A 48,122-nucleotide genomic window follows, 5' to 3' on the forward strand; every position below is an offset into this window, starting at 1 on the left:
CCCAGAACACTCGCCGCAACGACCGCGGCAGACTCTGCTGAGGCATACAACAGCTCGATTCTCATCGGTGTTGCATCCACCCCTTGAACCCAAGTCGCGCGATGCCAACACCGGTTCCCCCTCGATCAGTCGTCCGATTCCATTTGTCCAAGCCTGGGCGTTTGGTGGTGCTGCAGACTGATGTTTATGGCATTGACGTGGGGAGACGTGGTCAAGGTTGCTACTGCGCTGCCGGGAGTTGAGGAATCGACTTGGTGGGGCAGTCCGGCGTTGAAGGTGGGTGGTAAAGGGTTCGGGCTGTTGCGCGTCAAGGCGGAGGGCGGCTTGGCTCTGGTGTGTGATCTGACCGAGAAGGAGGCGCTGCTGGCCTCCGGTGATCCGGCGTTCTACACCACGCCGCATTACGACGGGCACGGGTTCATCCTCATCGATCTGGATCGCGTTGCCCCCGAACAACTTCGCGAAATGCTTGATGACGCATGGTGGCTCACCGCCCCGCCCGAGGTACGGGCGCAGCGTGAGTTCCAAACGTATTGAGCCGACTACTCCCGGCTGGATTGTTCGCGCAGTCGCGCAAGGGTTTTCGCGAGGATGCGGGAGACGTGCATTTGTGAGATCCCCATCTGCTGGGCGATCTGGGTTTGCGTCATCGATTCGAAGAACCGCATGGTGAGGATGCGCCGCTCCCGCTCGGGCAGCCCGGCCAGCAGCGGGCGAATCGCGACATACTCTTCGACGCGGTCGAATTGGGTCTCTTCCTCGCCGAGGGTGTCCAGCAGTGAGGCGTCGGTGTCGCGGCCGAGGGTGGCCGCGTCGATGGAGCTCGGCTGGTAGGCGTTGCCCGCGATGACGGCCTGGGTCACCTCGTCCGGGTCGACGTCGAGCTCGGCGGCGATTTCCTTGGCGGTCGGTGATCGGCCGAGGCGCTGGGAGAGCGCGTCGATGGCCGCGCCGATGCGCAGATGGGTTTCCTTGACCCGGCGCGGCACCCGCATGGCCCAGGTGTTGTCGCGGAAGTAGCGGCGGACCTCGCCCATGATGGTCGGCACCGCGAAGGACAGGAAGTTGGAGCCGCGCTCGACGTCGAAGCGGTCGACCGCGTGCACCAGCCCGACGCGCGCCACCTGGGTGAGATCATCGAACGGCTCACCGCGCCCGCTGAATTTGCGCGCGATGTGATCGGCGAGCGGGATGCAGCGGCTGATCAGTTCGGCGCGGATCGCGGTGTGCCGCGCGGTCCCCGGCTTGCTCGCGCCGAGCTGTTCGAAGAGCAACCCGACGTCGTCGTAGCTGGCGACGGTCTTTACGGCTTCGAGGGTTTCGGTTTCCTCGGCAGCGTCCTCGGTGGTGACGGTCTCCGCGTCGTCGGCGGGGGTTTCCGCCTCGTCGGTGACGGTATCGGCATTGTCGTCGCGATCGGAGTCGAACACGGTGTCCTCGTCCGCCACTACGCTTTCCCCCGGACCCGACGGAACTCGACCGTCGTCGGATATCCGGAAATCGTCGAATCGAACGAGTCCTGGGTGGCCTGTACCTCATCGGTGAGCGTGCGCAGCACATGCCAGCCGAAGCTGCGCTGATCCGGTAAGCCCGCCTTGGCGGCGATACCACTGACGCGGACCAGCAGTTCGGTCTCGCCGACGGTGAATCGGCAGTTCAAGCTGGTGTCGGGCGCGGCGACAGCGATCAGCGTTGAGCAGACCTCGTCGACGGCCAGCCGGATGTCGGCCACCTCGTCCAGCGTGAAATCGCTTAGTAGGACCAGAGTTTCGGCGAGCCCACGAACGATGGGCAGCTGTGTGACCGATGCGGCCACCCGAATCTCCACCGGGGTGCTGTACAGCCCCTGTTCCGCCGAAATGTTGATCACCCTCATCAGGCTACCCACTCCCGCGCTGGGCAACCCCCACTACCGATAGACTGCGGCTTTGTGTCCACCCCGACTTACGCGCGCCCGGCCGTCCCGATGATCGCCCCCTCCATCCTTTCCGCCGACTTCGCGCACCTCGCGGACGAGGCGCGAGCGGTCGCCGGTGCCGACTGGCTACACGTCGATGTGATGGACGCGCACTTCGTGCCGAACCTGACCCTCGGGCTCCCGGTGGTCGAGAGCCTGCTGAAGGCGACCGACATTCCCCTCGACTGCCATCTGATGATCGAGGACCCGGGCCGCTGGGCGCCGCCGTACGCCGAGGCGGGCGCGCACAATGTGACCTTCCACGCCGAGGCGACCGACGATCCGGTCGCGGTGGCCCGCGATATTCGCGCGGCGGGCGCCAAGGCCGGTCTCTCGGTGAAGCCGAACACACCGATCGAGCCGTACCTGGAGATTCTGCGGTCGTTCGACACACTGCTGGTGATGAGCGTCGAGCCCGGATTCGGCGGACAGTCGTTCATCGCCGAGGTGCTGGACAAGGCGCGCACGGTGCGCAGGCTGGTCGACGCGGGCGAGCTGCGGCTGCTGGTGGAGATCGACGGCGGCATCAACACCGACACCATCGAGGCCGCCGCGGCGGCGGGCATCGACTGCTTCGTCGCCGGGTCCGCGGTGTACAACACGGCGGATCCGAGTGCCGCCGTCGAGAAACTGCGCGGGCAGGCCGCCGCGCTGCGAACGGTCTGATCCGCGAAATCGCTTACAGCGCGCGGACTTTGCGGGTGCCGATGGCGCGGGTCGCCTCGATCACCGCGTTGAGCGGCGGCCGGGTGGTCGCCGACTCGGGCGGGCGGATCCAGGTGCGATAGCCGGTGTGCTCGTCGTCCGGTGACGGCAGCACCACCTGACTGCCGGTGCAGGCGACCGTCGCGTACATCCGGAACAGCTCGGCGGAGACCGCGGCGCTCAAGGTGTCCGGACGGTACGGACCGGTCAGGAAGGTCCAGCGCTTGGCGCGCGGATGATCGACGATCGGCCCCGCGATGGTGGCCTGCTCGAGCCGTTGCCGCACTCGCTCGCCGAGATCGGCGGGCATGGTGATGGCACCGTAATGGGCGCCGATATGCAGCAGAATGCGACGCGAGGTGGGATCGATCGAGGCGGGCAGGTGCAATTCGCGGCGGTACTGCACGCAGCGAACTTCCAGCGTCGAATCGAGAAGAGTGGTCACTCCGCGCCCCCAACTGTGTCGAACTTGATTTGACCCACTGTGGTTATCTGACTTCCTCGAGTGGTGGACAATCCCTGGGTCGAACTTCCTGGGTCCGCAGGAGCGTCACCAGGTCGAACGGTTCAGCATTGAACTGCTCGGGTCGGAAGTTGAACGGTAGGAATCAGCTACATAACAATATTGCGTCTATTTCGGTCACGGCGCAAGCAAACGTTAAAAGCGTGTTGCAACTGGGTATGCCGAAGATTCGCGGGTTTGCTAGAAGTCTGCAAAACGCAACTATGCGGTATCAATAGTGCGATCAGACAATTCTTGTCGACAACAAATGTGCGATATATCCGCAGGCTCGAACTCAATTCGGTATTGGTTCGTTATTGGCCGTTTGCTATGGCGAGTGTCGCCTGGCTGACGGTTTGGTTCCCTCCGTGGTTGCCGGGAATCGGTCCGAAGGTTCCTCGAGTGGAACCGTGCTGTCGACTACGACGAGCCGTCGTTAAGCTGGGGTCCAGCGGCATCGACCGGCGGGAATACCCGTCGCTGCCGGGCTGTTCCGCAACCGGGGACAACGACGCGACAGGGAGTCAGGCATGTTCACAGGCATCGTCGAGGAACTGGGCGAGATCGTCGCCACCGAGCGGCTGGCCGACGCCGCCCGGCTGACGATCCGGGGCGAACTGGTGACCTCCGATGCCGGGCACGGTGATTCGATCGCGGTGAATGGCGTGTGCCTGACCGTCGTCGAGGTGGTCGGCGGCGATTCGTTCACCGTCGACGTGATGCAGGAGACGCTGAACCGCTCCAGCATCGGCAAGCTGGACACCGGATCCAAGGTCAACCTGGAACGGGCCGCCGCGCTGAACAGCCGCCTCGGCGGACACCTCGTGCAAGGCCACGTCGACGGCACCGGCACCGTGCTCTCCCGCACCCCCTCGGAGAACTGGGAAGTCGTGCGCATCTCCCTGCCCGACGCGATCGCCCGCTATGTGGTGGAGAAGGGCTCGATCACCGTCGACGGCATCTCGCTCACCGTCTCCGGCCTCGGCATCGCCGACGAGCCCGCCGAAGCCGACAGCAGGGACTGGTTCGAGGTCTCGCTCATCCCCACCACACTTGCCCTGACAAACCTGGGCTTTGCCACCGTCGGCACGACGGTCAACCTGGAGGTGGACGTCATCGCCAAGTACGTCGAACGATTGCAGCAGCGCGGGTGAACGGCCGGGCGGTCAACATCCGCGAGCCAGGCCGTAGTGTAGGGGCGGACCTATTTCGAGATGGAGCACAACAGACGTGACCAGGTTCGACACCATCGAGCGCGCAGTCGCCGACATCGCCGCCGGTAAAGCCGTTGTCGTCGTCGACGACGAGGACCGCGAGAACGAGGGCGACCTCATCTTCGCGGCCGAGAAGGCCACCCCGGAGCTGGTGGCCTTCATGATTCGCTACACCTCCGGTTATATCTGTGTGCCGCTGACGGGTGACGACTGCGACCGCCTCGGCCTGCCGCCGATGTACGCGATGAACCAGGACAAGCACGGCACCGCCTACACCGTGTCGGTCGACGCCCGCGAGGGCATCACCACGGGCATCTCGGGTGCCGACCGCGCGACCACCATGCGGCTGCTTGCCTCCGACGAGGCCAAGGCCGACGACTTCACCCGGCCCGGCCACGTGGTGCCGTTGCGCGCGAAGGACGGTGGCGTGCTGCGCAGGCCCGGCCACACCGAGGCCGCGGTCGACCTGTCCCGGATGGCCGGCCTGCGTCCGGCGGGCGTGATCTGCGAGATCGTCAGCCAGAAGGACGAGGGCCACATGGCCCGCACCGAGGAGCTGCGCGTCTTCGCCGACGAGCACAACCTCGCGATGATCTCCATCGCCGACATGATCGCCTGGCGGCGCAGGCACGAGAAGCACGTCATCCGGGTCGCCGAGGCGCGGATCCCCACGGCGCACGGCGAATTCATGGCCGTCGGTTACCAGAGCATCTACGACGAGGTCGAGCACGTCGCGCTGGTGCGCGGCGATCTCGCCGACGGCGACGATGTGCTGGTGCGGGTGCATTCGGAGTGCCTCACCGGTGACGTGTTCGGCTCGCTGCGCTGCGACTGCGGGCCGCAGCTGGATGCCGCGCTGGAAATGGTGGCCGAGGAAGGCCGCGGCGTGGTGCTCTACATGCGCGGGCACGAAGGCCGCGGCATCGGGCTGATGCACAAGCTGCAGGCCTACCAGCTGCAGGACTCCGGCCACGACACGGTCGACGCGAACCTGGAGCTCGGGCTGCCCGCCGACGCGCGAGACTACGGCACCGGCGCGCAGATCCTGGTCGATCTCGGGATTCGCTCGATGCGGCTGCTCACCAACAATCCGGCCAAGCGGGTCGGCCTGGACGGTTACGGGCTCGCGATCACCGAACGGGTCCCGATGCCGTTGCGCGCCAACGCCGAAAACCTCCGGTACCTGCGGACCAAGCGCGACCGGATGGGCCACGACCTGATCGGGCTCGACGACATCGATCTGGGCGAGACCGCCCGCTGAATCACGGAGAGGCAGACATCGATGAGCGGTACCGGCGTACCGACTTTCGCGCTCGCGGATGCCAAGGACCTGAAACTCGGCATCGTCGCGTCGCGCTGGCACACCACGATCTGCGACACCCTGGTGGCGAACGCCGAGCAGGTGGCCAAGGACGCCGGAGTCCTGCACGTCACGGTGGTGCGGTGCGCGGGCGCGATGGAACTGCCGGTGGTGGCGCAGGAACTAGCTCGCTCACACGACGCGGTGGTCGCGCTCGGCGTGGTGATCCGCGGTGGCACACCGCATTTCGAGTACGTCTGTGACGCGGTGACCGCCGGTCTGACTCGAGTCTCGCTGGATGCGGGCACACCCGTTGCGAACGGAGTGCTCACCACCAACGACGAGGAGCAGGCACTGGACCGCGCCGGGCTCCCCGGTTCCGCCGAGAACAAGGGCGAGCAGGCCTGTGCGGCGGCACTCGATGCCGCGCTCACGCTGCGTTCGCTTCGGCAGTCGGCGTAGTGGGCGAGCGGACCTACTTTCCGCAACGCACGTGGAGGTGCGCGTAACTTATGCCTGTCGCTCGTATCTTTCGAAGGAACGCTGAATCCGTTGCGGGACAGGGTGGTCCGTCTCCGTGGGAGCTCGAGGTGCGTCCGCGTCGTGCGGTACGTACCGCGCGGGTCGTTGCTGCCGTAATCGCTATCGCCTTCCTAGCGGGCGGCATCTGGCTGCGGTCCGGATCGACCGGCGTGAACTTCCGGGTCGCCGACCAACTCGCCATGATCGGGATCGGCCTACTCATCGCCGCCGCCGTTCTGCTGCTCACCCGCCCCCGGGTGCGTGTCGGCGCCAGCGGCGTCTCGGTCCGAAACATCCTGGGCGACAGTGACTTTCCCTGGGACACCGTCCGCGGTGTCACCTTCCCCGACAAAAAAGCCTGGGCCCGCCTAGAACTCGTCAATGACGACTACGTTCCCATGCTCGCCATCCGTTCCAACGACAAGGAACACGCCGCCAAGGCCATGGACAAACTCCGCGAACTCGGCGCGAAGTACACCGCCGACCAGGAGTGACCAGGGACGACGACACGGTTAGCGTGTCGGAGGTTCATGCCGGGGTAAGGCCTGGGTGGGCCGTTAGCCTGCACTTATGCAGACCGGTGCGCTCGTCCTTGCGGCGGCCCTCGCCGAGGATCCGCTGATGACCTATCTCTGGCCACGGCCGGCAATGCGGGCGCAGGCGTTGCCGGACTTCTGGGATTCGCGCCTCGCGTCGCGAGCCGACACCGGCATGGTCGACTCGGCGTGTGACGAGGACGGGAACATCGTCAGCGTCGCGCTGTGGGAACCCGCGGGCATCGTCACGTCGATCGCCAAGCCGTTCAGCCTGCTCCGAGCGCTGCAAGGGCACCTCCCGCGCGCACTCGCGGCGTCGCGCCAAATGGAAGACGTCCGCCCCGACATGCCACACCTATACCTGGCCGCAGTCGGAACCCGCCCGGACGCCCAACGACAGGGCTTCGCGTCATCGCTACTCGAACAACGCCTCGCCAGCTCCGTCGAACCCTGCTTCGTGGTCTGCAATTCCCGCGAAACCATCCCCTTCTACGAACGCTTCGGCTTCGTCCAACAAGGCGAGCTCACCATCGACCACGGCCCAGTCGTCTACCCCATGCTCCTATCCCGCTGACCCCATCGACCCGTTGCTTCCCCGCGGCTGTGTTGGTCAGCGGTCGTCGCCGAGGACCGCGCCCTCTCGGCGAGGATCGGCGCCGCCGACCCATCCTTCGCCGTCGTGTTGTAGTGCGCTGAGGCCGCTGGATTGCGGGGCTACCGACACCTTGTGGCCGAGTTCGCGGAGGCGGGTTACCAGGGGGTCGTTGTTGCCGTTGTCGGTGGTGTTGATGCTCGGGTGTTCGCCGCCGAGGCCGGTTTCCGGGCTGTTGCCCGCGCCGAAGGAGAGGGCGGAGACGGCCTGTTGCGGGTCGAGGCCCCAATCCAGCATGCCGATGAGGGTTTTCACGACGAACTGGATGATCACCGAACCGCCGGGGGAGCCTGCGACGTGGGTGAGGGGGCCGCGGGTGCCGTCGGGAGCTTTGTCGAAGACCAGGGTGGGGGCCATGGAGCTGCGCGGGCGCTTGTTGGGCTGGATCCGGTTGGCCACGGGGGCGCCGTCGGTGCCGAGCGGATCGGCGGAGAAGTCGGTGAGCTGGTTGTTCAGCACGAAGCCGTCGACGATGTGGAAGGAACCGAAGGCGGATTCCACGGTGGTGGTCATGGCGGCGGCGTTGCCGTACTTGTCCACCACGGAGATGTGGCTGGTGCCGTGTTCCGGCGGCTGCGGGCCGACGCCGACCGGGACGGGGCCGAAGTCGCCGGGCTGTGCGGTGCCCATGCTGTGGCCGCGGTCGATCAGTGCGGAGCGCTGCTTCAGGTAGTCCTTGTTCAGCAGGGTCTGCGGTGAATTGCCGGGCAGCGGAATGAAATCGGCGTCGGCGACGTACTTGTTGCGGTCGGCGTAGGCGAGGCGCTCGGCCTCCGAGATGAGGTGGACCGCGTCGGCCTTCGGCTTGCCACCGTTGCGGGCGTCGGCACCGGAGCCGAGGTTGTCCGGCGGCAGGGCGGCGAGGTCGAAGTTCTCCAGGATGCCGAGGGTCGAGGCGACGGTGATGCCGCCGGAGGAGGGGTTCGGCATGCCGCAGATCTCGTGCGTGCGGTAGCTGGTGCAGAGGGCGGTGCGCTTCTTCGCCTGGTAGTTCGCCAGGTCGGCGGTCGTGATCAGGCTGGGGGTGCGGCCGCCGGAGGTGGTGGTGGCCGCGGCAACGATGTCCTGCGCGATGGCGCCGGTGTAGAAGGCCTGGGCACCGTCGGAGGCGATGGCCCCCAACGTCTTCGCCATCGCCGGATTGGTCAGCACGGTGTCGGCGGCCTTGGCGGTGCCGTCGGGATTCAGGAAGTAAGCCTTCGCGGCATCGTCGAGGGCGAGGTCTTTGGCCGACTCCGCGATCTGTCCGGCGAAGCGGGGGCTGATCGGGAATCCGTGATCGGCGAGCTGGATGGCCGGGTCGAACAGTTCGCGCCAGCCGGTCTTGCCGTGATCGCGATGCGCCATCTCGAGCATCCGCAGAACGCCGGGCACGCCGATGGATCGACCACTGGCTCGCGTGTTCGGCTTCGGCTGCGATCGATCGACGTCGTCGACCCAGCGCAGATAGTTCTCGGTCGCCGCGGCGGGCGCGACCTCACGTCCGTCGTAGGCGTCGACGGTCTTGCTGGCAGCGTCGTAGTACATCAGGAACGAGCCGCCGCCGAGGCCAGAGGCCTGCGGCTCCACCAGACCGAGCACCGCCTGAGCCGCGATGAGCGCGTCCGCGGCGGTGCCGCCGTCCCGCAAGACCGCGCACGCCGCCTTCGTCGACACCGGGTTCGCCGTCGACACCGCGAACGTCTTCGTGTGGACCGGTGTCATCCCGGACCGGTATCCGGTGGCGATCTCCGGGTTCGTGCTGATGTCCTGGGTTTTACCGCCCGTGGCGTTCGCGGGCGTCGCGGCCACCGGTGTTCCGTTCGGCACCGTGTCGCAGACGCCGGCTGCCTTGTCCTCGTCGGACGAACAAGCCGTGACTGTCCCGAGGGTGAGCAGCAAAGCCGCCGCCACACCCGTCCACGTTCCTCGCGCGCGCCTCATGGGGGGACTCTAACGCTCGGCACCGACACCGGGAGGGGTTTGTCGTACCAGCGGGGCGGCCGTCCGTCGATCGACCAGGCTGCGGCGGTTCGTCGATCGCGCTGGAGGTTTCGTCGCACCGGGGGTTTCCCGCCTGTCGGGATGAACTCGGTTGCGCACCACCACCTATCGCCAGGAACCGGCCGGTCCGCCGCGGCCCTCGGCGCCGTGGCCTGCGACGACCTCGCGCATCGCAGACCGGTCGGTAGGCTGGTCCGGTGACGATCGAGGCGGTGCTCTTCGACTATTCCGGGACCTTGTTTCGACTGGAGGACGACGATTCGTGGGTCGACCAGATGGTCGACGCCGACGGCCGCGCCTTCGACGTGCACGAGAAAACCGAGATCCTGCGCAGGATGACCGCACCGGTCGAGCAACTCGTGCAGTTCGGCACCGAAGGCCAATACGCCTGGGACAACCGCGACCTGGACCCGAAGCTGCATCGCCGGGCCTATACGGAGGTCCTGCGCAAGTCCGGCGTACCGACCGACGAGCAGGCGGCCATCCTCTACCAGCGCCTCATCGATCCACTGACCTGGACGCCCTACCCCGACGTCGAAGAGGTGCTCACTCTGCTTGCCGCCCAAGGCATTCAGGTCGCTGTGGTGAGCAACATCGCCTTCGACATCCGCCCAGCCTTCACCAGCCGGAACTGGGACCGATACCTCGACGCCTTCGCCCTCTCCTTCGAAATCGGCGCGGTGAAACCCGATCCCCGCATCTTCGCCGCCACCCTGGGCAAGCTCGGCGTCGAACCCGAGGCGGCCCTGATGGTCGGCGACAGCGCCGAGGCGGATGGCGGCGCGACCGCCCTCGGCTGCCGATTCGCCCTGGTCGACCCGCTCCCGTCCGAAGAACGCCCATCCGGCCTGCTCGACGCCCTACGCGGTCACGGACTTTCGCGCTGACAATGATCGACCCGGGCTGATCACGGTCGGGTCATTTTTGGGTCACGGTCATCGCGCCCGAGTTGTCCGACTCTCCCCAGTGATCTAGCGTTCTGCCCGCGCGCCCGTTGACTCGGGCCGAGTGCGGATCGGAAGTGGGGGAGCGCCATGGGCGCCGATTTTTCGGACGATGATCTGGCCGTCGCCGAGCGATTATGGGCGCTGGGTGAGATGCCCGAGCCCGCGCGGGAAGCCAGGGAAGCGGCCTTGGGGCTGGCCGGATTCGGCGTCGCGTACGCGCTGCTGATGGGGCTGATGCTCGGGGGCGAGGCCGCGGGTGGCGCGGCGATCCAGTTCCTGTTCAGCTGGCTGCTCGCCCTGGTCGTCTGGGGATTCACCCGCGGCGCGAACGGTGTGCGCGTGCTGGCGATCATCCTGGCCGTCGCGCAGGCCGTGGTCGGCTGGCGCACCCACCCCCTCGACGTGCCGTTCGAGCAATGGATCGTGGCGGCGCTCTATTCACTCGCCGCGTCGACCGCCGTCGTCTGCCAGCTGAACCGCGCCGAAACCAAGACGTGGTTCGACTTCGACGAGACGTACAGCTCGTAACGGAAACGCTCCTGTCGGGCAGTATGTTTCGGCGGATCACCGCGCGACCGTTCGGCCGGGCGCGCTGAACCCGGCGCTGTGCCAGACCTGTCGGACGTGCTCGATAGGCTTGATGGGTGGCAGATCCAGCGACGTACCGGCCCAAGCCGGGCACGATTCCCGTCGAACCCGGGGTATACAAGTTCCGGGACGCACATCGGCAGGTCATCTACGTCGGCAAGGCAAAGAGCCTGCGCAGCAGGCTGAACTCGTACTTCGCCGACGTGGCTTCGCTGCATCCGCGTACCAGGCAGATGGTCACCACGGCGGCGAGCGTCGAGTGGACGGTCGTCTCCACCGAGGTGGAGGCGCTGCAGCTCGAATACAACTGGATCAAGGAATTCGACCCCCGCTTCAACGTGCGGTACCGCGACGACAAGTCGTATCCGGTGCTCGCGGTCACGTTGAACGAGGAGTTCCCCCGCCTGTTCGTCTATCGCGGCGCGCGCAAGAAGGGTGTGCGCTACTTCGGGCCCTACGCGCACGCCTGGGCGATCAGGGAAACCCTGGACCTGCTGCTGCGCGTGTTCCCCGCGCGCACCTGCTCCAACGGAGTGTTCAAGCGGCACAACCAGATCGGCCGCCCCTGCCTGCTCGGCTACATCGACAAGTGCTCGGCACCGTGCATCGGCCGGGTGAGCGCCGCGGAGCACCGTCAGATCGTGGAGGACTTCTGCGACTTCCTGGCCGGTCGCACCGACCGCATGGTGCGCCAGCTCGAGCGCCGCATGCAGGACGCCGCCGAGGACCTGGACTTCGAGAACGCCGCCCGCCTGCGCGACGACGTGCAGGCGCTGCGTCGCGCGCTGGAAAAGCAGGCCGTGGTGCTCGGCACCGGCACCGATGCCGACGTGATCGCCTTCGCCACCGACGAGTTGGAGGCGGCGGTACAGATCTTCCACGTCCGCGACGGCCGGGTCCGCGGCCAGCGTGGCTGGGTGGTCGACAAATCCGGTGATGCCATCGATGCGCCGGAGGCGGGCAGCGAGCTGGCCGTGCTGGTCGAGCAGTTCCTCACCCAGTTCTACGGCGAGCAGGTCTCGGTGGCCGAACTCGGCGAGGCCGAGCAGCCCGCGACCGTGGTGCCGCGCGAGGTACTTGTTCCCGAACTTCCCGGCGACGCCGACCAGATCCAGGAGTGGCTGTCCAACCTGCGCGGCTCGGCCGTGCAGCTGCGGGTGCCGCAGCGCGGCGACAAGAAAGCCCTCGCCGAGACCGTGCAGCGCAACGCGATGGAGGCGCTGCAGCAGCACAAGCTCAAACGCGCGGGCGACCTCACCTCGAGATCGGCTGCGCTGCAAGCCATTCAAGACGCACTCGAACTCGACAGCGCCCCGCTGCGGATCGAATGCGTCGACATCAGCCACGTGCAGGGCACCGACGTGGTCGCCTCGCTTGTGGTGTTCGAGGACGGCCTGGCCCGCAAGTCCGAGTATCGCCACTACGCGATCAAGGAGGCCGCGGGCGATGGCCGTTCCGACGACGTCGGCAGCATCAGGGAGGTGACCAGGCGGCGCTTCTACAAGCTGCAGAAGGAGCGCGAACTGATGGCAAGCGAGGACCTGGCGGCGACCGAAAACATCGACGGCACACCGGAACTCCTGTCGCGCCCCGGCATCGATCCGGACACCGGCCGCCCACGCAAGTTCGCCTACCCGCCCAACCTCTACGTCGTCGACGGCGGCGCACCCCAGGTCGCGGCCGCCGCCGAGGTGCTCGACGAACTCGGCATCACCGATGTCGCGGTGATCGGCCTGGCCAAACGCCTCGAGGAGGTGTGGGTGCCGGGGGAGAGCGACCCGGTGATCATGCCGCGTAACAGCGAGGCCCTGTTCCTGTTGCAACGGGTCCGCGACGAGGCACACCGCTTCGCGATCACCTTCCACCGCAGCAAACGTTCCCGCCGGATGACCGCGTCCGCGCTGGACTCGGTGCCCGGGCTCGGTGCGGCGCGCCGAACCGCGCTGGTTACCCATTTCGGATCTGTCGCCAAACTGAAGCAGGCCACGGTGGAGGAGATCATCGAGGTCCCCGGCATCGGGCTGGCCACCGCCAAGGCGGTACTCGCTGCGCTGCAGGAAGGCTGAGAAACATCGGAATCATCGGCTTCCCTGCCATCCCCCTATATCCTCGGTACCGTTCCATCACATATTTGTGAGCTAGCGTCAGCGAGCGAGCCAGGGAATCAGCGTCCACGTGCACCACAGAAGGTAATCGCGCATGTCTGCGCCCGATACCGGGACCAGTGCGGGATGATTCGAGAGGTACCCAGAGAGCGAGCGGAGCGAGTGAACCGACGACACAGCGTGCCACGGCGCACGGCAGAGCCGTGCGCCGGCGAGGTGCAGTCGGGTGACGGATCCGGTAGGACATGACACGCCTTCAATCGAACAACACTGCGGGAGATCCGCGACAGACCGAGGGGCAGGCCAGCCCCTCGAGCGCTGTCGCGGCGACGAACCCGCAGGTCGAGGTCGTCATCGTGACCGGACTATCCGGCGCGGGCCGCGGCACCGCCGCCCGCGTGCTCGAGGATCTCGGCTGGTACGTCACCGACAACCTGCCGCCGGAGTTGATCGGCCGGATGGTCGAACTCGGTGCGTCCGCCGAGCCACCGATCCGCAGCCTCGCCCTGGTGATGGACGTGCGCAGCAGGTTTTTCACCGGTGATTTGTCCGTGGTCACCGATCAATTGCGCAAGCTCGGCATCGAGACCAGGGTGCTGTTTCTCGAAGCTTCCGATGACGTGCTGATCCGGCGTTTCGGCTTCGCCCGCCGCAGGCACCCGCTGCAGAGCGAGAGCAAAGATGGCACACTCTCGGCGGGCATCGCCGCGGAACGAATCCGGCTCTCGGCCGTGAAAACCGCGGCGGATCTGGTCATCGACACCACCGAACTGTCCATCCATCAGCTGCATCGCAAGCTGGAGGAGGCCTTCGGCGGCGGCGCGCCAAGTGCGCTGCAGCTGACCGTGCAATCCTTCGGCTTCAAGCATGGGGTTCCACTGGACGCCGACATGGTGTTGGATGTGCGTTTTCTACCTAATCCACATTGGATACCGGAATTGCGGGAACACACTGGTCAGGAATCAGTGGTGAGCGAGTACGTGCTGTCGCGCCCCGGCGCCGACGATTACCTGCGTACCTGCCACCACCTGGTCGATCTGACGATGAACGGTTACCGCCAAGAGGGGAAGCGATACATGACGGTGGCAGTGGGCTGCACCGGAGGCAGGCACCGCAGCGTGGCGATAGCCGAGGCTCTTGGCGAACTGATGAGCGAGGGCACCGGCGTGCCCGAGGGATCCGCCGACGTGGTGCGGGTCGTGCATCGGGATCTGGGGCGCGAATGAGTGAGCGCAGCGAACGAATCATGTTGCAGCGCCCTTCGGGCATGCCGGAGCCGAGCGTCAGCGAGGCGCAGGCATGACCGGATGGGAATCCGATCCCAGCATTGTCGCGCTGGGTGGCGGGCACGGTCTATACGCGACGTTGACCGCGATCCGGCGGCTGACCAGAAAGATCTGCGCGGTCGTCACCGTCGCCGACGACGGCGGCTCGTCCGGTCGCCTACGCGCCGAATTGGGTGTGCTACCGCCCGGTGACCTGCGGATGGCGCTGGCCGCGCTGGCCGAGGACTCCGACGGTATCTGGACGCAGACCGTGCAACATCGCTTTGGCGGCACCGGAGCCCTCGCCGGTCACTCGGTCGGCAACCTCATCCTGGCCGGCTTGGCCGAGGTGCTCGGCGACCCGGTCGCCGCGCTCGACGAGCTCGCGAAGATGTTGCGCATCACCGGACGGGTGCTTCCCATGTCACCCATCGCGCTCGATATCGAAGCGGATGTGGCTGGGCTGGAAGCGGATCCGCGAGTCAGCCGCTGCATTCGCGGCCAGGTCGCCATCGCGACCACCCCGGGCAAGGTCCGGCGGGTTCGGTTGATCCCGTCCGACCCGCCGGCCAGTCAGGAAGCCACCTCGGCCATCGAACACGCCGATGTGGTCGTTCTCGGACCAGGATCCTGGTTCACCAGCGTCATCCCCCATGTGCTCGTCCCCGAACTACGAGAGGCGCTGGTGTACACCCGAGCCAGAAAAGTTCTGGTGCTGAATCTCGCCGCCGAGCCCGGCGAAACGGCGGGTTTCTCCGCCGAACGGCACCTACATGTATTGTCCCAGCACGCACCGGAATTCGTGGTCGACGAAGTTTTGGTCGATTCGGGGTCGGTGCCCGAGGGTCGCGAAAGAGAACATGTGGCGAGAGCCGCCGAACAGTTGCGCGCACGGGTAACCTTCTCCGATGTCGCCGAGGCGGGGACGGACCGGCATCACCCCGGAAAGCTTGCCGCCGCACTGGATCAACTGATCCGGCAACCGCGGCCGCAAATGGCAGGGCTTCGAGTCGAGGGACGGCACATGGGCCAGGATGTGCGTTCCGGGTTGGGTGGAAAGGAGCGCGTCTCGTGGCGATGACAGCCGATGTGAAAGACGAGCTGAGCAGGCTCACGGTGTCGCAAGTCAGTTCCCGCAAGGCGGAACTGTCCGCACTGCTGCGCTTTGCGGGCGGCCTGCACATCGTCGGTGGACGGGTGATCGTCGAAGCCGAGGTGGACATGGGTTCCATCGCTCGCAGGCTGCGCCGGGAGATCTTCGAGCTATACGGCTACGGCTCCGACGTGCACGTGCTCGGCGCGGGCGGTCTGCGTAAGACCTCCCGCTACGTGGTGCGCGTGTCCAAGGAGGGCGAGGCGCTGGCCCGGCAGACCGGGCTGCTCGATGTGCGCGGTCGTCCGGTGCGCGGCCTGCCGGCCCAGGTGGTCGGCGGCAGCATCGCGGACGCCGAAGCCGCTTGGCGCGGAGCGTTTCTCGCGCACGGTTCGCTCACCGAACCGGGTCGCTCCTCCGCGCTGGAGGTCAGCTGCCCCGGTCCGGAGGCGGCGCTCGCGCTCGTCGGCGCGGCCCGCAGGCTCGGCATCACCGCCAAGGCGCGGGAGGTGCGCGGCACCGACCGGGTCGTGGTGCGCGACGGCGAGGCCATCGGCGCGCTGCTCACCAGGATGGGGGCGCACGGCACCCGCATCGTCTGGGAGGAGCGCAGGCTGCGCCGCGAGGTGCGCGCCACCGCCAACCGGCTGGCCAATTTCGACGACGCCAACCTGCGCCGGTCGGCCAGGGCCGCGGTCGCCGCGGCCGCCAGGGTGGAGCGCGCGCTGGAGATCCTCAGCGACGACGTGCCCGACCATCTCGCCGCCGCGGGCAAGCTTCGTGTACAGCATCGTCAGGCGTCACTGGAGGAACTCGGCCAGCTCGCCGACCCGCCGATGACGAAAGACGCTGTGGCGGGCCGGATCCGGCGGCTGCTGTCGATGGCGGACCGACGCGCCAAGGAACTCGGCATCCCTGATACCGAGTCGGCCGTCACCGCGGAACTGCTCGACGAAGCCTGATCGAGTCGTCACCCGGCCGGTTGTCTCGCTGGACAGCCGGCCGGAGGTCTGTTCGGGTATCACGCTGTCTCCGGCGACCCACAACAGGCCGACCTCGAAGAGCGCTACGCCTCCCGCACTGACTTTCGGCCCCTATTTCGAGTGCGGATCCCGATAGTCAGTGTGGATTCTTGCGGGCGGGGTGCGGGCGCGGGAAAGGGGACGTATGGCACGCCGGGGGAGCGCCGTATTGGAATGCCAGGGTGATTGACTGTGCTGCATCGCAGGTAGGCGGGCCGTAGTGTGAGGAAACAGACCGGTCGGTGATTGATTCCGCTGGTTACCGTAGTGGTGTGTGCAGGTGCATGTCAGCGCGGTAACAGGCGGGCACTACTGTTACAAGACATCGGAATGATCCGCTTGAAAGCTGAGGAGCGATAACGTGACTGTCCGGGTAGGCATCAACGGCTTCGGTCGTATCGGACGTAACTTCTTCCGGGCGGTGGAGGCGCAGAAGGCGCTGGGCACCACCGACATCGAGATCGTCGCGGTCAACGACCTCACCGACAACGCGACTCTCGCGACCCTGCTCAAGTACGACTCGATCCTCGGCCGCTTGCCGCAGGACGTCTCGCTCGACGGCGACGACACCATCGTGGTCGGTGACCAGCGGCTCAAGGCGCTGGCCATCAAGGAGGGCCCGTCGGCACTGCCGTGGGGCGACCTGGGTGTAGACGTGGTCGTGGAGTCCACCGGCATCTTCACCGACGCGACGAAGGCCAAGGGCCACCTCGCCTCGGGCGCCAAGAAGGTCATCATCTCCGCACCCGCCAAGGGTGAGGATCTGACCGTGGTCATGGGCGTCAACGACGACAAGTACGACGGCAGCCAGAACATCATCTCCAACGCCTCGTGCACCACCAACTGCCTCGGCCCGCTGGCCAAGGTGCTGCACGACAGCTTCGGCATCGAGCGTGGTCTGATGACCACCATCCACGCGTACACGCAGGACCAGAACCTGCAGGACGCGCCGCATGCCGACCTGCGCCGCGCCCGCGCCGCCGCGCTGAACATCGTGCCCACCGGCACCGGCGCCGCGAAGGCCATCGGCCTGGTGCTCCCCGAACTGCAGGGCAAGCTGGACGGCTACGCGCTGCGCGTGCCGGTCCCGACGGGCTCGGTCACCGACCTCACCGTCAAGCTGGCCAAGTCGGCCTCGATCGACGAGATCAACGCCGCCTACCAGGCCGCCGCCGCGGGTGCGCTGAAGGGCTACCTCAAGTACAACGTGGACCCGATCGTGTCCAGCGACATCGTCACCGACCCGCACTCCTGCATCTACGACGCGCCGCTGACCAAGGTCATCGACGATCAGGTGAAGGTCGTCGGCTGGTACGACAACGAGTGGGGCTACTCGAACCGTCTCGCCGACCTCATCGGCCTCGTCGGCAAGTCGCTCTGAGGCCATGGCAGTCAAAACTCTCGACGATCTGCTGAGCGAGGGTGTCGAAGGTCGGGGCGTGCTCGTGCGCTCCGACCTGAACGTCCCCCTCGATGACAACGGTCAGATCACCGATCCCGGTCGCATCATCGCGTCCGTGCCGACGATCAAGGCGCTGGTCGAGGCCGGCGCGAAGGTGGTTGTCACGGCGCACCTCGGCCGACCGAAAGGCGAACCGGACCCGAAGCTTTCGCTGGCGCCGGTCGCCGCGAAGCTCGCCGAAGAACTGGGCCGCAACGTCCAGCTCGCCGGTGACGTGGTCGGCGGGGACGCGCTCGCGCGCTCCGAGGGACTCACCGACGGCGATGTGCTGCTGCTGGAGAACATCCGCTTCGACAAGCGCGAGACCAGCAAGGACGACGCGGACCGGGCCAAGCTCGCGGCCGCGCTGGTCGACCTGGTCGGCGACGACGGCGCGTTCGTCTCCGACGGCTTCGGTGTGGTGCACCGCAAGCAGGCGTCGGTCTACGACGTGGCCAAGCTGCTGCCGCATTACGCGGGCAAGCTGGTCGCCGCCGAGGTCGAGGTGCTCGCCAAGCTGACCGCCGACACCGAGCGGCCGTACGCGGTTGTGCTCGGCGGCTCCAAGGTCTCCGACAAGCTCGCGGTGATCGAGGCGCTCGCGCCGAAGGTGGACACCCTGGTCATCGGTGGCGGCATGTGCTTCACCTTCCTTGCCGCACAGGGCCTTTCGGTTGGCGCCTCGCTGCTGCAGGACGAGATGATCGACACCTGCAAGGACCTGCTCGACCGGTACGCCGACGTCATCCACCTGCCGCGCGACATCGTGGTGGCGAACAAGTTCGCGGCCGACGCCGACTCGAAGGTCGTTCCGGCGCACGAGATTCCGGACGGTTGGCTGGGCCTGGACATCGGGCCCGAGTCGACCTCCCGGTTCGCTGCGCTGCTGACCGAGGCGAAGACGGTGTTCTGGAACGGCCCGATGGGCGTGTTCGAGTTCGAGAGCTTCGCGGCGGGCACCAAGGGCGTGGCCGAGGCCATCGTCACCGCGACCGGCAAGGGCGCGTTCACCGTCGTCGGCGGTGGCGACTCCGCGGCGGCCGTGCGCGCGCTCAGGTTGCCCGATGACGGTTTCTCGCATATCTCCACCGGCGGCGGCGCGTCGCTGGAATACCTGGAGGGCAAGGAACTTCCGGGCATCGCAGTGCTGGAAGATTGAGGAGTGCTACGGCTGTGACAAAGTCTCTCGCCAGGAAGCCGCTCATCGCGGGCAACTGGAAGCTCAACCTCAACCACCTCGAGGCGATCGCGCTGGTGCAGAAGATCGCGTTCGCGTTGCCGGAGAAGTATTTCGCCAAGGTCGATGTCTCGGTGCTGCCGCCGTTCACCGACCTGCGCAGCGTGCAGACGCTGGTGGAGGGCGACAAGCTGCTGCTCACCTATGGCGCGCAAGATATTTCGGCGCACGACTCGGGTGCCTACACCGGTGAGATCAGCGGCGCCATGCTGGCCAAGCTCGGGTGTACCTTCGTCGCGGTCGGCCACTCCGAGCGGCGGCAGTACCACCACGAGGACGACGCCACCGTGCTCGCCAAGGCCAAGCAGGCGCTGAAGTTCGGGATCACCCCGATCGTCTGCATCGGTGAGGGCTTGAACGTCCGCGAGGCGAAGACGCACGTCGAGTACAACCTCGAGCAGCTGCGTGGTTCGCTGAAAGGGCTGACGGCGGAGGAGATCTCGAAGGTCGTCATCGCCTACGAGCCGGTCTGGGCCATCGGCACCGGCAAGGTCGCCACTCCCGCCGACGCGCAGGAAGTCTGCGCCGCGATCCGTGCGGAGCTGGCCGTACTCGCCTCCGCGGAGGTCGCCGCGGGTGTCCGCGTGCTCTACGGCGGCTCGGTCAACGCCAAGAATATCGGCGAGCTCATCAAGCAGACCGACGTCGACGGCGCACTGGTCGGCGGCGCGTCACTCAAGGGTGACGAATTCGCCACGGTCTCCGCGATCGCCGCAGGCGGCCCACTGCCGTAACCGTTTTCCGAAGCAGAGCCGGACGCCGCAACAGCGAATGTCCGGCTCTGCTTCGTTTAATCTGTGCCCATGCCGACCGAGCAAGCTGCCGCCGCCACAGAGCATCTGCCTGTGGTGCTGGCCAGGCGGGTGGCTGCGGCGAATCGCGCTCGGGCCGAGGGGATTACGGCGTATCTGGAGGATGGTTTCGTCGTGCGCTGATCACTCTGTGTGCAGGGTCAGGCCGTTGCCGTTCTGGTTGCGGAGGGTGAGGGTGTCGGCGTCGACGGTGGCGGTTGTCTTGCCGTCCAAGGCTTTCAGGACCGCCTGCTCGACCTCCATCACCTCGGGAGCGCACAGCATCTTCGTGGTGGCGACCTGGAAGGTCAGGTCGGTGTCGGAACCTGTTGCGTTGCCGGTCATTCGGTTGCAACCCGCGGTGCCGGAGACGTTGCCGTCCTCGGCGATGGTGAGGGTGGGTTTCACCTCATCGATTGTCTGGGAACGTATTTGGGCGTCGGGTGTGATCAGGGCGGTGACGATCCAAGTGACGCCCTTGATCGGCCGGTCCGGCTTGGCCACCTTCTTGTCCAGCATGGTCACCGTCAGCTTGTCGCTCTTCAGGGTCAGCTTCGTGTCGTCGAGCTGCCAGGTGGGATCGGACGTCAGTAGGCCGTTGAGCCATTCGTCGGCGCCCGCACGGTCGCCCGCGCAGGCCATGAGGGTGCCCGCGAGCCCGGCCACGTGCAGCTTGTGGTTGTCCAGTGCGACCGCGCCCGAAAAGGAATTACAGCCCGCGTCCGCCGCGATCCGGTCGTCTTTGAAGCTGAGCGTCAGCGGGCCGCCGCCGGGAATCGGCGCGCCCTCGACCCCGGTGGAGAGGAAGGTGCGGCCCGCCAGGGTCGGCGCGGTCGAGTTCGAGTCCGAATCGCCGCTCGAGCAGGCGCTGACCGCCAGCAGGGCCAACAGCGCGACCGGGCCGAACCGCAGGAAAGTAGCCGACATGACGGCGATGCTACCGACGTCCCGCGGTCCGGCCGGGTTATCGGCAGGTCAGACCGGCATGCCGAGGGCGGAGGCGAGAACTCCGCCGATGGTGTTGACGACCGCGCCGATCGCGCCGGGGTCGAGGATCTCCGAGGGCACATCGCGGTTGTGGCAACCGTCCGCCGCGGGAAGGCCGTTGAGCCGGTCGTTCAACCAGATCACGGCCGAACCCGCGCCGGAGACGGCGGCGACACCGTGCTCGCTGAGCAGGTCACGGGTGTAGGCGACCTTGGCGTTGGGATCCTTGCAGTAGGTGTCGTAGAGCTTGTTGACCGCGTTCACGGGCATGACCTCGTCGAGCGGGGCCTCGTAGATGTAGATCGGCGCGGTGGGGGTGCCGCGCCGGCCGAGGCTCAATTCGTCCAGCACGGGCTGCATTTCGGGTGCGCGGAGCGGATCGCCGCCGGGGTAGTCGAACAGGCCTTTGATGTTCACGAACGGGAAGCCCGCGAATTGCAGTGCCACACACTGTCCTTCGTGCACCACCCGGGTCGCCTTGCCGAGCGGGTTCATGTACTGATCGATGAACTTGTCGACCTGCGGGTATTCCCTTGCCACACCGAACAATCCACCGAGCACCGCACCGCCGAAGGTCGAGGTGCCGTTGTTGTAGTCGACGGCCGTGCTGATATCGGCCATCAGTCCGCCGGTAGCGGAGCCGACCAGGTTCAGCTCGGGTGCGTACTCGGGTTGCAGTTCGGCGGCGTGGCCGGTGGGGATGGCGCCGCCCGAGTAACCCCACAGGACGGCCCGGGTGCCCGCGCCGGACAGCCCGGCCTCGCCGAAGTTCTCCGCAGCCCGAATGCCGTCCAGGGTGATCCGGCCGCCGAGCGGACCGACGGCGTAAGCGGCGTTCGGGCCCTCATGGTCCGGAACGACCACCGCGTGCCCCAGCTGGAGCATGGCCTGCACCTCGACGAACTCCAGCTGATGGACCGAGTTCAGCGGGTTCGGCAGCGACCCCATCTGCAAGGCATAGGACGGTGCGCAGTTCTGCGACAGCGAATCCTCGGCGAATTGGAACGAGACCAGTCCGCGCTGCCCGCTCGGTGCCGGGCGATACGGCACGATCACCGTGGCGACCGCGGGAATGGCTTCGCCGCGGGTGTTGGTGCTGCGGTAGGACAATTGCCAGGCCCGCGTGTTGAGCGGGATGAGCCAGGCGTTGGCGAGATTGACCTGGCGTGCGGACAGGATCTCGCCCGGCTGTGCCGCGGCAACCCTGGCCGGATCGGGGTTATAGAACGCCGGATCCAGGAACGGTGGCGCGGGCGGCAGCGGAAACGGCAGCGGCGGTGCCACCGGCACCGGATCCGCGTGTGCCATGCCGATCACCATGGGGCTCATCGCCACGGCTAAACCCGCGGTCAGTGCCAGGCAAGTGTGCGCGACCATCCTCTTGGTGCCCGCGGCAGTGCCCATCTTCATTTGGAACTCCTCGACCTCTACGCAACGCAACGTGTCACGGCTCTCGGGCAAAAAGAGAGCACCTGTTTCCTAACTGGCGCGTCGACTGTAGAGTGCGTTTCGTCGCTGTGTCAACGATCACGCTGACCCGATGACCGGTGACATCCCACGGACCGGGCAGGATGGTCAGCCATGAGCGGGAACGCAGAAACATCGCGTCCACGCCGGACGCAACAGGAACGCCGCGCGGCCACCGTCGCCAAGCTGACCGATGCAACAATCGCCGCGATCGGCGAGGTCGGCTATCAGCGCGCGACCGTGCAGGAAATTTGCGGACGTGCGGGACTATCCGTCGGTGCCATGTTCCGGCAGTTCGACAGCAGGCTCGACCTGATCGTGCGGACCGCCGAGGAGATCGTCACCCAGCAGCTCGCCGCGTTCACCGTGGTGATGAAACAGCTTGGCGATCAAGCGAATCCGCTCGACACCGCGTTGCGCTTCCTGCAGGAGGCCCAGTCCGCCACCGTCACACACGCGCTGCGCGAGATCTACCTCGCGGCCCGCTCGGACGCCGAACTGCGGGCCAGGATCGCGCCGACCGTCGAGAACTACTACGACGACATCGTCGCCGAGGTAGACCGCACGGGAGTACTGAACCAGTTTCCGCAGCGGCTGCGCGAGCCCATCTTCTTCATGGCGCTGCACGTTTTCTCGGGCCAGGCGGTCGTCCGTGGCGTATATCAGCGCCCCGAACTAGACGACGCGGTCGTCAAACTGGTCGGGGACATGCTGCGGACCTACGCCGATTCGGTCGACGAATAGGCCGAGCGGATGAGGTTGTGGACGCTGCAGGCGGCCGAGGTGGTCGCCGCGGTGCGGGCGAGCGGTGGTTACCGGGCGAGCTGGGAACTGGTTTCGCCGAATATGCGACCGGCCTACGCGGCCATGGCCGCCGAAATGGCAAGGCGCGGAATCGTTTGCGGGGACGCGCCGCCGATATGGTGCTGGCCGGGCCGCGGACTTCGCGGAGCTTCCGTTCGACGCACCACGAATGCGCTTCTCGGAGACCATGAATGGGCGCACGGTAGATGGTTGCTGAAACTCCGTGTGCCGGAAGCGTGCGTACTCGCCACGTCGTACTCGGCATGGAACGACCACCTCGCCTACGCCTTCGGCGACCCCGATGGTACCGCCGAAATGGACTGGACCGGCCTGCTGCGTTCCGAATGGGACGAGCAGCAGGTGACGATCCCCGAACTGCGTTCCGAGTGGATCGTGCGAGCACGCCCTTACCTACCGGACGCCGAGACCGCGGCCAGGATCGCGGCAGATCCGTTGCTCCGCGCGCTAGAGCCTTGATCGTGTGCGCGTCCCAACCAGCCGAGTGCTGAGACCGCGGGCAGGATCGCCGCGGATCCGTTGCTGCGCGCGCTCCCGCCGGAAACCCGCGCGACAGGCAGCCGCGACGGGCACTAGGATCGGGCGCGTGCACCGATGCTTCCCGATCACCCCGCCGCCCGCCTCCTGAGCGAGGTGTAGGCGTACTTCCGCATTCGCTACGGCCATCGCGGTCTGACGGACTGCGTCGGTCGACGTCTGTTCTGCCTGCTTGCGTATTCGCCACGGCGACGCGCCGCTGATGGTCCGCTTTGCGGTACCTGACTGCGTGCCAGCGTGTTCGCCACGGCGATGCGCGGCTGATGGACTGCGCCGGATCGAGTTCGTTCTGCGTACCGGCGTATTCGCTACGGCGATGCGCGGTCCAGCGAACCGCGTCCGGCGGTGTCTGGCCCGCGTGTCTCCTGTTATGGCGATACGCGGTCTGAGGGCGGGCTGCTCGCCTTAGCGCGATTGCGTCTCTTCGGTATCCGTTGTGCACCTCGCTTCCGCGACCCCATCCCTTTCTGTCGCAGGAGCGCGAACCCTTCATGTCCATATCTCTGTCAACGACCAGCCGTTCCGGATTGGTCTACCTCGTCGGCGCCGGAATGCTTTGGGGCACCGGTGGTTTGCTCGGCACGCTGCTCGGCCGAGCCACCGGATTGTCACCAATTGCGGTGGCCACCTGCCGACTTGCCGTCGGCGGGCTGCTGCTCGTCGCCCTCCTTTTCGCGACGCGACGACCGTGGCCACGAAATCTCCTGGCCTGGCGCAGAATCGGCGCGGTCGCTGTCCTCGCCGCGGCCTTCCAGGCGTGCTATTTCGGTGCCGTAGCCGCATCGTCGGTCAGCGGCGCCACGTTGATCACCATCGGTGCGTCGCCGGTGGTGGTCGCGCTGCTGGAACAGCTCACCGGTCGTCGCGCGGTGGATGGCAGGCGAGCCGCGACGATCGGGCTTGCCCTGTCTGGTTTGGCCTTACTGGTCGGCGTGCCCTCCGACGACGTGGGTTCCACCGGCCTACTCACCGGTGCCGCTCTCGCCGTGGCGGCCGCGGCCGCGTTCGCGACGGTCACCGTGATCAGCGCCCAACCGGTATCCGGCTTGGACTCGATGACCACGACCGGCCTCGGATTCACCGGCGGCGCAGTGCTACTCGCCCCACTGGCCATCACCACCGGAATCACCTTCGCCCCGACCCCCGGTAGCGTCGCCCTACTCGCCGCCCTTGGCTTGGTGCCGACCGCGATCGCCTACACCCTGTACTTCCGCGGCCTTCCCGACGCGGGCCCCGGCACCGCCGCGATCCTCGCCCTGCTCGAACCCCTTACCGGCGCGATCCTCGCCGCCATCGTCCTCAGCGAACGATTGACCCCGCTGGGCTTGCTCGGCGCCGGTCTCCTCATCGTGGCGTTGATTCTTACCAGCAATCAGCCCAACACAGGCGGGGTCGCCCCACGCCGTGACTGATCTCGTGAGTACATGGGTAACTCACCAGGTACGGGCGCACTCGACCACCACCACACCGCCGGCCGCCAACGTTGATCTCGCGGCGCTTGGTCTGGCCTGAATACGCGGAGAGGCGGGTGAGCCTAAGCTTCGGTGAGTGATCACCGCCCCTAACACCGCAGTCTCCACCTGGGCTCCGTTGAGGTCGAGGGTGTATCGCGCGTTGTGGATCGCGCAGCTGGTGTCCAACCTCGGCACCTGGATGCAGACCGTGGGCGCGCAATGGGTGCTTGTCGACGAGCCGAACGCGGCCGTGCTGGTCTCGTTCGTGCAGACCGCGATCACCTTGCCGGTGATGCTGCTCGCCATTCCATCCGGGGTGATCGCCGACCTGGTCGATCGGCGCAGGCTGTTGCTCGGTGCGCAGTCGACGATGGCGGTGCTGGCCGCAGTGCTCGCGGTGTCGACGGCGACCGGGCACACCACGCCGTCGGTGTTGCTCATCCTGTTGTTCCTGATCGGCTGCGGGCAGGCGCTCACCGGGCCGGCCTGGCAGGCGATTCAGCCGGAACTGGTGCCGCGCGAACAGATTCCGTCGGCGGCGGCGCTCGGCAGTATGAGCGTGAATATCGGTCGCGCGGTGGGGCCCGCGATCGCGGGTGTGCTGGTCTCGCTGTCCGGGCCGACGTTCGTGTTCGTGCTCAACGCGGTGTCCTTCGGCGGCATCGTCGCGGTGCTCGCACTGTGGCGCAGGCCCGCGACGGATCGGCAGCTGCCGAGCGAGCGTCCGTTGGCGGCGCTGCAGGCTGGGACCCGGTTCATCAAGGCGGCGCCCGGGATCCGGCGGGTGCTGCTGCGCTCGATCCTGTTCATCGCCCCGGCCAGCGCGGTATGGGCGTTGCTTCCGGTGATCGCGCGCGACGAACTCGGGCTCGGCTCGTCCGGCTACGGCCTGATGCTGGCCGCGCTCGGCATCGGCGCGGTGCTCGGCGCCGTCGGCCTGTCGCGGTTACGCACCCTGATGACACCCACGCAGCGACTGAGCACGGCCGCGGTGTTGTTCGGGGTCGCGTCGGCGGGCACCGCGCTGCTGCATGTGGTGCCGCTCGTGTTGGTGCTGTTGGTTTTCGCCGGTTTCGCCTGGCTGCTGGCGATGTCGACGATGAACTCGACCATGCAGTTGCTGCTGCCCGCGTGGGTGCGTGCGCGCGGGCTTTCGGTGTATCTGCTGGTGTTCATGGGCGGGCAGGCGATCGGCTCGCTGGTCTGGGGCGTGGTGGCCGGCGCGGCGGGGCCGGTGTTCGCGCTGCTGGTCGCGGCCGTGCTGCTCGGGCTATGTGCACTGAGCACGGTGTGGCTGCCGATCAGTCACAACGCGGAGAACCTGGATCAGACGCCGTCGGCGTTCTGGCCGGAACCGCAGCTCGCCGTCGAACCCGAACCGGCCGACGGGCCGGTCATGGTGCTGCGCACCTACGACGTCCCGCCGGAGAATCTGGACGAGTTCATGACCGCGATGGCGTTTGTCGGCCGGTCGAGGCAGCGCACCGGCGCGATGGAGTGGCGGCTGTATCGCGACGTCGGCGTGCTCGACCGCTACGTCGAGGCGTTCGTGGTCCGCTCCTGGGCCGAGCACATGCACCAGCACCAGGTCAGGCTCACCGCGCAGGACCAGATCCGCGAGCAGGAGGCGTACAAATACACCATTGGGGACGACCGGATCACCCACTTGGTGGCGATCTTGCCTGCTTAGCATCGCCCTTGCCGAGTGCCTGATTCGGTGGGATCGGATCGTCCGCATACACTGTCCGGCATGCGGATGTTCCTCGATATCCTCCTGATCATCGCCAGCGTGCTGCTGGTGCTGCTGGTGCTGCTGCACCGCGCCAAGGGTGGAGGTCTGTCCAGCCTGTTCGGCGGCGGTGTGCAGTCCAGCCTCTCTGGCTCGACCGTTGTGGAGAAAAACCTCGACCGAATCACTGTCTTCACCGGCCTGGTGTGGCTCATCGCCATCGTCGGCATCGGCCTGGAGATCAAGTTCGCCTGATCAGGCGCGTCACCACACCGGCCGCGATCGTCGCGCCCGCCAGCACGATGGCGGCGATGACGAACGCGGCCGGATAACTGTCGCCGATCACCGGCGCCACCACCAATGGACCGAGCATCTGCCCCGCGCCATAGACCGCGGTGAGTGGTGCCGCCGCGTTGCCGTCCGACAGTTCGCCGCCTATTCGAATCGCCAGCATGACGATGCCGAGGAAGGTGGCGCCGAACAGCGCCGCCGACAGCACGGCAGGCCACACCGCGGTCGAGATGGCCGGCAGCACCGCCGAAACACACTGCGCCAGTAGCGCGATCGGCATGGCGATCGCCGGAGACCAGCGGCGCGCGGCAATGCCCCACAGCACGGTGGCCGGTACCGCGGCCGTGCCGACCACGACCCACATCCACGCGCCGATCACCTGGCCGCGCTGATCACTGATCGCCGCCACCAGGAACGTGCCGATCACGATGTAACCGACGCCCTCCAGGAAGTAGGACACCAGCAGCGCCCGCCACGCACCCCGCGATCGGATGGTGGCCTTGCCCGCGCGGCGACCGGGCCGGATTTCGAGGCGCAACGCGGGCAACAGCAACACCACGGTCAGCGCGGCCGAGACGAGCCACATGCTCTGCCAACCCAGGAACGGTCGCACCGCCAGCACCAGCAGGCCGGTGAGCGCGATGCCGAGTCCGACTCCGCTGATGGCGATTCCGGCGGCATCCCGGCTGCTGCCGTGCCTGGCGGCCACCCCGGCGCACGCGACGAAGATGACGGCGCTGGTGACACCCGCGATAAAGCGCAGTGCCGCAGGGAAAAACGTCGGCGCCGGCACGGCCATCAGCAGCTCGCTGACGATCAGCAGTGCGGCCGACAGCCGGAAAACGTTGCGGGTGTTCAGTTCCGGCCAGCGCGTGAGCAGGATGGCGCCGAGCAGATAGCCCGCGTAGTTGGCGGTCGCGATCGCCGCGCCGTCGTTGGTGGTGATCTGGTGTGCGTCCACCATGATCGGCAGCAGCGGCGTGTAAACGAACCGGCCGACACCCATCGCGGCCGCCAATCCTGCGGCGGCTGCGAAGGCGGGTGCGAGACTGCTGCGTGGTGCGGGAGCGAGGGTAGCGGTCACCACACTGACCGTACGGTCCGACCCGCCGCCTGGGAAATACTTTCTATGCACGACATATACGCTGGACACATAGATGAACACGCCGCCGGAGGGCGCACTTTCGTCCGCTGCGGCTGCCCGCAGCCCAGCTGACAGCGCTCGCGAGCGTCGCCGTGCAGGGGATCGCTGTGGGCTCGTTCGGCGCGGAGGGGCGGGTGTGGTCAGTCCGTGCGGGGGACTCGGCCGTCGAGGTCGGTGAAACCGTAGGTTTCGGCCAGGTCGGCTACGCGCCGGGCGGAGCCGGTGTGGGAGCGCCGGTCGGGATCGGTGGCCAGGGCGACGACGGCGCGGCCGGGGAAGCGTGGGGTTTCCGCTTGGGCGAGGTCGAAGGTGCCTTCGCCCGGCAGGGTGACCAGGCGCTGACCCTGTGCGTCGGCCGGAACCAGTTGCAGCAGTTCGGTATCCACGATGCCTGGCCAGAGTGAGACGACGGTGACCTTGGTGTCGGCGAGGTTGTGTGCCATGTCGGCGGTGAGGCGGTCCAGCGCGGTCTTCGCGACGCCGTAGACCGCGTTGTGCATGTACCGCTGCGCGCCCGGCGAGGAGATGTTGACGATCAACCCGTCCGACTCGATCAGCAGCGGCGCCGCGAAAGCGCTTGCCACGTAATGTGATCGGACGCCGATGTCGAAGGTCTCGTCCCAGGCCTTCGGCGGGACCTCCCAGAACGGCTTGCCGAGCCAGCGTGCCGCGGCGGGGGAGTTGTAGACGTTGTTCACCAGCACGTCGAGGCGTCCGTGGTCGTCGCGGATCTGCTGGAACAGTCGCCGCACCGCGTCGTCGTCGCGATGATCGCAGACGAACGGAATGCCGATCCCGCCCGCCGTATCGATCGCGGCGGCGGTCTCCCGTACCGTGCCGGGCAGGCGGCCGGGCGTGTCCGTGCGCCCGGTGACATACACCGTCGCGCCGGCCGCGCCGAGCTCCAGCGCGATGCCCTTGCCGATGCCGCGACTCGCGCCGGTGACCACCGCGATCTTGCTGGCCAGTGCGTTAGGTATTCCGCTCACGACTCCAGGACACTACCGTGAAACAAGAACACGTTCTAGGTTTTGGAGGCAGCAGTGGAGTTGACGCATCGGTTCGTGACGACCAACGGCGTCCGAATGCACGTCGCCGAGCAGGGCGAGGGGTATCCGGTGATCTTCTGCCACGGCTTCCCGCACACCTGGTTCATCTGGCACAACCAGCTGGCGTCCGTCGCCGCGGTGGGATATCGCGCCATCGCGCCGGACCTGCGTGGCTACGGGCAGACGGACGTGCCGTCGGAGGTCGAGGCCTACACGAATCAAGCGGTGATCGGCGACCTGCTCGCGCTGCTCGACGACATCGGCGCCGAACAAGCGGTGTTCGTCGGCTTGGATTTCGGCGCGGCCCTGGTGTGGGAGTTGGCATTACGCGCGCCGGAACGGGTACGCGGCGTCATCGTCCTGAACAACCCCTTCGCGCCTCGTCCGCCACGCTCACCGTCGCAACTATGGGCGAAGGCCGCCGCGCGACACTTCCTGCACCTGCACTACTTTCAGACTCCCGGCGTCGCCGACGCCGAACTCGCCGCGCGCCCAAGGGAATTCCTCCAGCGGGTCTACTACTCGCTCAGCGCCGACTACCACTACCTCGACACCTGGCAGTTCCCGGCGGAAGGCACCGGCTACCTCGACGTCCTGCCGGACGCGCCCGCCCTGCCATGGCGTTGGCTCTCCGAGAGTGAATTCGACACCCTGGCCAGGGATTTCGAGCGCACCGGCTTCACCGGCGGCCTGAACTGGTACCGCGCCCTCGATCGCAACTGGGAACTCACCGCCGACTACGCCGACGCCGCCGTCACCGTCCCCGCCTATTTCATGTACGGCGACCACGACCCGGACATGGAGGGTTTCAGCGGCCGCGATCCACTGACTACCCTGCGCAACCACGTCCCCGGCCTCCGCGAGGTCACCAAGATCGCCGACGCAGGCCACCTCGTCCAACTGGAACGCGCCACCGAGGTCAACACCCTGCTCACCGCCCACCTACGCGAACTGGTCACCAACTCCTCGGACGTTCCGGCGTAACTGCCCTGCCGACCTGGCGTCAAACGCCTTCCGTCGGTGCGCCGTTCATGTCGGTGGGTGTCGCTAATGTTCGCTCATGAGTTACAGCCTGAGCGTTTACGTCGTCGAATTAGATAGGGTCAGGGCCGCGATCGGCGCGCGGGACGACAAGCTCCGGCGCATGATCGGCGGCCGGTTCAAGGCGCAGCTGGCGCACGCCGACGACTGGTTCGCCGACGAGATCGCCAACGGTGCCCCCGCGCGCTACGACGCGGTGCGCGCGGTCATCGACGGTGGCCCGTTCGATCAGGCATACGGCTTCCAATACGCCTACGCGTATCAAACGATCTGCCAGTTCTACGGCCGATTCCTGGACAACCGCTACTTCTCCCCGTTCCGCGGTAGCTGGCTGGAACAGGTCGACGAGGGTCTCGCCGAGCTCGGCATCAAGGCGATCAGCCTCGCCGATTTCGTCTACCACGCGCTACCCGCCGCCCTCCCGGAGCCGGAGGAGCTACCCGGCTACGGCGAATGGACCCCGGAGCAATGCGCCGAAGCGCTGGTGCAATGGGAGTCGACCACCCCGCAGCAGCGCGAGGAGATCGATCACGAGGTGCTCGCCGCGATCGAATCGTGCATGGAGTGGGTCCGCGAGGCGCAGGCCAGGCCGGGCTGGGGGATCGCGGGCTTCTTCGTCTGAGGGTTCAGCGGTACTCGTCGGCCCGCTTCGGGTAGTCGGCCCACTGCGGCAGCGGTTGGTAGTCCAAGTAGGCGGTGAGCCGATCAAGCAGGTACTGCCAGCGCGGGCCGATTTCGCACGCGTCGGCCGGGCTGACGTGCCTGCGGATCAGCTCGACATTGGTGACCACGCCGACCTGGGTCATCCGGATCTCCAGCAGGCACCCGTCGATGTGCACGATCAACTCGTGCGGCGCCTGGCAGTGACCGACCCGAACCGCGACGGGCCGCGACACCGGTCCGTCCATCGGTTCGATCGTCAGGTTCCCGCTGCCGCCCGACACCGCGCCAAGCCACCGCGCCAGCTGTCCGCGGTCGGTCGCCGCCGACCACACCTCGAGCACCGGCTTACGGAAGGATCGCAGATAGTGCAGGAGCACGAGTTCGCCGTCGGCCGCGCGATCGTGCTCCGGCCGAACCTCACCGAGCATGGACATCATGGTCATCCCGTGTCCTCCACTGCTGGTCATCATCGCCACTGGGTATCCAGTATTCCCCCGTCGAATCCGAATCGTGGGGATACCGGATCGGCGTGCCTATCCCGGATTCGACGTGGCCTTGACGAGGACGGCGGAAGGCGCCGACGTGACCGCCGTATGACGAAGCGGTGATCCGAAAACTGCCGATAGGTCGCGATGGGAATCGCCCACGTCATTGAAAAATAAAGTAGCGCAATACAATACAACCACTGTGCAATCTGCTAATACTGCCTGTTAGATGCGTTCGCCGAGATGCGGAACCGGTTGGTGGTCTGTACATTTGGTGCAGCCCGAACGCGCAGGAGGGGTCGGGACTCGTAAAACATGCCTTCGTCGTGAACGTGAGTGCGGAAGTACGGAACTTGTCACAGTCATTGAATGCGCCGGAAGGCGAGCGTCGGGAACCACTCTTTCGACGTCTGCGCATGCCGTTGTTAGCCCTGCTCACCTGCGCGGCGATCACCTCGGTCGTGGTGGTGATCGCGGTGTACTACGCGCCGACCGACTTCCGGATCCCGCTCACTGCCGGCGCCGTCGTGGCCGCTATCGCGTTGTGCGCCACGGTAACCGCGGCGGTGCACTACCGTGGCGCCGCCGTCCGGGCCAGGCAGTCCGCGGCGGCCATCACCGCCGAGGCGACGGCCAGGATGGCGGCCGCCAGCGAGGCCGCGGGCGTGCATGCGTGGGAGTCGAAGGCGAGCGAGAGCCGCCGGTCCGCGGCGATGGCCGCGTTCGCCGGTGCGGCGGGCCGCATGCAGGCGATGACCACCAGCATGCTCGCCGAACTGCGCGAGATGGAACACCGGCACGCCGACCCGAAGGTGCTCGCCGACCTGCTGCACCTGGACCATCGCACCGCACAGGCGGGCCGCCTCGCCGACAGTATCGCCGTACTCAGCGGCGCCCGATCCGGGCGCCGCTGGGCCAAACCCATTGCCATGGAGTCGATCCTGCGTGGCGCGATGGGTCGCGTCGGGGGCTATCAGCGGGTCAGGTTGCGGGCCATCGCCGAGATCGCCATCGCCGGTCACGCGGCCGAAGGCGTGATGCACACGCTGGCCGAACTGCTCGACAACGCCTGTAATTTCTCCCCGCCCACCACCGAGGTGCACGTCTACGCCGCCGAGGTGCCCGCGGGCGTGGTGCTCACCATCGAGGACAGCGGCCTGGTGATGAGCGAATCGGCGCTGCGCCGCGCCGAACAGACGGTGTCGAACGCGAGCCCGGACGGCCGCGGCCAGCGCTCGTCGGACCTGTCGTCGTTGAGCGGAACGCGACTCGGTCTCGCCGTCGTCGGACACCTCGCCCGTAAGCACGGACTCACCGTGTCCTACCGGCCCTCCGCCATCGGCGGCACCGCGGTGGTCGTCGTGGTACCGCGCGATCTCACTGCGCGCGTTGACCGTTCGCAACCGGCGTCGCTGGCCACCATCCCCGCGATACCGACCGCGACGTTGCCGACCGCGGCATCGCGGGTCGCCATTGCACCGCAGCCCGTCGCGCACACACCCGCGGCCGCCGAGCAGGTCGCGGTGCTGCCGGAAAGCGCGGCGGTGCCAGCACCCGCGGCGCCCGAAGCCCCCACCGAACACACCAGCATGGGCCTGCCGAAGCGGCGCCGCGGCAGCACCCTGGCCGCGGTCCACCCCGCGGGTCTGTCGCTACCCTCGCTCGACGCGCCAACGCCGACCCCGCCCGCGTCGACCACGGCGAACTTCGGCGCGTTCCAGCGTGCGTTGGCCGGTCGTGACACCGACAACTCCGCTGCCGCAACACCTTCCCCGTCCCCTACCGTTGCCGTGGAGAATGATCGATGACCACGTCTGTTCCGTCGCAACTCAGCTGGCTGCTGGAGCAACTGCTCGCCCGCACCCCGCGCACCCGCCACGCGCTACTCCTCTCCGGCGACGGCCTGAAGATCTGCCACACCCCGGAACTCAGCATGGACAAGGCCGACCAGTTATCCGCCATCGCGGCGGGCATCCAGAGCCTGTCGCACGGCGCCTCCGTCGAGTTCGGTGACGGCAGAGGCGGTGTGCGCCAGTCGATGACGGAGTTCTACGGCGGCATCCTGTTCATCGTCGAGGCGGGTCTCGCGGCGCACATCGCGGTCGTCGCCGCCGAGGACGCGGACGCGGGCCTGGTCGGGCACAACATGCGGGAACTGGTCGAGCAGCTAGGCCACCATCTCGCGTCGAAGCCACGTGTCGGGGGAGCGAGCGTGTCGTGAACAGGCCAGGGCGCGACGACGATCCGGACCGGCTCTACACACTGACCGGGGGACGCAGCAAGCCGGACTCCGACAGCTTCGACCTGGTCACCCTCGTGGTCAGCGAATGCGATCCGACGCAAGGCATGCAGTCCGAGCACGTCGCGATTCTGGACATGTGCCGGGCACCCACCGCGGTCGTCGAGATCGCCGCCGAGCTCCGCATCCCGGTCGGCATCGCGACCATCCTGCTGTCGGACCTGCTGCACGCAGGCAAGATCACCGTTCGGCATCCCAGCAACGGCCCCGCTTACCTTGACGCGCCGTGGAATTCGGTGCCTGACTCCACCACCCTCGAGAAGGTGCTCGTTGGACTCCGCAATCTTTGACGCTCGGCCCGCCCGTGCCGACGCACCGCTGAACAGCGCAACCCGCCAGGGACTCAAGATCGTCATCGTCGGCGGTTTCGGTGTCGGCAAGACCACCATGGTGCGCGCGGTCAGCGAGATCCGCCCGCTCGACACCGAGGCGACGATGACCAACGCGGGCATCGGCATCGACGATCCGAGCGGCGCGCCGGGTAAGTCGACGACAACGGTCGCCTTCGATTTCGGGCGCATCTCCATCGACGCCGAAAACGTGCTCTACCTGTTCGGCGCGCCGGGGCAGGAACGGTTCTTCTTCCTCTGGGACCGGCTGTTCTCCGGTGCGCTCGGCGCGATCGTGCTGGTCGACCAGCGCCGGATCGCCGACTCCTGGTACGCCATCGACCGTCTCGAAGCCCAGCACACCCGATTCGTGGTGGCCTGCAACAACTTCGGCGGGCCCTCTCGACTCGACGAAGTCCGCGACGCCCTCGATCTGGATCCGCAGGTGCCGTTGGTCGACTGCGATGCCAGGTCGCGCGAATCCTGTAAGAGCGTGCTGATCAGCCTGGTCGAGCACATCTACGCCGATGCACCGCGAGCGGAGACCGCATCATGACCACCTCGAGCGCGGCATCGGCCGCCACCGGCGGCTGCCCGGTGCATCCGGAGACCGGCGCGGTTCCGCTGAGCGGCCCGCGTTTCCACACCGACCCGCAGCATCTCTACCGCGAGATGCGCCGCGAGCACGGGCCCGTCGTGTCCGTCGAGTTGCCGGGCAATGTTCCGGCCTGGCTGGTCATCGGGTATCGCGAGTTGCACCAGGTGACCAGCGACCCGGAGCTGTTCCCGCGCGACGTCGGCCTGTGGAACCAGTGGCCCAACATCCCCGAGGATTGGCCGCTGCTGCCGATGGTCGGGCAGCCGAGGCCGTCGATCTACTTCACCGCCGGTGCCGAGCATCGCAGGCACTTGGCGATGGTCGAGCCCGCGCTGGAATCGGTCGATCCGTTCGAATTGCGCCGCACCTGTGAGGAATTGGCCGATCGGCTGATCGACGGGTTCTGCGGCCGGGGCGAGGCGGATCTGGTCGCCGAGTTCGCCGTGCCGATGCCGGTGCTCGCGCTCGCGTGGGCGCTCGGCTTCCCCGACGAGGACGGGCCGCGGCTGGCCTGGAGCATGAAGGCGCTCGCCGACGGTGGCGCGGACGCGCAGGCGGCCTACGGGAGCTACTACGAGCAGATGCAGCAGGTGCTGGCCTCGAAGAAGGCTCGGCCGGGCACCGACCTGGTCTCCCGGATGCTCGCGCACCCCGGTCCGTTCAGCGACGAGGAGTACGTGCAGGACCTGATGGCGGTCACCGCCGCGGGACACTTGCCGACCGCCGACTGGATCGGAAACTCGGTGCGGCTCATGCTCACCGACGATCGATTCGCGGCAGCGCTCGGCGGCGGGCGACGCAGTGTCGGCGAGGCGATGAACGAGGTGCTGTGGGAGGACACGCCCACCCAGATCCTCGCCGGACGTTGGGCTGCGCGCGATACGCGGTTGGCGGACAAGGTGATTCGGGCGGGCGACATGCTGTTGCTCGGACTGGCCGCCGCCAACGCGGATCCGCATGTGCGCCAGCATCTTGTCGACGGCGTCGAGCCCGCGCACACCGGTAACAGCGCGCATTTCGCGTTCAGCTATGGCGAGTACCGGTGCCCGTTTCCGGCTCAGCAACTGGCCGAGATCATCGCGCGGACCAGCATCGAGGTGCTCCTCGATCGGCTGCCCGATATCGATCTGTCCGTTCCCGCGCAGAACCTGGTCCGGCGGCCGTCGGCGTTCCTGCGCGGCATGACTTCTTTGCCGGTTCGTTTCACCCCAGTTCGTGCAGTCGGAGGTACCCAGTGACCCAAACATGTCCATTCGCCATCGATCCGATGGTCGGTGACCTCGCTGGAGAGACCGCCTATCTGCGCACCGCGGGACCGGTGACGCGGATCGAACTGCTCGGCGTTCCCGCCTGGACGATCACCGAGCACGCCGTGGCCAGGCAGTTGCTCGTCGATCCGCGGCTGATCAAGGACATCAGCGGCTGGTCGCTGTGGAACTCCGGTGTGGTGACGCGGCAGTGGCCGTTGATCGGCATGATCGATGCCGGGCGATCCATGTTCACCGTGGACGGTCCCGAGCATCGTCGGCTGCGGATCAAGACGACGCAGGCGTTGTCGCCGCGCCGACTAGAGGACATCCGGCCCGTCATCGAGCGACTGACCGCCGAGCTCCTCGACGATCTCAGTGCCTCGGCCAGCCGCGATTCCGTCGTCGATCTCAAAGAGGTATTCGCGTACCCGCTGCCGATGCGCGTTATCGGTGAGCTGATGGGCGTGGATCGCGCCGATCACCCGATGCTGCTCACCTGGTATAAAGCGTTCTTCTCGCTGGTCACCCCGCAGGACGAGCGGTTGCGGGTGATCGACGAAATGGATGTCTACTACACGGATTTGGTGCGCAAGAAGACCGCCCATCCCACGGACGATCTCACCAGTGCCCTCATCCTGGCGTCCGACGGTGGTGAGCCGTTGACCGAAGAGGAAGTGGTCGGCAACCTGAAGGCGCTGGTCGCCGCGGGTCACGAGACCACCGTCGGGCTCATCCTCAACGCCGTCCGTGCCCTACTTGCCCGGCCCGAACAACTGGACAAGGTGCGCACCGGCGACATCGAATGGAAGCAGGCGGTCGAGGAAACGCTGCGCTGGGACAGCCCGGTCAGCCACCTGCTGATGCGCTTCGCCACCGAGGACATCACCATCGGCGACACCGTGATCGAAAAAGGCGAAGGCGTAGTCATGTCCTACCGAGCCATCGGCCGCGACACCGCCGTACACGGCGACAACTCCGACGATTTCGACCTCACCCGCTCAACCTCCAACCGCCACTTGACCTTCGGCCACGGCCCCCACATCTGCCCCGGCGCCGCCCTCTCCCGCCTCGAAGCCGGTATAGCCCTACCCGCCCTCTTCGACCGCTTCCCCAACCTGCGCCTCGCCGTCCCCGACGAGCAAATCCGCAACCTCCCCGTCCTCACCCAAAACGACCTGGCCGCCTTCCCCATCCACCTCGGTTGACCCCAGCGAATCCACATTCAGTGGCACGTGGTGGCGGCGAAACGCGAAGGCTCCGCCGTGGTGTGCCACTGAATGTGGATTCAATAGGGGGTGTTTAACCTGCTAGGAGTTTTCCGGCGGCGGTTTCTATTTTGACTTCGTCGAGGAGGACGGTGTCGGCTGCTGGGCCCAGGGGGATGAAGGTGTCTTCGCTGGTTACTCGGGAGATTCGGCCTTCGAAGCCTGCGTCGATCAGTGCGGCGCAGACTGATTCGGAGACGCCGCCGCTATGGCGGGTTTCGTCGGCGATCAGGACTCGGCCGGTGGCTCGGGCGTGGTGGAGGATGTCGGCTTCGGGGAGCGGGGAGAGCCAGCGGAGGTCGAGGATTCGGGTTCGGATGCCGCGGTCGGCTAGGCGGCGGGCTACGCGCAGGCTCATGGGGACGCCGTTGGCGAAGGTGACGATGGTGAGGTCGGTGCCGTCGCCGTAGACGCGGGCTCGGCCGATTTCGGCATGCGGGGTGGAAGTTGTTGCGAGCCAAGCATTGTCGCCCGGTTTGTACAGGTCTCTGGTGTGGTAGAGGGCGATGGGTTCCAGGTAGATGCAGACGCGGCCGTCTACTCGGGCGGCGGAGACGCAGGTGCGCAGGAGGGCGGCGGCGTCGTCGGCGCGGGCAGGGGACGCGACGATAACGCCGGGGATGTCGCGGAGGGCGGCGATGGAGTCGTCGTTGTGGAAGTGGCCGCCGAAGCCCTTCTGGTAGGCGTAGCCGGCAATGCGGACGACCATCGGATTGCGGTATTGCCCACCTGAGAAGAAGGACAGGGTGGCGGCCTCGCCGCGCAGCTGGTCGGCGGCGTTGTGTACGTAGGCCAGATACTGGATTTCGGGGATCGGAATGAAACCGGCAAGGGCGGTGCCGAGCGCGGTGCCGAGCACGCTCTGCTCATCGAGCAAAGTGTCGAAGACGCGACGCTTACCGAATTGCTTTTGCAGACCCTTGGTTACGCCGTACACGCCACCCTTGCGGCCGACATCCTCGCCGAACACCAGCACGTCGGGATCGCGGGTCAGCAGGTTGGCCAGGGTCCGGTTGATCGCTTGCCCCAGGGTCATCGGATCCGCCACCGCCACACCATGATTCGGAGCACGATCGCCAGGTCGTTCCGCAATCTGCGGCATGCAGGTGGCGTGCGCGGCATCGGCGTGTAATGCGTCGCCCTGGTGTGCAGTACGCACCGTCGAGTCGGCAGGTGCTCCGAGACTGCTCGATTGCGCGCCATCCCGTGGAAGCGCGTTGCCTGCGTTGCCAACCGCGTCAACGGTGCCAGCGGCGGGACCTGCGCCAGTCGCGCCAGCCGCGTCACCCGCGCCAACGGTGTCAGCGGTGTTAGCCGTGCCCGTCGTGTCGGCGGTGCCAGCCGTGCCAGTGGCGGGACCTGCGCCAACTGCGCCAGCCGCGCCAACGGTGTCAGCGGTGTTGGCCGTGCTCGTCGTGTCGGCGGTGCCGCTCATACCAACCGTGTCGGTCGTGCGAACCGTGCCAGCTGTGCTAGTCGCACCAACGGCGCCAGTCGTGCCATCCGTGCCAGCGTTGCTGGTTGTGTCAGTTGCAGACGTTGACGGGGCTGATGTGGTTGACGGGGCCTCGCCCGCACGCCGTTGCGCTTGGGGCATCGTCGCCGCGGCGCTCAGGCTTGCGTCGGCTCGGAGGACGTTCTCGCGCACCAGTGCCGGGTGGGTGGGGGCGAGGGGGGTCATTACTGCGGCGGCGGAGGTCAATTTTGGTTCGCGCCATACTAGTTCGGCGGTGGTGGTGACGCGGTGGGCGATGTTGTCGTAGCGGTCGAGGACTTCGGTGGGGGTTGCTGTGCCGGTGGCGACGAGTAGGCGGGCGGTCGCGGTTAACGGGTCGCGGAGGAGGTCGGTGGCGATGTCGGCGGGCCTGCGGTAGGCGGCTTCGACGTCGGAGCCGGCGTGGCCCATCAGCCGGACGGTTCGCATGTGCAGGAATGCCGGCTTGCGGTGCTCGCGCACCCAGGCGGCGGCCGCGGTCGACGTGGTCAGTGCGTCAACGGGATCGCAGCCGTCGGCGCCGAAATACTCCAGGCCCGCGCGGGAGCCGTAGGCCTGCTGGATCCAATCCGCCGGGGTTGGCACGCTGATTCCAATGCCGTTGTCCTCGCACAGGAACAGGATTGGCAGCGGAACGCCTTGGCGCGCAGTGTGAATCGCCGCATTGATGGCGCCTGCGGCGGTGGAGTGATTGGCCGAGGCATCGCCGAAACTGCAGAGCACCACCGCATCCGAGGGCCATTCACTCGAAACACCCAGCCGCGCTGCGCGATCGATCGCGAAGGCGAGGCCGACGGCACGGGGGAGGTGGGAGGCAATGGTCGAGGTCTGCGGAATGATGGCGGCGGGCTTGCTGCCGAATACCTTGTGCCGCCCACCGGAAATCGGATCCGCCGCCGCCGCGACGATGCCGAGCAGCACGTCGCGGATCGGGTCGAGACCGGGCACCTGCCGGGTGCGCTGCACGAAGAACGCGCCGGACCGATAGTGCAGCAGCGCGGGATCGGTCACCCGAAGCGCTAGCCCGAGCGCGGCGTTCCCTTCATGCCCCGACGACCCGATGCTGTAAAACCCACGCTTACTCGCACCTAACTGCCGAGCCGCCAGATCCAGTTGCCGACTCGTCGCCTGTGACTCGAACAACTCCAGCAGGATCGCACCGGTGATCCCGGGCGCGATGTCGTCCACCACCGCCTGCCCCGGCGTCAGCGCACCCACCGCCGCCCGAAACCGATCGTCAAGAACCTTGCCCGGGCTGGATCCGGGGTTCGCGTCCCGCTCACTCATTCGCGCCAGCTTATCGGTCATCCGGTGATTTTGCGCGCCATCGGCGCTTCGGCCGGACTAATTCCCGTGCACAGCGCTGATGTAATGTGAATGGTTGGCAATGAGGGCTGGATACCGAACAGGTTCGCGGCGCTGGAGACACCAGCCCCTGCCCTCGGCCATAGCCAACTCACACCGGACGGCAACTCCCAGTCGGTCGCCGAATAGGGACACCCTGGCGGCCCCACACGATGTCTTCCGCCACGAGGTCCCGTTCGGCGCGACCGGCAGCCCGGGTTTGGTGCGCCGAACGGGACATGGTGGCGTGCTCACCCGGCGTTTTCCGCCACCATGTCCCGTTCGATAAGTGCCAGCCCTGGAGGGATGCGTCGAGCGGGGGCCTAGCCGGAGCTTGCGCTGGCGCCGAGTTGGCCGCAGCGGCACCGTTTTCTCGACACCTGTTCGACGACCGGCGCCTGTGGTGGGCAAGCCCAAGGGGGACGGGTGGGGGGCGGGACTCGATGTTTTCGCCGCCAAGTCCCGTTCGGAGATCGGCAGTCGGGGGTTGAACGGGACATGGTGGCGTGCTCACTCGGCGTTTTCCGCCACCATGTCCCGTTCGATAAGTGCCAGCCCTGGAGGGCTGCGTCGAGCGGGGACCTAGCCGGAGCTTGCGCTGGCGGCCGCCGAGTTGGCCGCAGCCGCACCGTTTTTCGAGACCTGTTCGGCGAGCTGGCGCCTGGGTGGTGGGCCGAGGGGGACGGGTGGCGGGCTGGACTCGATGTTTTCGCCACTAGGGCCCGTTCGGTGATCGGCAGTTCGGGGTTTGGTGCGTTGAATGGGACATGGTGGCGCGCTTACTTGGCGTTTTCCGCCATCATGTCCCGTTCGGTGATCGGCAGTCCGGGGTTTGGCGCGTTGAACGGGACATGGTGGCGGGTTCACTCGGTGTGTTCCGCCGCTATGTCCCGTTCGGCGACCGTTGGTCCGGGGTTGGTGGGCTGAGGGGCGTGGTGGTGGGCTGGTCGGTGTTTCGCCACCAGGCCCGTTCGGTGATCAGCAGCGCGAGGTCGGTGCGGTCAACGGGACATGGTGGCGGGCTTACTCCGTGTTTCCCGCCACCACGTCCCGTCCGGTGGGCGGCAGCCTTGGAGCGGTGGGTCGAGTGGGACCTTGCTGGCTTTTGTACTGGTGGCCGACGCAGTTGGCCACGCCCGCACTGTTTCTCGAGCTCCGTACCCGGCCGGTCTCGGGAAGGGGGAGGATTCGCCCTGCGAGCACGGCCCGAACGTGTCGCTCAGTCCGGCAGCTGCAACCCTGATGCCGCGTCTTGGTCCAGTAGCCAGGTGGTGGATTCGAGGCCAACCGCACCTGCGGAGGGGATCTCGACCGGGTCCGCGCCGGAGATGGCGGCCGCGGACGCTTCGGCCTTGGCCGCCCCGCCGACGACCAGCACCACGTGGCGGGCGCGGCGGATGGCGGGGAGGGTGAGGGTGACTCGGACCGGCGGCGGCTTCGGCGAATTCGTCACGGCGACAACGAGTTCGTGCTCCTCGCGGACCGCGTCGGTGTGCGGGAACAGCGAATTGATGTGTCCTTCGCCGCCCATGCCGAGCAGGTGCAGGTCGAAGGCGCCGTGTTCGGCGAGGTAAGCGTGTACGGCCGTGGAGTATTCGGCGGCGGCCTCGATGGGGTCGGGGTATTCGCCGTCGGAGGCCGCGACCTGGTGCACGCGAGCCGGGTCGACCGGGACATGGTCGAGCAGGGCCTGGTGCGCCTGGAGGTCGTTGCGTTCCGCGTCCTCTGCGGGCACGAAACGCTCGTCGCCCCAGAAGAAGTCGACGTTGGACCAGTCGATGTCGCCGGGGGACTTGCGAACCAACTCGAGCAGCCCGATGCCGGTGCCACCGCCGGTCAGCACGACCGACGCGGTACCGCGCTCGGTCTGGGCGGCGACGACGACCTCGACGAACCGGGCCGCCGCAGCGGCAATCAGCGATTCGGTATCGATGTGGACTTCGACTGTGTCACTAGCGGACTCACTCATAGGTCACCCTCTCGATTCCGGCGAGCGCCTCAGCGTAGATCTCATCCGCGTCCAGCCTGCGCAGTTCCTCGGCGAGGCAGTCGCGAGTTTCCCGGCGCGCCAACGCGATTCGCTGATCCGGATCGCCGGTGCGGGTGAGCGTCGCGGTGCGCCCGGTCTGCGGCCGTTCGATGGTGACCGACACCGACGGGCGGTGGATCTCCACCCGCAGCGCACCGGCGCGGCGGACCACCGGGCAACCGAGACGGATGGCGAGCCAACCGGCCAGGGTGTCCAGCGCCGGTTCGTCGCGCAACCCGGACACCAGCACCGAATCCACCGGCTCGAAGGGCGGCTCGTCCAGCGCGGCGGCCAGCAGTGCACGCCAGTAGGTGATTCGGCTCCACGCGAGATCGGTGTCGCCGGCCGCGTAGGAGGCGAGCCGCTTCTTGATCGCGGCCTGCGGATCGGCGGCGAAGGTGGCGTCGGTGATGCGGCGAGTGGCCAAGCGCCCCACCGAATCCTTGGACGGGAACTCCGGGGCGCCACGCGGCCACCAGGCCACCACGGGGGTGTCCGGCAACAGGAATGGGATGACGACGCTGCTCTCGTGGTTGATCAGCTCACCCTGCAGCCGCAGCACGATCACCTCGGCCGCGCCCGCGTCGCCGCCGACCCGGATCTGGGCGTCGAGGCGAGTCTCGGCGTCCCGGTCACCGCGCGCCAAAACGACCACCCGGCAAGGGTGTTCGCGGCTGGCATCGTTGGCGGCGTCGATGGCGTCCTCGGCCTCCGAGCTGTCCAGCGTGCACACCACCAGGGTGAGCACCCGCATCATGGTGATCACGCCGTTGCTCTCGCGCAGCTGCACGATGCGCTTGGTGACCTCGCCGGTCGTGGTGTTCGGAATGTCGATGATCATGGCCGCCGCCATTCGCGCCCGGTGCGGGCGAGCATCTCGTCGGCCGACGACGGACCCCAGGTGCCCGCCTCGTACGGTTCGGGTTTACCTTCTTCGGCCCACCGCTCGAGCACCGGATCCAGGATGCCCCAGGACAATTCGACCTCCGCGTTCACCGGGAACAGCGACGGCACCCCGAGTAGCACGTCGAGGATCAGGCGTTCGTAGGCCTCGGGGGAGGACTCGGTGAACGCCTCGCCGTAGCTGAAATCCATGTTGACGTCGCGCACTTCCATGCTCGACCCTGGCACCTTCGAGCCGAACCGGGTGGTGATGCCCTCGTCCGGCTGCACCCGGATCACCAGCGCGTTCTGACCGAGATCCTCGGTCATGGTCTGGTCGAACGGCAGGTGCGGCGCTCGCTTGAACATCACCGCGATCTCGGTGACCCTGCGCCCCAACCGTTTTCCGGTGCGCAGGTAGAACGGCACGCCTGCCCAGCGGCGGGTGTCGACCTCCAGGGTGATCGCGGCGTAGGTCTCGGTGCGCGATTCCGGATCGAAACCCTCCTCGTTGAGCAGGCCGACCACCTGCTCGCCGCCCTGCCAGCCGTCCGCGTACTGCCCGCGTGCGGTGGTCTCGTCCAGCGGCTCAACGAGTTTCGTGGCGGAGAGCACCTTGATCTTCTCTGCCTGCAGCTGCTTGGGCTGGAAGCTGATCGGCTCCTCCATCGCGGTGAGCGCGAGCAGTTGCAGCAGGTGGTTCTGGATCACGTCCCGCGCCGCGCCGATGCCGTCGTAATAGCCTGCGCGCCCGCCTAATCCGATGTCCTCGGCCATGGTGATCTGCACATGGTCGACGTAGTTGGCGTTCCAGATCGGGTCGTAGAGCTGGTTGGCGAAGCGCAGCGCCAGAATGTTCTGCACCGTCTCTTTGCCGAGGTAGTGGTCGATGCGGAAGACCGTCTCCTCCGGGAACACCCCGTTGACCAGCGCGTTGAGCTCCTGGGCGCTTTCCAGGTCGTGCCCGAACGGCTTCTCGATCACCACCCGACGCCACGGCTTACGCCCTGCGGTGTCGGTGGTGGACGGCTGCGCGAGCCCGTGCTCGGACAGCTGGTTGAGCACCACCGGGAACATGTTCGGCGGAATCGACAGGTAGAAGGCGTGATTGCCGCCGGTGCCGCGGTCCTTGTCCAGCTTCGCCAGGGTGTCGGCGAGGGTGGCGAAGGCCGTGTCGTCGTCGAAACTGCCCTGCACGAACCGGATTCCCTCGGCCAGGTGGTCCCAGACCTCCTGCCGGAACGGCGTGCGGGCGTGCGACTTCACCGCGTCGAGCACCACCTTGGCGAAATCCTCATCCGCGTAATCTCGCCGGGCAAAGCCGACCAGCGCGAAACCCGGGGGCAGCAGCCCCCGGTTCGCGAGGTCATAGATGGCCGGCATCAATTTCTTCCGGGACAGGTCACCGGTGACACCGAAGATCACCATGCTGCACGGGCCCGCGATGCGCGGTACCCGCTTGTCCCGCTCGTCGCGCAGCGGGTTCTGCCAGGTCGGGGTTTTGGGGCCGGCCATCGTTGTCAGTTGTTCCCGGCCGCTGCGGACAACTCCTCCGTGGTGGCGGAAAGCAGTTCCGCCCACGACTTCTCGAACTTGTCCACGCCCTCGGTCTCCAATACCTGGAACACGTCGTCGAGGTCGATGCCGACAGCGGAGAGCTTGTCGAACACCTCCTGCGACGCCGCGGCGGTGCCGCTGAGCGTGTCGCCGCGGATCTCGGCGTGATCGGCGACCGCCTCGAGGGTCTTCTCCGGCAGCGTGTTCACCGTGTTGGCGCCGACCAGCTCGGTGACGTACATGACGTCGGAGTACTCCGGGTTCTTGACGCCGGTCGAAGCCCACAGCGGCCGTTGACGATTCGCGCCCGCCGCACCGAGGTGGTTGTAGGTGGAGGTGTGCGCGCCACCGTCGAACACGTCCTGATATTCGGCATAGGCCAAGCGCGCGTTGGCGATTCCGGCCTGGCCGCGCAGCGCGAGCGCCTCGTCGGTGCCGATCGCCTCCAGCCGCTTGTCGATCTCGGTGTCCACCCGGGACACGAAGAACGAAGCGACCGAATGGATTTTGCCCAGATCGTGGCCCGCGGTCTTGGCGGCGCGCAGGCCGTCGAGGTAGGCGCCCATGACCGCGCGGTAACGCTTGACGGAGAAAATCAGCGTCACGTTCACGCTGATGCCCTCGGCGATCACCTTGGTGATCGCGGGCAGGCCCGCCTCGGTGGCCGGGATCTTGATGAACAGGTTCGGCCGGTCGACGGTCTTCCACAGGTCGATCGCCTGCGCGAGGGTCTTGTCCGCGTCGAAGGCGAAACGCGGGTCGACCTCGATGGAGACCCGGCCGTCGACGCCGTTGGACGCCTCGAACGTGCCGGTGAACAGGTCACACGCGGCGCGCACGTCGTCGGTGGTGATGGTGCGGATCGCGGCATCGGCGTCCGCGCCCTGGGCGGCAAGCTCTTTGAGCTGTCCGTCGTAGGCGTGGCCCTTGCTCAGCGCACCCTGGAAGATCGTCGGGTTGGTGGTGACCCCGACGACGTTGCGGGTCTCGATCAGCTCGGTCAGGTTGCCGGACTGGATCCGGTCCCTGGACAGGTCGTCCAGCCATACGGACACACCTGCCGCGGAGAGGGCGGTGGTATTCGCGTTCTGTGCCATGAGCGCTTATCCCTTCACGTTCTCGAGTGCGCGCTGCGCGGAGGCAACGACGTTGTCCGGAGTGAAGCCGAACTCGCGGAACAGAGTCTTGTAATCGGCGGACGCACCGAAGTGCTCGATCGAAACCGTCTCGCCCGCGTCACCGACGAACCGGTGCCACGGCATCGAGATGCCGGCCTCGACGGCGACCCGAGCGCGGATCGCGGGCGGGAGCACCTCGTCCCGGTACGCCTTGTCCTGCGCGTCGAACCACTCCACACACGGCATCGAGACCACCCGGGTGCCGATGCCTTGCGACTCCAATGTAGTCCTGGCGTCGACGGCGAGCTGAAGCTCGGAACCGGTAGCGATCAGGATCACCTGCGGAGTGCCGGTGGATGATTCGGCAAGGATATAGCCGCCCTTGGCGACGCCCTCGTAGCTGGTGCCCTCCTGGACCGGCAGATCCTGGCGGGTCAGCGCGAGCGCCGACGGGCCGTCCTGGTGCGGCAGCTCGGAGACGGAGAAGTGCGAGGTGTGCTCGCTGCTGTCACGCTCGAGGATGGTGCGCCACGCGTAGGTGGTCTCGTTGGCGTCGCCGGGGCGAACGACATTGAGGCCGGGGATGGCGCGCAGCGCGGCGAGATGCTCGATCGGCTGATGCGTCGGGCCGTCCTCACCGAGGCCGATGGAGTCGTGCGTCCACACATAGATCGCGGGCACCCGCATCAGCGCGGCCAGGCGCACCGCGGGGCGCATGTAATCGCTGAACACCAGGAAGGTGCCACCGTACGGACGGGTCGGGCCGTGCAGCGCGATGCCGTTGAGGATCGCGCCCATGGCGTGCTCACGCACACCGAAGTGCAGGGTGCGGCCGTACGGGTTGGCCTTCCACATGCCGGTGGAGATCGATTCCGGGCCGAAGCTGCCCTCGCCGGACATGGTGGTGTTGTTGGATTCGGCGAGGTCGGCCGAGCCGCCCCACAGTTCCGGCAGCACCGAGGCCAGCGCGGCGAGCACCTTGCCGGAGGCCTTGCGGGTCGCGACGCCCTTCGGGTCCGGCTCGTAGGTCGGCAGACTGTCGGCCCAGCCCTTGGGCAGGTCGCGCTTGGCGAGCCGGTCGAACAGGGTCTTGTTCTCCGGGTTGGCCTGCGCCCACGCGTCGAACTGCTGCTGCCACTCCTGATGCGCCTGCTTGCCGCGCTCGATGGCCTTGCGGGTGTGCTCGATGACCTCGGCGGACACCTCGAAGGTCTGCTCCGGGTCGAAGCCGAGGATCTTCTTGGTGGCGGCCACTTCGTCGGCACCGAGGGCGGCACCGTGCGCGGCGCCGGTGTTCATCTTGTTCGGCGCCGGGTAGCCGATGATGGTGCGCAGCACGATGATCGACGGCTTGCCGGTCTCCGCCTTGGCCGCGGCCAGCGCCGACTCGATGGCGACGACATCCTCGCCACCCTCGACCACCTGGACATGCCAGCCGTACGCCTCGTAGCGCTTGGCGACATCCTCGTCGAACGCGATGGTGGTGTCGTCCTCGATGGAGATCTTGTTGTCGTCGTAGATCAGCACGAGGTTGCCGAGCTGCTGGGTGCCCGCGAGCGAGGACGCCTCGGAGGTGACGCCCTCCTCCATGTCACCGTCGGAGGCGATCACGTAGATGAAGTGATCGAACGGGCTGGCGCCTGCCGCCGCGTTCGGATCGAACAGGCCGCGTTCGCGGCGGGCCGCCATCGCCATGCCGACTGCGGAGGCCAAGCCCTGACCAAGCGGGCCGGTGGTGATCTCGACGCCGTCGGTGTGCCGGAACTCGGGGTGACCAGGGGTGAGCGAGCCCCACTTGCGCAGGTTCTTCAGATCATCCAGCTCCAGGCCGAAACCGGCCAGGTACAGCTGGATGTACTGGGTGATGCTGGAGTGACCGCAGGACAACACGAAACGGTCCCGGCCGACCCAGCTCGGATCGCTCGGGTCGATCCGCATGGTGCGCTGGTAGAGGGAGTACGCCAGCGGCGCCAGGCTCATCGCGGTGCCCGGGTGCCCGTTTCCGGCGTTCTGCACCGCGTCCGCGGCGAGCACTCGGATCGTGTCGACGGCCTTGGTGTCCAGATCCGTCCAGTCGTCCGGGTGATTCGGCTGAGTGAGGGCGCGGATGTCGTCTGTGACTGACACGACCGAGGTTCTCCTGACATTGGTTTCGTCGACGGCGGCAACACTGGCGGCGGTGAACGCACGGCAGCGCGCGTGCTTACCGGGTGTGTACCCAACCACCCTAGTTGTGCCCGCTCAGCAGTACGAGAGGAACCCTGTGTTTATTGGCCGCGCGGGCGCGGCGGGTTCGCGGCCCGTGTCTCAGCATCGCGTTAGCGATTCGATGAGGGGTGGTGGTCGGGCGACGGGTGGGCCGCGGGGGGGGGGGCGGGGGTGCAGGACGTCAGGGCGCGCGGGGTGGGGGGACGGAGGGTCCCGGCG

The 48,122-nt window shown here is 67.2% G+C and carries 45 protein-coding genes; 30 read left to right on the top strand and 15 right to left on the bottom strand.

Annotation, left to right across the window (positions count from 1 at the left end):
• Positions 1 to 186 precede the first annotated feature (186 nt).
• Positions 187 to 537: an MmcQ/YjbR family DNA-binding protein gene (locus ACIA8C_RS38270; RefSeq protein WP_397143525.1), complete on the top strand. Its 351-nt coding sequence runs from the start codon at positions 187 to 189 to the stop codon at positions 535 to 537.
• Positions 538 to 542: 5 nt separating this feature from the next.
• On the opposite strand, the gene ACIA8C_RS38275 is transcribed toward ACIA8C_RS38270, so the two are convergent.
• Together ACIA8C_RS38275 and ACIA8C_RS38280 are read right to left on the bottom strand one after the other, a co-directional pair.
• On the bottom strand, positions 543 to 1,448 hold the full coding sequence (locus ACIA8C_RS38275; RefSeq protein WP_396990988.1) for an RNA polymerase sigma factor SigF: 906 nt from the start codon (positions 1,446 to 1,448) through the stop codon (positions 543 to 545).
• Positions 1,448 to 1,870, bottom strand: coding sequence for an ATP-binding protein (locus tag ACIA8C_RS38280; protein ID WP_396990987.1), 423 nt, complete (start codon positions 1,868 to 1,870; stop codon positions 1,448 to 1,450). Before ACIA8C_RS38280 ends, ACIA8C_RS38275 begins: the two co-directional genes overlap by 1 nt.
• Positions 1,871 to 1,966: 96 nt before the next feature.
• On the opposite strand from ACIA8C_RS38280, the gene rpe reads away from it, so the two are divergent.
• Entirely contained in the window at positions 1,967 to 2,623 is a 657-nt protein-coding gene (gene rpe / locus ACIA8C_RS38285; protein WP_397143772.1) for a ribulose-phosphate 3-epimerase, read from the top strand.
• A gap of 13 nt (positions 2,624 to 2,636) precedes the next feature.
• On the opposite strand, the gene ACIA8C_RS38290 is transcribed toward rpe, so the two are convergent.
• The gene (locus ACIA8C_RS38290; RefSeq protein ID WP_396990986.1) at positions 2,637 to 3,107 is read right to left on the bottom strand and encodes a hypothetical protein; all 471 of its coding nucleotides are present in this window, start codon (positions 3,105 to 3,107) and stop codon (positions 2,637 to 2,639) included.
• Between the two features lie 587 nt (positions 3,108 to 3,694).
• On the opposite strand from ACIA8C_RS38290, the gene ACIA8C_RS38295 reads away from it, so the two are divergent.
• The 5 genes from ACIA8C_RS38295 to ACIA8C_RS38315 all read left to right on the top strand — a co-directional run bounded on the left by ACIA8C_RS38295 (position 3,695) and on the right by ACIA8C_RS38315 (position 7,310).
• Positions 3,695 to 4,318 (top strand): riboflavin synthase, encoded by a 624-nt coding sequence (locus ACIA8C_RS38295; protein ID WP_397143527.1) that lies wholly within the window; start codon positions 3,695 to 3,697, stop codon positions 4,316 to 4,318.
• A 76-nt stretch (positions 4,319 to 4,394) separates the two neighbouring features.
• Entirely contained in the window at positions 4,395 to 5,639 is a 1,245-nt protein-coding gene (locus tag ACIA8C_RS38300) for a bifunctional 3,4-dihydroxy-2-butanone-4-phosphate synthase/GTP cyclohydrolase II (protein WP_396990984.1), read from the top strand.
• A 21-nt stretch (positions 5,640 to 5,660) separates the two neighbouring features.
• Positions 5,661 to 6,140 (top strand): 6,7-dimethyl-8-ribityllumazine synthase, encoded by a 480-nt coding sequence (gene ribH / locus ACIA8C_RS38305; RefSeq protein ID WP_396990983.1) that lies wholly within the window; start codon positions 5,661 to 5,663, stop codon positions 6,138 to 6,140.
• 50 nt (positions 6,141 to 6,190) lie between these two features.
• Positions 6,191 to 6,694, top strand: coding sequence for a PH domain-containing protein (locus ACIA8C_RS38310; RefSeq protein WP_397143529.1), 504 nt, complete (start codon positions 6,191 to 6,193; stop codon positions 6,692 to 6,694).
• 76 nt (positions 6,695 to 6,770) lie between these two features.
• Positions 6,771 to 7,310, top strand: coding sequence for a GNAT family N-acetyltransferase (locus ACIA8C_RS38315; RefSeq protein ID WP_397143530.1), 540 nt, complete (start codon positions 6,771 to 6,773; stop codon positions 7,308 to 7,310).
• Positions 7,311 to 7,346: 36 nt separating this feature from the next.
• Here the strand turns inward: ACIA8C_RS38315 and ACIA8C_RS38320 are convergent, their stop codons facing one another.
• Positions 7,347 to 9,311: a gamma-glutamyltransferase family protein gene (locus ACIA8C_RS38320; RefSeq protein WP_397143532.1), complete on the bottom strand. Its 1,965-nt coding sequence runs from the start codon at positions 9,309 to 9,311 to the stop codon at positions 7,347 to 7,349.
• A gap of 257 nt (positions 9,312 to 9,568) precedes the next feature.
• On the opposite strand from ACIA8C_RS38320, the gene ACIA8C_RS38325 reads away from it, so the two are divergent.
• The 10 genes from ACIA8C_RS38325 (at position 9,569) to ACIA8C_RS38370 (ending at position 20,004) form a co-directional block, all read left to right on the top strand.
• Entirely contained in the window at positions 9,569 to 10,258 is a 690-nt protein-coding gene (locus tag ACIA8C_RS38325) for an HAD family hydrolase (protein ID WP_397143534.1), read from the top strand.
• A gap of 147 nt (positions 10,259 to 10,405) precedes the next feature.
• Positions 10,406 to 10,846: a hypothetical protein gene (locus tag ACIA8C_RS38330; RefSeq protein ID WP_397143536.1), complete on the top strand. Its 441-nt coding sequence runs from the start codon at positions 10,406 to 10,408 to the stop codon at positions 10,844 to 10,846.
• A 116-nt stretch (positions 10,847 to 10,962) separates the two neighbouring features.
• The gene (gene uvrC / locus ACIA8C_RS38335) at positions 10,963 to 12,972 is read left to right on the top strand and encodes an excinuclease ABC subunit UvrC (RefSeq protein WP_397143538.1); all 2,010 of its coding nucleotides are present in this window, start codon (positions 10,963 to 10,965) and stop codon (positions 12,970 to 12,972) included.
• A gap of 284 nt (positions 12,973 to 13,256) precedes the next feature.
• Positions 13,257 to 14,237 (top strand): RNase adapter RapZ, encoded by a 981-nt coding sequence (rapZ, locus tag ACIA8C_RS38340; protein ID WP_397143540.1) that lies wholly within the window; start codon positions 13,257 to 13,259, stop codon positions 14,235 to 14,237.
• Between the two features lie 73 nt (positions 14,238 to 14,310).
• Positions 14,311 to 15,357, top strand: a complete 1,047-nt coding sequence (yvcK, locus tag ACIA8C_RS38345; RefSeq protein ID WP_397143542.1) for a uridine diphosphate-N-acetylglucosamine-binding protein YvcK — start codon at positions 14,311 to 14,313, stop codon at positions 15,355 to 15,357.
• Complete coding sequence (whiA, locus tag ACIA8C_RS38350) at positions 15,348 to 16,331, top strand: DNA-binding protein WhiA (RefSeq protein ID WP_040736336.1); 984 nt, start codon at positions 15,348 to 15,350, stop codon at positions 16,329 to 16,331. The genes yvcK and whiA overlap by 10 nt, the downstream gene beginning before the upstream one ends.
• A gap of 421 nt (positions 16,332 to 16,752) precedes the next feature.
• Entirely contained in the window at positions 16,753 to 17,772 is a 1,020-nt protein-coding gene (gene gap, locus ACIA8C_RS38355) for a type I glyceraldehyde-3-phosphate dehydrogenase (RefSeq protein WP_364731583.1), read from the top strand.
• A 4-nt stretch (positions 17,773 to 17,776) separates the two neighbouring features.
• Positions 17,777 to 18,991 (top strand): phosphoglycerate kinase, encoded by a 1,215-nt coding sequence (locus ACIA8C_RS38360; RefSeq protein WP_397143544.1) that lies wholly within the window; start codon positions 17,777 to 17,779, stop codon positions 18,989 to 18,991.
• 14 nt (positions 18,992 to 19,005) lie between these two features.
• A complete protein-coding gene (gene tpiA / locus ACIA8C_RS38365; RefSeq protein WP_397143546.1) occupies positions 19,006 to 19,803 on the top strand; it encodes a triose-phosphate isomerase in 798 nt (265 codons plus the stop codon).
• Between the two features lie 69 nt (positions 19,804 to 19,872).
• Positions 19,873 to 20,004 (top strand): hypothetical protein, encoded by a 132-nt coding sequence (locus ACIA8C_RS38370; RefSeq protein ID WP_397143548.1) that lies wholly within the window; start codon positions 19,873 to 19,875, stop codon positions 20,002 to 20,004.
• Here ACIA8C_RS38370 and ACIA8C_RS38375 read toward each other — a convergent pair whose 3' ends face one another.
• Positions 20,005 to 20,787, bottom strand: a complete 783-nt coding sequence (locus ACIA8C_RS38375; protein WP_397143550.1) for an META domain-containing protein — start codon at positions 20,785 to 20,787, stop codon at positions 20,005 to 20,007. It abuts the gene before it with no gap.
• Between the two features lie 48 nt (positions 20,788 to 20,835).
• Positions 20,836 to 22,257, bottom strand: coding sequence for a lipase family protein (locus ACIA8C_RS38380; RefSeq protein ID WP_397143552.1), 1,422 nt, complete (start codon positions 22,255 to 22,257; stop codon positions 20,836 to 20,838).
• 171 nt (positions 22,258 to 22,428) lie between these two features.
• On the opposite strand from ACIA8C_RS38380, the gene ACIA8C_RS38385 reads away from it, so the two are divergent.
• The 5 genes from ACIA8C_RS38385 (at position 22,429) to secG (ending at position 27,111) form a co-directional block, all read left to right on the top strand.
• Positions 22,429 to 23,058: a TetR/AcrR family transcriptional regulator gene (locus tag ACIA8C_RS38385; RefSeq protein ID WP_397143554.1), complete on the top strand. Its 630-nt coding sequence runs from the start codon at positions 22,429 to 22,431 to the stop codon at positions 23,056 to 23,058.
• A gap of 9 nt (positions 23,059 to 23,067) precedes the next feature.
• Positions 23,068 to 23,595, top strand: coding sequence for a DUF3841 domain-containing protein (locus tag ACIA8C_RS38390; RefSeq protein ID WP_397143556.1), 528 nt, complete (start codon positions 23,068 to 23,070; stop codon positions 23,593 to 23,595).
• A gap of 569 nt (positions 23,596 to 24,164) precedes the next feature.
• Entirely contained in the window at positions 24,165 to 25,085 is a 921-nt protein-coding gene (locus ACIA8C_RS38395; RefSeq protein ID WP_397143558.1) for a DMT family transporter, read from the top strand.
• Between the two features lie 136 nt (positions 25,086 to 25,221).
• Positions 25,222 to 26,817 carry an MFS transporter gene (locus tag ACIA8C_RS38400; protein WP_397143560.1) on the top strand — a complete coding sequence of 532 codons (1,596 nt, stop codon included), beginning with the start codon at positions 25,222 to 25,224 and terminating at the stop codon, positions 26,815 to 26,817.
• Between the two features lie 60 nt (positions 26,818 to 26,877).
• Positions 26,878 to 27,111 carry a preprotein translocase subunit SecG gene (gene secG, locus ACIA8C_RS38405; RefSeq protein ID WP_357392034.1) on the top strand — a complete coding sequence of 78 codons (234 nt, stop codon included), beginning with the start codon at positions 26,878 to 26,880 and terminating at the stop codon, positions 27,109 to 27,111.
• Here the strand turns inward: secG and ACIA8C_RS38410 are convergent.
• Together ACIA8C_RS38410 and ACIA8C_RS38415 are read right to left on the bottom strand one after the other, a co-directional pair.
• Positions 27,098 to 28,231, bottom strand: coding sequence for a YbfB/YjiJ family MFS transporter (locus tag ACIA8C_RS38410; protein WP_397143562.1), 1,134 nt, complete (start codon positions 28,229 to 28,231; stop codon positions 27,098 to 27,100). The two genes, secG and ACIA8C_RS38410, sit on opposite strands and share 14 nt — an antisense overlap.
• 200 nt (positions 28,232 to 28,431) lie before the next feature.
• Positions 28,432 to 29,280 carry an SDR family NAD(P)-dependent oxidoreductase gene (locus ACIA8C_RS38415; protein ID WP_397143564.1) on the bottom strand — a complete coding sequence of 283 codons (849 nt, stop codon included), beginning with the start codon at positions 29,278 to 29,280 and terminating at the stop codon, positions 28,432 to 28,434.
• A gap of 54 nt (positions 29,281 to 29,334) precedes the next feature.
• Between ACIA8C_RS38415 and ACIA8C_RS38420 the strand changes: the two genes are divergently transcribed.
• Complete coding sequence (locus tag ACIA8C_RS38420; protein WP_397143566.1) at positions 29,335 to 30,324, top strand: alpha/beta fold hydrolase; 990 nt, start codon at positions 29,335 to 29,337, stop codon at positions 30,322 to 30,324.
• Positions 30,325 to 30,400: 76 nt separating this feature from the next.
• A complete protein-coding gene (locus ACIA8C_RS38425) occupies positions 30,401 to 31,003 on the top strand; it encodes a hypothetical protein (RefSeq protein WP_397143568.1) in 603 nt (200 codons plus the stop codon).
• Between the two features lie 4 nt (positions 31,004 to 31,007).
• Here ACIA8C_RS38425 and ACIA8C_RS38430 read toward each other — a convergent pair whose 3' ends face one another.
• Positions 31,008 to 31,487 carry a hypothetical protein gene (locus ACIA8C_RS38430; protein ID WP_396990958.1) on the bottom strand — a complete coding sequence of 160 codons (480 nt, stop codon included), beginning with the start codon at positions 31,485 to 31,487 and terminating at the stop codon, positions 31,008 to 31,010.
• A 458-nt stretch (positions 31,488 to 31,945) separates the two neighbouring features.
• On the opposite strand from ACIA8C_RS38430, the gene ACIA8C_RS38435 reads away from it, so the two are divergent.
• From ACIA8C_RS38435 to ACIA8C_RS38460, 6 genes are read left to right on the top strand one after another with little or no spacing between them, the layout of a single operon-like run.
• Complete coding sequence (locus tag ACIA8C_RS38435) at positions 31,946 to 33,337, top strand: sensor histidine kinase (protein WP_397143570.1); 1,392 nt, start codon at positions 31,946 to 31,948, stop codon at positions 33,335 to 33,337.
• Positions 33,334 to 33,750, top strand: coding sequence for a roadblock/LC7 domain-containing protein (locus ACIA8C_RS38440; RefSeq protein WP_150408408.1), 417 nt, complete (start codon positions 33,334 to 33,336; stop codon positions 33,748 to 33,750). The genes ACIA8C_RS38435 and ACIA8C_RS38440 overlap by 4 nt, the downstream gene beginning before the upstream one ends.
• Positions 33,747 to 34,118 carry a DUF742 domain-containing protein gene (locus tag ACIA8C_RS38445; RefSeq protein WP_397143572.1) on the top strand — a complete coding sequence of 124 codons (372 nt, stop codon included), beginning with the start codon at positions 33,747 to 33,749 and terminating at the stop codon, positions 34,116 to 34,118. Before ACIA8C_RS38440 ends, ACIA8C_RS38445 begins: the two co-directional genes overlap by 4 nt.
• Positions 34,099 to 34,713, top strand: coding sequence for a GTP-binding protein (locus tag ACIA8C_RS38450; RefSeq protein ID WP_397143574.1), 615 nt, complete (start codon positions 34,099 to 34,101; stop codon positions 34,711 to 34,713). The genes ACIA8C_RS38445 and ACIA8C_RS38450 overlap by 20 nt, the downstream gene beginning before the upstream one ends.
• The gene (locus ACIA8C_RS38455; RefSeq protein WP_397143576.1) at positions 34,710 to 35,993 is read left to right on the top strand and encodes a cytochrome P450; all 1,284 of its coding nucleotides are present in this window, start codon (positions 34,710 to 34,712) and stop codon (positions 35,991 to 35,993) included. Before ACIA8C_RS38450 ends, ACIA8C_RS38455 begins: the two co-directional genes overlap by 4 nt.
• Positions 35,990 to 37,210: a cytochrome P450 gene (locus ACIA8C_RS38460; protein WP_397143578.1), complete on the top strand. Its 1,221-nt coding sequence runs from the start codon at positions 35,990 to 35,992 to the stop codon at positions 37,208 to 37,210. The genes ACIA8C_RS38455 and ACIA8C_RS38460 overlap by 4 nt, the downstream gene beginning before the upstream one ends.
• Before the next feature lie 94 nt (positions 37,211 to 37,304).
• On the opposite strand, the gene ACIA8C_RS38465 is transcribed toward ACIA8C_RS38460, so the two are convergent.
• From ACIA8C_RS38465 to tkt, 6 genes are all read right to left on the bottom strand, one after another.
• Positions 37,305 to 40,052, bottom strand: a complete 2,748-nt coding sequence (locus ACIA8C_RS38465) for a thiamine pyrophosphate-dependent enzyme (protein WP_397143774.1) — start codon at positions 40,050 to 40,052, stop codon at positions 37,305 to 37,307.
• 1,276 nt (positions 40,053 to 41,328) lie between these two features.
• Positions 41,329 to 42,078 carry a 6-phosphogluconolactonase gene (pgl, locus tag ACIA8C_RS38470; RefSeq protein ID WP_397143580.1) on the bottom strand — a complete coding sequence of 250 codons (750 nt, stop codon included), beginning with the start codon at positions 42,076 to 42,078 and terminating at the stop codon, positions 41,329 to 41,331.
• Entirely contained in the window at positions 42,071 to 42,979 is a 909-nt protein-coding gene (opcA, locus tag ACIA8C_RS38475) for a glucose-6-phosphate dehydrogenase assembly protein OpcA (RefSeq protein WP_397143582.1), read from the bottom strand. The genes pgl and opcA overlap by 8 nt, the downstream gene beginning before the upstream one ends.
• A complete protein-coding gene (gene zwf / locus ACIA8C_RS38480; protein WP_397143584.1) occupies positions 42,976 to 44,535 on the bottom strand; it encodes a glucose-6-phosphate dehydrogenase in 1,560 nt (519 codons plus the stop codon). Before zwf ends, opcA begins: the two co-directional genes overlap by 4 nt.
• Before the next feature lie 5 nt (positions 44,536 to 44,540).
• Positions 44,541 to 45,674: a transaldolase gene (gene tal, locus ACIA8C_RS38485; RefSeq protein WP_397143586.1), complete on the bottom strand. Its 1,134-nt coding sequence runs from the start codon at positions 45,672 to 45,674 to the stop codon at positions 44,541 to 44,543.
• 6 nt (positions 45,675 to 45,680) lie between these two features.
• Complete coding sequence (gene tkt / locus ACIA8C_RS38490) at positions 45,681 to 47,822, bottom strand: transketolase (RefSeq protein ID WP_397143588.1); 2,142 nt, start codon at positions 47,820 to 47,822, stop codon at positions 45,681 to 45,683.
• Between the last annotated feature and the right edge of the window lie 300 nt (positions 47,823 to 48,122).

It is taken from the genome of Nocardia sp. NPDC051321 (assembly GCF_044455225.1).
In the GTDB taxonomy this organism is placed as follows: domain Bacteria; phylum Actinomycetota; class Actinomycetes; order Mycobacteriales; family Mycobacteriaceae; genus Nocardia.

Excerpts from the sequence above, each read along its gene's own strand:
- ACIA8C_RS38270 (WP_397143525.1), top strand. The coding sequence starts at position 187 with ATGGCATTGACGTGGGGAGACGTGGTCAAGGTTGCTACTGCGCTGCCG.
- rpe (WP_397143772.1), top strand. The coding sequence starts at position 1,967 with ATGATCGCCCCCTCCATCCTTTCCGCCGACTTCGCGCACCTCGCGGAC.
- ACIA8C_RS38295 (WP_397143527.1), top strand. The coding sequence starts at position 3,695 with ATGTTCACAGGCATCGTCGAGGAACTGGGCGAGATCGTCGCCACCGAG.
- ribH (WP_396990983.1), top strand. The coding sequence starts at position 5,661 with ATGAGCGGTACCGGCGTACCGACTTTCGCGCTCGCGGATGCCAAGGAC.
- ACIA8C_RS38310 (WP_397143529.1), top strand. The coding sequence starts at position 6,191 with ATGCCTGTCGCTCGTATCTTTCGAAGGAACGCTGAATCCGTTGCGGGA.
- ACIA8C_RS38315 (WP_397143530.1), top strand. The coding sequence starts at position 6,771 with ATGCAGACCGGTGCGCTCGTCCTTGCGGCGGCCCTCGCCGAGGATCCG.
- ACIA8C_RS38320 (WP_397143532.1), bottom strand. The coding sequence starts at position 9,311 with ATGAGGCGCGCGCGAGGAACGTGGACGGGTGTGGCGGCGGCTTTGCTG.
- ACIA8C_RS38330 (WP_397143536.1), top strand. The coding sequence starts at position 10,406 with ATGGGCGCCGATTTTTCGGACGATGATCTGGCCGTCGCCGAGCGATTA.
- rapZ (WP_397143540.1), top strand. The coding sequence starts at position 13,257 with ATGACACGCCTTCAATCGAACAACACTGCGGGAGATCCGCGACAGACC.
- yvcK (WP_397143542.1), top strand. The coding sequence starts at position 14,311 with ATGACCGGATGGGAATCCGATCCCAGCATTGTCGCGCTGGGTGGCGGG.
- ACIA8C_RS38360 (WP_397143544.1), top strand. The coding sequence starts at position 17,777 with ATGGCAGTCAAAACTCTCGACGATCTGCTGAGCGAGGGTGTCGAAGGT.
- ACIA8C_RS38370 (WP_397143548.1), top strand. The coding sequence starts at position 19,873 with ATGCCGACCGAGCAAGCTGCCGCCGCCACAGAGCATCTGCCTGTGGTG.
- ACIA8C_RS38375 (WP_397143550.1), bottom strand. The coding sequence starts at position 20,787 with ATGTCGGCTACTTTCCTGCGGTTCGGCCCGGTCGCGCTGTTGGCCCTG.
- ACIA8C_RS38380 (WP_397143552.1), bottom strand. The coding sequence starts at position 22,257 with ATGAAGATGGGCACTGCCGCGGGCACCAAGAGGATGGTCGCGCACACT.
- ACIA8C_RS38385 (WP_397143554.1), top strand. The coding sequence starts at position 22,429 with ATGAGCGGGAACGCAGAAACATCGCGTCCACGCCGGACGCAACAGGAA.
- ACIA8C_RS38390 (WP_397143556.1), top strand. The coding sequence starts at position 23,068 with ATGAGGTTGTGGACGCTGCAGGCGGCCGAGGTGGTCGCCGCGGTGCGG.
- ACIA8C_RS38395 (WP_397143558.1), top strand. The coding sequence starts at position 24,165 with ATGTCCATATCTCTGTCAACGACCAGCCGTTCCGGATTGGTCTACCTC.
- secG (WP_357392034.1), top strand. The coding sequence starts at position 26,878 with ATGCGGATGTTCCTCGATATCCTCCTGATCATCGCCAGCGTGCTGCTG.
- ACIA8C_RS38425 (WP_397143568.1), top strand. The coding sequence starts at position 30,401 with ATGAGTTACAGCCTGAGCGTTTACGTCGTCGAATTAGATAGGGTCAGG.
- ACIA8C_RS38430 (WP_396990958.1), bottom strand. The coding sequence starts at position 31,487 with ATGACCATGATGTCCATGCTCGGTGAGGTTCGGCCGGAGCACGATCGC.
- ACIA8C_RS38435 (WP_397143570.1), top strand. The coding sequence starts at position 31,946 with ATGCCGTTGTTAGCCCTGCTCACCTGCGCGGCGATCACCTCGGTCGTG.
- ACIA8C_RS38440 (WP_150408408.1), top strand. The coding sequence starts at position 33,334 with ATGACCACGTCTGTTCCGTCGCAACTCAGCTGGCTGCTGGAGCAACTG.
- ACIA8C_RS38455 (WP_397143576.1), top strand. The coding sequence starts at position 34,710 with ATGACCACCTCGAGCGCGGCATCGGCCGCCACCGGCGGCTGCCCGGTG.
- ACIA8C_RS38465 (WP_397143774.1), bottom strand. The coding sequence starts at position 40,052 with ATGAGTGAGCGGGACGCGAACCCCGGATCCAGCCCGGGCAAGGTTCTT.
- pgl (WP_397143580.1), bottom strand. The coding sequence starts at position 42,078 with ATGAGTGAGTCCGCTAGTGACACAGTCGAAGTCCACATCGATACCGAA.
- opcA (WP_397143582.1), bottom strand. The coding sequence starts at position 42,979 with ATGATCATCGACATTCCGAACACCACGACCGGCGAGGTCACCAAGCGC.
- zwf (WP_397143584.1), bottom strand. The coding sequence starts at position 44,535 with ATGGCCGGCCCCAAAACCCCGACCTGGCAGAACCCGCTGCGCGACGAG.
- tal (WP_397143586.1), bottom strand. The coding sequence starts at position 45,674 with ATGGCACAGAACGCGAATACCACCGCCCTCTCCGCGGCAGGTGTGTCC.